The organism is Streptomyces sp. NPDC001544 (assembly GCF_042894285.1).
Classification (GTDB): Bacteria; Actinomycetota; Actinomycetes; order Streptomycetales; family Streptomycetaceae; genus Streptomyces.
Genome location: NZ_JBIAVN010000006.1, coordinates 297,833 through 354,753, shown reverse-complemented (window position 1 = coordinate 354,753; position 56,921 = coordinate 297,833). Strand labels below are relative to the sequence as shown.

The following is a 56,921-nucleotide window of genomic DNA, read 5'->3' as shown; positions in this document are numbered from 1 at the left end:
TCTTCGCCCGCTCCACGGACGCCCCCGGTCACAAGGGTGTCTCCGCCTTCCTCGTGCCCGCGGACACCCCCGGACTGACCCGCCGCGCCGTCCACGGCAAGCTCGGCCTGCGCGGGCAGGCGACCGCCGAGCTGGTCCTGGAGGACGTGCGGGTGCCCGCCTCGGCGATGCTGGGCGAGGAGGGGAGGGGTTTCTCCGTCGCCATGTCCGCCCTCGCCAAGGGCCGGATGTCGGTCGCGGCGGGCTGTGTGGGCATCGCCCAGGCGGCGCTGGACGCGGCGGTCCGCTACGCCGGGGAGCGCGAGCAGTTCGGCAGGAGCATCGCCCACCACCAGCTCGTGCAGGAGCTGATCAGCGACATCGCCGTCGACGTGGACGCGGCCCGGCTGCTGACCTGGCGGGTCGCCGACCTCGTGGACCGCGGCCTGCCCTTCGCCGTGGAGTCCTCCAAGGCCAAACTCTTCGCCTCGGAGGCGGCCGTCCGCGCCGCCAACAACGCCCTGCAGGTCTTCGGCGGCTACGGCTACATCGACGAGTACCCGGCGGGCAAACTGCTGCGAGACGCCCGGGTGATGACCCTCTACGAGGGCACCAGCCAGATACAGAAGCTGCTCATCGGGCGCGCGCTGACCGGGGTCTCGGCGTTCTGAGGCCGTGTCTTCGAGCACGTGTCTTCGAGCACGTGTCGTTGAGTACGTGTCGTTGAGTACGCGTCTGAGTACGCGGACGGATGTGGCGCGGGCCACCCCCGCCGAAGCTTGTCCCCATGAGCGACACACCGGTCAAGCAGCAGAGTACGGCCGCCTTCTACGGCCAGGCCGTCGCGTCCTTCGCCATCGCCATGGCGGCGACCGCCATCGGCATCTTCCGGCTGAACGCCGACGCCTGGGTGCGCGGCTTCCTCGGGATCGCCGTCCTCTACCTCGTCACCTCTGCCTTCACCCTCGCCAAGGTGATCCGGGACCGCCAGGAGGCCGGGCAGATCGTGAGCCGGGTCGACCAGGCCCGGCTGGACAGGCTGCTCGCCGAGCACGACCCCTTCGAGAAGCTCTGAGCGGACCGCGACGGCCCCGGGAAAGCTGTGACCGGGCACGCTAAGCGCTCGCTCAGCTTCGGCGGTATGGTAGAGCTCCGGTACCGAGAGGGGCGAGTGAACGATGAGTACGGCGGAGGAGACGGCCGGCGGCGAGGTCGAGCCGTGGGAAGAGGTCACCCCTGACGCGGCCCGGCGACTGCTCGTCGCCGCCGTGGAGGCCTTCGCCGAGCGCGGCTACCACGCGACGACGACCCGCGACATCGCGGGCCGCGCGGGTATGAGCCCGGCCGCGCTCTACATCCACTACAAGACGAAGGAGGAGCTCCTCCACCGGATCAGCCGGATCGGCCACGACAAGGCCCTGGACATCCTGCGCACGGCGGCCCGGGGCGAGGGCGGCGCCACGGAGCGGCTCGCCGACGCGGTCAGCTCCTTCGTCCGCTGGCACGCCGGGCGGCGGACGACCGCCCGGGTGGTGCAGTACGAACTGGACGCGCTCGGGCCGGACGCCCGGGCCGAGATCCTCGCGCTGCGCCGGCAGGTCGACGCGGAGGTGCGCGGGATCGTCGAGGACGGCGTCGCGTCCGGCGAGTTCCAGGTGCTCGACGTGCACGGCACCACCCTCGCGGTGCTGTCCCTGTGCATCGACGTCGCCCGCTGGTTCAACGTGAACGGCCCGCGCACACCCGAGGAGGTCGGCGCCCTGTATGCCGACCTCGTCCTGCGGATGGTCGGCGCGAAGCAGGTCCCGGACGCGGCCCAGGAAGACACCCCCTAGAGGTAGTAACGGGACACCGACTCCGCGACGCAGACCGGCTTGTCGCCGCCCTCGCGCTCCACCGTGAAGGCGACGGTGACCTGGACGCCGCCCGTGACGTCCTCGACACCGGTGATCGTGGCGGTCGCGCGCAGGCGGGAGCCGACCGGGACGGGAGCGGGGAAGCGGACCTTGTTCGTCCCGTAGTTGACACCCATCTTCACCCCCTCCACCTTGATCAGCTGCGGGCCGAAGAGCGGCAGCAGCGACAGGGTCAGGTATCCGTGCGCAATGGTCGTCCCGAACGGGCCCGCGGCGGCCTTCTCCGGATCGACGTGGATCCACTGGTGGTCGCCGGTGGCCTCCGCGAAGAGGTCGATCCGCTTCTGGTCGACCTCGAGCCAGTCGGTGTGGCCGAGCTGCTCGCCCACGGCCGCCTTCAGCTCGTCGGGGGAGGTGAAGATCCTCGGTTCTGCCATGTCCAGGCCTCTCACGTCACGGAGTCGCGGTTCCCTAAGCGACTGCTTAGCATGGTCGCTGGCGGAACCGATGTCAACGACAGGGGAGCGGGCCGGGGTGGGTAGGCTCTCAGGAGTGCCCAAGATCCCTGAGAAGATCCACGAGCTGACCGTCGGACAGGTGTCCGCGCGCAGTGGCGCCGCCGTCTCCGCCCTGCACTACTACGAGTCCAAGGGCCTCATCCGCAGCCACCGCACGTCGGGCAACCAGCGCCGCTACACCCGCGACACCCTGCGCCGCGTCGCCTTCGTCCGCGCCGCGCAGCGCGTCGGCATCCCGCTGGCCACCATCCGCGAGGCCCTCGCCGAACTCCCCGAGGAACGCACCCCCACCCGCGAGGACTGGGCGCGCCTCTCCGAGACCTGGCGCTCCGAACTGGACGAGCGCATCCGCCGGCTGAACCGGCTGCGGGACCACCTCACGGACTGCATCGGCTGCGGATGTCTGTCACTGGACACCTGCGTACTGTCCAACCCGGACGACCAGTACGGTGAACGGCGCGTGGGTTCCAGCCTGCTGGCCGAGCCGCCCCGGCGCTGACGCGGCCGGACGGCCTCAGCCCCGACTCCCCGAGGGGATCCGCAGTGCCGCGGTCACCAACTCGGCGTTGTCCGAGGCCCGTCGACCGTCGGGCAGCACCAGTGTGTCCTCCAGCCCGATACGTGTCGCCAGCCCCAGCCGTCTCGCCAGCCGAAGCACCGGCCACGCCCCGCCCTCCTCGCCGTGCAGCAGCACCGGGCGGTCGTGGGCCTCGCCCAGGCCGGACAGCAGGGAACGCGCCGACGCCTCGGCGGTGTCCGGGGCCGGGTCCGTCACCTCGGCCAGTACCCGCAGCACCTTCGGGCCGAGCGGTGACACCGCGAACCGGGCCGCGCCGTCCGTCCCGGACCAGATGCCCGCCTCGACACCGATCCCCATGTCGATCAGCTGTGCCGCGATCTCCTCCGCGCCCGGCTCGTGCCAGTTGACCGAGGCGAAGTCGGGCGGCACCGACCAGCCGCGCACCCGCGCGAGCCGCTCCGCCGGCTCCGGCGCGGCCCATGCTCCCGTGGTCACTCCGACCGGCACCGGCACACGCGCCCGTATCGCCTCGAGCGTCGCCGCGACCACGCGCGGGGACAGACTGTCCTGCCCGCATGGCGTCTTGGGGTGGACGTGCACCTCCGTGGCCCCGGCCGCTACGGCCTCGGCCGCGGCCTCCGCCATCGCCTCCGGCGACAAGGGCACGCCCGCGCCGTCGGCGCCCCCTCGGGGTCCGTTGAGACATACCTGCACCATGCCTCCATGGTGCGGCACGCCACTGACAACCACCCCACCGTACAAGGGGGGTACGGCATCCCCTGCGCACCCCCGCTCGGTCAGGCCGACATCAGCAACCGCCCGCGCCTGGTGTACGCCAGGGCCTCGGGTGTGAGCACGGGGCGGGGCACGAGGATCCCGCAGTCCGTGCAGACGGGACCCGACGACGGTTCGTGGTCCAGGTCGTACTTCCAGAGGAGGCGCTCCCCGTCGCACACCGGGCAGCACGAGCCCGGTTCGCGCTCCAGGGCGGCGATCAGCCGTCGCAGCACCTCCGCGAGGGGTTCATCGGGGTGGACACGGGGGTCGTCGCACCAGGCGACACCGAAGCCGCCCCAGGTCAGCCGGTGCCAGTCGTCCACGCTGCCCGGCCGGCGCAACCCGTCGTACTTCTCCTTCTTCCGGCGCTCGGCGAACTCGACCTCGTAGGCGAGCCAGACCGCCCGTGCCTCCTCCAGCTCCTCCAACGCGGCCACGAGCCGCGCCGGATCGGGGGAGCGGTCCTCGGGGCCGAACCCGGACCGGGAGCACAGATGGTCCCAGGTCGCCCGGTGACCGTAGGGAGCGAACCGCTCCAGGCACTTGCGCAGCGAGTAGCGCCGCAGTGCCAGATCGCACCGCGGGTCCCGCACCTGTCTCGCCAGACTCCGGAAACCGGCCATCGCCCTGCACCTCCGTCACATCTGCACCTGCACTTCGGTCACTTCGGCGTCGTCATACGGAGTCCTCGTACCGACGTCGACGAGTAGACGTATCGACTCCCGATCCGGCTCCATACGTTTTCCGATGCCCTCCCATAAGGCGTCCCGGGTTGACCTCTCCAGGAGAAACCCGAAGGTGACTCCAAAAAGTGACGCATGTTCATCTTCACTCTCGGGGATACCGGCGGTAACGTCTGCGCACCCCCACTCCCCAGGAGCTGCCATGGCCCGGCGCGTCCCACGCCCGACACTCGACAGACTGAGAACTCCCCGCAGGTTCAACGGGTTCCTGAAGTCGGCCTCCATATGCGTCCTCATCGCCGGTCTTCTGTCCCCGCTGACCCAGGTGACCGCCAGCGCGGCCACGGCCTCCAACGACTACTGCGGCGGTCAGTGTTCCGACATCCTGCCGCCCGGCGAGAACGGCAACGCCACCCTCGCCCAGGTCCTGCTCAACCAGGCGTTCGGCACCCAGCCGGGTCACGCTGAGGACCAGCTGGGCCCTTACGCCAACCTGGCCTCCGGTTACCCGGCTCTCACCGACTCCACCATCAATACGTTCTTCAACGACGCTTCGTTCGGCGTGCCCTCCGACCAGGTCGCCTCCACCGAGAAGCCGGCCGGCCGCGGCGACGTGACGATCGTCCGCGACAAGAAGACCGGTGTGCCGCACATCACCGGCACCACCAGGTACGGCACCGAGTTCGGCGCCGGGTACGCCGCCGCCGAGGACCGGCTGTGGCTCATGGACGTCTTCCGGCACGTCGGCCGCGGCCAGTTGACCACCTTCGCGGGCGGCGCCGCCGCCAACCAGGGCCTGGAGCAGGAGTTCTACCGCAACGCGCCCTACACCGAGGCCGACCTGCAGGCCCAGATCGACAACGCCGTCGCGAAGAACGGCGCCCGCGGACAGCAGGCCCTCGCCGACGCGGGCGCCTACCTCGCCGGCATCAACTCCTACATCGACGCCTCCGACAGCGGCCGCTACTTCCCCGGCGAGTACGTCCTGACCGGTCACAAGGACTCGATCACCAACGCCGGCACGATCGACCACTTCAAGATCACCGACCTGGTGGCGCTGGCCTCGGTCGTCGGCTCGCTGTTCGGATCGGGCGGCGGCGGCGAGGTCGACAACGCCCTGTCCCTGATCGCCGCCCAGTCCAAGTACGGCGTGGCGGAGGGCACCAAGGTCTGGGAGTCGTTCCGTGAGCGCAACGACCCCGAGGCCGTCCTCACCGTCCACAACGGCGAGAGCTTCCCGTACGCGGCCAAGCCGGACGACGCCCAGGGCGAGGCCCTGCCCGACGCCGGCTCGGTGACCCAGGAACCGCTGGTCTACGACCGGACCGGCAGCGCGGCCACCTCCAGCGCCACCAGCGCCTCGGCCACGGCGGCGAAGACGACGCTGAGCTCCGCCAAGCGCGGCATGTCCAACGCCCTGGTGGTCAGCGGCAAGTACACCAAGAGCGGCCACCCCATCGCCGTGTTCGGCCCGCAGACCGGCTACTTCGCCCCGCAGCTCCTCATGCTCCAGGAGATCCAGGGCCCGGGCATCAGCGCCCGCGGCGCCTCCTTCGCGGGCTTGAGCATGTACGTCGAGCTCGGCCGCGGCCAGGACTACTCCTGGAGCGCGACGACCTCCGGCCAGGACATCATCGACACCTACGCGGTCGAGCTCTGCCAGGACGACTACCACTACCTGTACCACGGCACCTGCACGGCCATGGACAAGGTGGAGCAGGCGAACGCCTGGAAGCCGACGACCGCCGACGGCACCGCGGCGGGCTCCTACACGATGCGGGTGTGGCGCACCAAGTACGGGCCGGTGCAGTACCGGGCCACGGTCGGCGGAAAGAAGGTCGCCTACACCACCCTGCGCTCCTCCTACCTGCACGAGGCCGACTCGATCATCGGCTTCCAGATGCTGAACGACCCCGACTTCGTCAAGGGCCCGGCGGACTTCCAGAGCGCGGCCCAGCACATCAACTACACCTTCAACTGGTTCTACGCCGACTCCCAGCACACCGCGTACTACAACAGCGGCGACAACCCGGTGCGGGCGAGCGGCGTCGACGCCGAGTTCCCGGTGTGGGGACAGGCGGCGTACGAGTGGAAGAACTGGGACCCGACGACCAACACGGCCTCCTACACCCCGGCTTCCGCCCACCCCAACTCGATCGACCAGGACTACTACGTCTCCTGGAACAACAAGCAGGCCAAGGACTACGCCGCCGCCCCCTGGGGTGAAGGGTCCGTACACCGCGGCAACCTGCTCGAGGACCGGGTGAAGAAGCTGGTCGCGGCCGGCGGGGTGACCCGCAGCGCGCTGGTGAAGGCGATGGCGGACGCCGCACTCGCCGACCTGCGGGCCGAGGACGTGCTGCCGAAGCTGCTCAAGGTCATCAACAGCAGCACGGTCACGGACTCCACGGCCGCGGCGGCCGTCGGCAAGCTCCAGGCCTGGATGACCGCGGGCGCCAAGCGCACCGAGACCTCGGCGGGGTCGAAGACCTACGCCAACGCCGACGCGATCCGGATCCTGGACGCCTGGTGGCCGCTGCTGGCGAAGGCGGAGTTCGAACCCGGCTTCGGCAGCGACCTGTACACCGCGTTCGGCAACAACCTGCCCGTCGACGAGGCCCCGTCCGCCGGACACGGCCCGACCGGCTCGCACGCCGGAAGCTCCTTCCAGTACGGCTGGTGGAGCTATGTCGACAAGGACATCCGGGCGGTGCTCGGTGAGTCCGTGCAGGGCGGCCTCGCGCAGAAGTACTGCGGCGGCGGCGACCTCGGGTCCTGCCGGGACATCCTGATCAGCACCCTGAAGGAGGCGGCAGGCAAGACCGCGGCCCAGGTCTACCCCGGCGACGACCAGTGCTCGGCGGGCGACCAGTGGTGTGCCGACTCCATCGTCCAGCGCACCCTGGGCGGCATCAAGCACGGCAAGATCAGCTGGCAGAACCGCCCGACCTTCCAGCAGGTCGTGGAGTACACCTCCCACCGGTGACGCCGGAGTGCCGGCGGCGGGGTCAGGCGATGCGCCCCGCCGCCAGCACCACCCGGGCCAGCTCCGGGTGCACGATGTCGCTGTGCGCGCCGGCCGGCGGCCCGCCGCGGCACACCACCGCCGCCGCGTCGACGTTCACGCACCCCGAGCCGGGCAGCGGCCCGGCCAGCGCCTCGGCCAGGGTCAGCGCCCGTGTTCCCGGCACCGCCTGCACGCCGTCATGCCCCATCGCACCCCACTTGGGGCCGAGCACCCGCCCGATGTCGAAGCACGCCACCGATTGCGCGTCGTCCGCCATGCGCGAGGCCAGCGGGTAGAAGGTGCCGAGCGCCCCGTCGTAGTGGGAGTAGCAGCACACCAGCGGTCCGTCGATGCGCCCCTGCAGGTTCCGCAGCGCCCCGCCGGCCTGCGGGTCGTGCGGCAGTTCGACCGCGAAGGCGTAGTGCGAGAAGGCTCCCTGGAGCAGTGTCACGGACTTCACCGCGCTCACCCCGTCGGGCAGCCCGCGCAGTGCGAAGGACACCAGACGGCCGCCGAAACTGTGCCCCACCAGGTGCACCCGCACCCCGGGCGCCGCACCGGCCAGCCGCCCGATCACCGGACCCAGCCCGTGCTCCCCGACGGTCCCGGCCCGTCGCTTCATCGCGTAGTACGTCGCCTGGCGCAGCAGTTCCCGCGCGCCGTCCCACGGATTGGGCAGCGAGAACCCCTCCGTCCCGCCCGGGGAGTCGAGCCCCGCCAGCGCCTGCGCGAACTCCTCGCACGCCGCCGCCGTGTCCCCGCAGAGCATGCCGGGTTCGCCGTCCGCCGCCGTGTCCGTCGCGCACCGCGACTGCGGGCAGTCCGGGGCCACCTCGACCAGGAGCCGCACCAGCCGCCCGAACTCCTCCAGCGCGGCCTCCCCGGGGGGCTGCCGGTCCAGCAGCGCGGCGATCCGGTCGATCACCGTGGTCCGGTCGGGGAAGGTGCGCAGCAGTGCCTGCCGGGTGTCCTTGTCGAGGGCCGGGCGCGGTGCCGCCTCGGCCTCGGTGGCCGCCACGGACTTGGGGAAGTCGGGGATCGGCTCGTCCGAGAACCGCATCGAGGGCCACACCACGCCCACGTACCCGATCCGGGCCTTCGGGGCGAGCCGCGGGATCGGTGCGAAGAAGCGGTGGTAGAGCGCGGTCGCGCCCGAACGGTCGTTGTTCCAGCCGTGCGAGAAGACGATCAGGTCGCGGACGCCGTGGCTCCCGGCCTCCGCGAGCAGCCGGTCCCGTTCGGGGCCGTCCACATCCCCGTCGGCGTCGAAGGTCAGCTCCCAGTAGGGAGTCACGGTCGTCCCAGGATCCGCCATGGCAGGCCCCCTCGTCCCCCGAAGTGGTGCGATGTGGGCGCATCGTCCTACCGGAGGACAGAATTGGCCATACCCGGCGGCTCAGTTGTAGCAGAGGTATTCCTCGCGCACCCGCCGGAACGCGGTCAGCTCCTCCTGCCAGGCGCCGGCCACCTCGTCCGTGCCCGCGCCCGCGTCGATCATCGTGCGCACCCGCGCGGAGCCCGTCAGCCTGTCGATCCAGTTGTCGGACCGCCAGCCGAAGCCACTCCAGACCCGCTTCGCGGTCACCAGGAGCGCGATCCCGGTACGCACCGGGTCGTACGCGGCCCGGTCGTGGACGTGGATCTGCACGCCCCCGACGGTCCTGCCCTGGAACTTGGAGAACGTCGGAGCGAAGTACGCCTCCCTGAAGCGCACGCCCGGCAGCCCCAGTTCGTTCGCCGCGGCCGCCCACCGTCCGTCGACGCCCTCCGCGCCCAGCAGTTCGAAGGGCCGGGTCGTGCCGCGCCCCTCCGACAGGTTCGTCCCCTCGAACAGGCAGGTTCCCGAGTAGACCAGCGCCGTGTCCGGCGTCGGCATGTTCGGGCTCGGCGGCACCCAGGGCAGTCCGGTGGCGTCGTGGAACTCCGACCGCCGCCAGCCCGTCATGGGTACGGTCTCCAGGTCGACCCGGCCGCCCAGGAACTCCGCGTCGAACAGCCGCGCGAGCTCGGCCACCGTCATCCCGTGCGCCTGTGCGATCGGCTGCCGGCCCACGAAACTGGCGAACTCCCGGTGCAGCACCGGCCCCAGCGCCGACCGCCCGGTCACCGGGTTCGGCCGGTCCAGCACCACGAACCGTTTGCCCGCGAGGGCGGCGGCCTCCATGCAGTCGTACAGGGTCCAGATGTAGGTGTAGAAGCGAGCCCCCACGTCCTGGATGTCGAAGACGACGGTGTCCACGCCGGACGCGGTGAAGACGTCGGCGAGCGGCTGCCCGCTCTTGAGGTAGGTGTCGTAGACCGGCAGTCCGGTCGCCGGGTCGTCGTAGCGGCCCTCGGAGCCACCCGCCTGCGCGGTGCCCCGGAAGCCGTGCTCGGGGCCGAAGACCGCCGTCAGCCTGACGCGCGGGTCGGCGTGCATGACGTCGACGATGTGGCGGGTGTCCCGGGTGATGCCGGTCGGGTTGGTGACGATGCCGGCCTTCTGGCCGGAAAGGAGGGCGTAGCCGTCGGCCGAGAGACGCTCGAATCCGGTTCGTACCGGTTTGCGGGGTACGGTCGTGACGGGTGCCGCGGGTACCGCTGCCATCGTGGCGGATGCGAGAAGGCTCCGTCTGGCCAGGCGCATGGGTGACCTCCGTGCAGGGGGAAGGCGCATGCCGAGTGTGACCGGACCGGCCTTCCTTTTACACATACCGACTGGTTAGTCTGGCGCGGCAGAGCCGATTCGCGTCGTGTCGAAGGAGACCGATGGTGGAAGCCGTGCAGGATGCGGGAGTGGTCGTCACCGGAGCGGGTGGTGGCATCGGGGCCGCGCTGGCCCGCAGGTTCGCCGCCGAGGGCGCCCGGGTCGTGGTCAACGACCTGGACCCGGAGCGGGCCAAGGCCGTCGCCGCGGAGATCGGCGGGATCCCGGTGCCGGGCGACGCCTCCGCCGTCGTCACCGAGGCCAAGGAGGCGCTCGGCGGCACGGTCGACGTGTACTGCGCCAACGCGGGCGTCGCCTTCGAGGGCGGCGAGGCTTCCGGACCCCTCGACGAGACGGCCTGGGCGGCCTCCTGGGACGTCAACGTCATGGCCCACGTCCGCGCGGCCCACACGCTGCTCCCGGACTGGCTGGAGCGCGGCAGCGGCCGTTTCGTGTCCACCGTCTCGGCCGCCGGCCTGCTCACCATGATCGGCGCGGCCCCCTACGCCGTCACCAAGCACGGCGCGTACGCCTTCGCCGAGTGGCTGTCGCTGACCTACCGGCACCGGGGCCTGAAGGTCCACGCGATCTGTCCGCAGGGCGTCCGCACCGACATGCTCGCCGCGACCGGCAGTGCCGGCGACATCGTCCTGCAGTCCACCGCGATCGAGCCGGAGGACGTCGCGGACGCCCTGTTCCGGGGCATCGAGGAGGACCGTTTCCTGATCCTGCCGCACCCCGAGGTCGCCGAGTACTACCGTGCGCGGGCCACCGACCCCGACCGCTGGCTCGGCGGAATGAACCACCTCCAGCGCAAGTGGGAGGAGGTCCGATGACCGGGTCCCGTTACGCCGCCAAGCCCTGGCTGGCCCTTCTCGACGAGGCCCAGCGCGCCCCGGTCGAACCGGCCGACTCCCTCGTGCACGCCCTGCGCCGCGCGGTCGCCGGGACCCCGGACCGCACCTTCCTCGCCTACTTCGACGCCCGGCTGACCTACCGTGAGGTGGACGAGCTCAGTGACTCCGTCGCCGGTCACCTCGCCGCCCGCGGCCTCGGGCGCGGTGACCGGGTGGCCGTCCTGCTCCAGAACTCCCCGCACTTCGTGCTCGCCGTGCTCGGCGCCTGGAAGGCCGGCGCGACCGTCGTCCCCGTCAACCCGATGTACAAGGCGGGCGAGGTGTCCCACGTCCTGCGGGACGCCGAGGTGACCGCGCTGGTCTGCGCCGACCGGGCCTGGGAGTCGTACCTGCGCGCCACGGCCGCCGACTCGACCGTACGGATCGTGCTCACCGCCTGCGAGCTGGACTTCCAGACCCGGGACGACGCGCGCGTGCTCACCTTCGAGCGGTTGCCCCAGGCCCCGGACGCCGACGACCTGGTGGCCGCGGCGCGGCAGGGCCACAGGGCACCCGAGGACCGCGACCCGGCCCCCGGTGACATCGCCCTGATCAGCTACACCTCGGGCACCAGCGGCACCCCGAAGGGGGCCACCAACACGCACGGCAACATCATGTACAACGCCGAGCGGCAGAGCACCGGTCTCGGCCTGCCCGAGGCGCCGACATACTTCGCGATGGCACCCCTGTTCCACATCACCGGCATGGTCTGCCAGCTCGGCGCCTGCCTGAACAGCGCGGGCACGCTGGTGCTGGCCTACCGCTTCGAGCCCGGGGCCGTCCTGGACGCGTTCGCCGAGCACCGGCCGCACTACACCGTGGGCCCCTCCACCGCCTTCATGGCGCTGGCCGCCCACCCGGCCGCCACCCCGGACCACTTCTCCTCCTTCCGGGTCATCTCCTCGGGCGGCGCGCCCCTGCCGCCCGCGCTGGTGGAGAAGTTCCGGGCGGGCTTCGGGCCGTACATCCGCAACGGCTACGGGCTGACCGAGTGCACCGCGCCCTGCGCCAGCGTGCCGCCCGGCCGGGAGGCACCCGTCGACCCGGTCTCCGGGACCCTGGCCGTGGGTGTGCCCGGCCCCGACACGGTCGTACGGATCGTCGACGACCAGGGCGCGGAGGTGCCCTTCGGCGAGCAGGGCGAGATCGTGGTCCGCGGACCGCAGGTCGTGCCCGGATACTGGCGGCGGCCCGACGCCACCGCCGAGACCTTCCCCGGCGGCGAACTGCGCACCGGCGACATCGGCTTCATGGACGAGCAGGGCTGGCTCTACGTCGTCGACCGCAAGAAGGACATGATCAACGCGTCCGGTTTCAAGGTGTGGCCACGCGAGGTCGAGGACGTCCTCTACACCCATCCCGGAGTGCGGGAGGCGGCCGTCGTCGGGGTTCCCGACGGCTATCGTGGCGAAACCGTCAAGGCGTACATCAGCCTCCGTCCCGGCGCGGAGACGGACCCCGACGCACTGGCCGCCTACTGCAAGGAGAGACTGGCGGCCTACAAATACCCGCGTCAGGTGGAGATCCTGCCCGACCTGCCCAAGACGGCAAGTGGGAAGATCCTCCGTCGGGAACTGCGCTCCCGGGCGCACGACAGTCAGTAGAACTACAGAAAGGCAGGTGGCGGCAGTGCCCAGGACGACGGACGGAGACGGAACCCCCGTCCCGCAGCGGTTGCTCGCCGCCGCCACCCGGCTCTTCGCCGAGCAGGGCTACGACCGCACCTCCGTGCAGGAGATCGTGGAAGCCGCAGGCGTCACCAAGGGGGCGCTGTACCACTACTTCGGCTCCAAGGACGACCTTCTGCACGAGGTGTACTCGCGGGTGCTGCGCCTCCAGCAGGAGCGCCTGGACGCCTTCGCGAACGCCGACGAGCCGATCGAGAAACGGCTGCGGGGCGCCGCGGCCGACGTCGTGGTCACCACCATCGAGAACCTCGACGACGCGATGATCTTCTTCCGCTCCATGCACCACCTGAGCCCGGAGAAGAACAAGCAGGTGCGCGCCGAGCGGCGGCGCTACCACGAACGCTTCCGTGCGCTGATCGAGGAGGGCCAGCGCGAGGGCGTCTTCTCCACCGCGACCCCGGCCGACCTCGTGGTGGACTACCACTTCGGCTCCGTCCACCACCTGTCCACCTGGTACCGCCCCGACGGCCCGCTCACCCCGCAGCAGGTCGCCGACCACCTCGCGGACCTGCTGCTGCGGGCGTTGCGGCCCTGACCGCGGCAGGGCAGAGGTGAGGGGCGGCCGCCCACGGCGACCGCCCCTCACCCGTGCCTCACAGGTACTTCTTCAGCTCCCGCCGTGCCAGCGACCGCTGGTGGACCTCGTCCGGGCCGTCCGCGATCATCAGGGTGCGGGCCCCCGCGTACAGCTCGGCCAGCGGGAAGTCCTGGCTCACACCGCCCGCGCCGTGCAGCTGGATCGCGCGGTCGATGATGTCGACGACCGCCCGCGGCGTGGCGATCTTGATGGCCTGGATCTCCGTGTGGGCGCCCCGGTTGCCGACCGTGTCCATCAGCCAGGCGGTCTTCAGCACCAGCAGCCTCAGCTGCTCGACCGTCACCCGGGCGTCCGCGATCCAGTTGTGGACCACGCCCTGCTGGGCCAGCGCCTTGCCGAAGGCGGTGCGGGAGACGGCCCGCCGGCACATCAGCTCGATCGCCCGCTCGGCCATGCCGATCAGCCGCATGCAGTGGTGGATGCGGCCGGGACCGAGCCGGGCCTGGGCGATGGCGAAGCCGCCGCCCTCCTCACCGATCAGGTTCGACACCGGCACGCGCGCGTGGTCGAAGATCACCTCGGCGTGGCCGCCGTGGTAGTGGTCCTCGTACCCGAACACCCGCATGGCCCGCTTGACCGTGACACCCGGGGTGTCCCGGGGGACCAGCACCATGGACTGCTGGCGGCGGATGTCCGGCCCGTCCGGGTCGGTCTTGCCCATCACGATGAAGATCCTGCAGTCCGGGTTCATCGCCCCGGAGATGTACCACTTGCGGCCGGTGATGACGTACTCGTCCGTACCGTCGGAGGCTCGCTCGATGTGCGTGGTGATGTTCGTGGCGTCCGAGGAGGCCACCTCCGGCTCGGTCATCGCGAACGCCGAGCGGATCTCACCCGCCAGCAGCGGCTCCAGCCACTGCTTCTTCTGCTGCTCGTCGCCGAACTGCGTGAGCACCTCCATGTTGCCCGTGTCGGGCGCGGCGCAGTTCAGCACGGTGGGCGCGAGCTGCGGGGAGCGGCCGGTGATCTCGGCGAGCGGCGCGTACTGGAGGTTCGTCAGCCCCGCTCCGTACTCGGCGTCGGGCAGGAAGAGGTTCCACAGACCCTGCCTGCGCGCCTCGGCCTTGAGCTCCTCGACGACGGCCGGGGTGTCCCATGGCGAGGCCAGCGCGGCCCGCTGCTCCTCCGCGACCGGCTCGGCCGGGTAGACGTACTCGTCCATGAAGGCGAGGAGCTTGGCGCGCAGTTCCTCCGTGCGCGCGTCGAACGCGAAGTCCATGGCCGTCAGCCTTCCTGAAGAGTGGTCAGTCCGTGGTCGATGAAGACGGGGACGAGCTCGCCGATGCGGTCGAAGCCGTGCCCGACCGTCTGGCCCAGCGTGTACCGGTAGTGGATGCCCTCCAGGATCACGGCCAGCTTGAACCAGGCGAACGCCGTGTACCAGGAGACGGCCGAGACGTCCCGGCCCGAACGCACGGCGTACCGTTCGATCAGCTCGGCGGGGGAGGGGTGCCCGGGGGCCTCGGCCGTGGTGGAGACCGGCGAGTCGGGCATGCCCAGCGGCCGGCTGTACATCACCAGCAGGCCCAGGTCGGTCAGCGGGTCGCCGAGGGTGGACATCTCCCAGTCGAGGATCGCCCTGATCCGGTCGTCCGGCCCGATCAGCACGTTGTCGAGGCGGTAGTCGCCGTGCACGACGGCGGGCGCGGGGGAGGTGGGGAGCTGCCGCCCGAGGGAGGCGTGCAGCTCGTCGATGCCGGCCAGTTCACGGTTGCGGGAGGCGTCCAGCTGCTTGCCCCAGCGGCGCAGCTGCCGGTCCAGGAAGCCCTCCGGGCGGCCGAAGTCGGCCAGGCCCACCTCGGCGGGGTCCACGGCGTGCAGCCCGACCAGCGTGTCCACCAGGGACAGCACCGCGTCGCGGGTGCGCTCCTCGCCCAGCGGGGCGAGCTGGTCGGCGGTGCGGTACGGGGTGCCCTCGACGAACTCCATCACGTAGAACGGCGCCCCGAGCACCTGCTCGTCCTCGCACAGCAGCACCGGGCGCGGCACCGGTACGTCCGTCGGGTGCAGGGCGCTGATCACGCGGTGCTCGCGCTTCATGTCGTGCGCGGTGGCCAGTACATGGCCCAGCGGGGGCCGGCGGACCACCCACTTGGCGGTGCCGTCGGAGACCGCGTAGGTGAGGTTCGACCGTCCGCCCTCGATCAGCCGGCCGGTCAGGGGTCCGGTCACCAGGCCGGGCCGCTCACGGTCGAGGAGGCCGCGCAGCCGGTCGAGATCGAGTCCTGGCGGGTGGTCGGGGCTCATGCATCGCTCCTACGGGCGGACGAACTGGATGGAACTCATGATGCCGACCGGTCGGTATGCCGTCCAGTGGCCGGGCCGAACGTGACCGGTGCCACGATAGGCCGACCACCTCCGAGGAGTCGTCATGCCGCACACCTTCCGGGGTACGGGGTGACCGTGACGACGCACAGCTGCCACGCGAACACCCCGTATCGGGGCATCCCGCTTGCGTGGCGTACGAGTAGCGCGGAGGGTCTGTGACATGAAGGGCATCCACTACAGCCGCTACGGCGGACCCGAGGTACTCGAGTACGGCGAGGTGCGCGATCCCAAGGTCGGCCCCGACTCGGTGCTGGTGAAGGTGCGCGCGGCGGCCGTCAACCCGGTCGACTGGAAGTGCCGCGAGGGCTACCTGGACTCCCTCCTGGACACCGTCTTCCCCGTCGTCCCCGGCTGGGACGTCTCCGGGGTGGTCGTGCAGCCCGGGGCCTCGGTCACCGAGTTCTCCGTAGGCGACGAGGTCATCGGCTACGTCCGTGAGGACTTCCTCTCCCGGGGCACCTTCGCCGAGTACGTCGCCGCCCCCGTGCGCACCCTGGCCCGCAAGCCGCGCAACCTCACCTACGAGGAGGCGGCCGGACTGCCGCTGGCCGGGCTCACCGCCTACCAGGTGATCGTCAAGGCGCTGGAGGTCAAGCAGGGCGAGACCGTCCTGGTGCACGCGGCCGCCGGCGGCGTCGGCTCGATCGCCGTCCAGCTCGCCACCCACTTCGGCGCCCGGGTCATCGGCACGGCGAGCGAGCACAACCACGACTACGTACGCGAACTGGGCGGCGAACCGGTCACGTACGGCGACGGCCTCGCCGAACGGGTACGGGCCCTCGCCCCGCAGGGCGTGGACGCGGTGTTCGACACCATCGGCGGCGACACCCTGAAAACCTCGGCGAACCTGCTTGCCCCCGAGGGTCGCATGGCGTCGATCGCGGACCCGGACGTGGTGGGCTACGGCGGCCGTTACTGCTTCGTACGCCCCGACGCGGAGGACCTGGGCCGGCTGTCCGAACTCGCCGAGCAGGGCGTGGTGTCGGTGCACGTGTCCGAGACCTTCCCGCTGGAGCGGGCGGCGGACGCGCACCGGCTGAACCAGGAGGGCAGGACCCGGGGCAAGATCGTGGTGACCGTCGACTGGTCCGAGGAACCCGAAGCCGGCTCGGGCGGATGAAAACCTAGACGACGAGTGCGACGGCGCACACCGCCGTCGCCACCGTGCACAGCGCCGCCGCCACGGCGTGGCGCGGGGCGAGTGCGACGGTGCGGCCGCCCGTGGTCGCGAGCGCGCGGATACGGCGGTGCGCGACCAGCAGGAAGCCCACCCAGAGCGCGCCGCACAGGGCACACGCGAGGAGCCCGCCGGCCGTCGCCCCGCCGTGCAGCGCGGCCCTCAGCGCCAGCACGGAGGCCACGGCGTACGACAGCGTGGTGCGCCGCCAGGCGAGCCGGGTCCGCTCCGGCTGCAGCCCGGGGTCCCGCCCGGCCGTCACCCCGCCCACCCGGCCAGCACGACCAGGACCATGGCGACGGCCACCACCGCGACGACCAGGCTCAGCACCGCCGGGAACCGGGAGGCCGGCAGGTCCTCGCCCCGGCGCATGGCCCGCTCGCAGCGCACCCAGTGGTTCACCGCCCTCAGCGAGCACAGCACCCCCGCACCCAGCAGCCCCAGCGCCAGCCCGACGCGCCAGCCCCAGCGCAGGTCGGGCAGGAACTGGTCCACCGCGAAGCCCCCGCCGATCAACGCCAGCGCCGTGCGCAGCCAGGCCAGGAAGGTCCGCTCGTTCGCCAGCGAGAACCGGTAGTCGGGGGTACTGCCCTCCTCCCGCACCTGCTCCGGCGCGAACCACAACCGGACGTTCCGTACGAACTCGATCACGCCGACGACCCTACCCGGGTGTCACCGGGCCGACCGGAACGCCCTCAGCCGCTCGTACGCGGCCAGCCCGTCCGGCACCCACTCCCACTGACCGAGCCGCCGCTCCACCTCCGCCTCGGGCAGGAAGTCGTGCCAGGCCACCTCCTCCACCTGCGGCCGGACCGGAGCCTCGCAGCGGACCTCGTACACCGCCGACCACCAACTCCGCCCGGCCCCGTCGTCGTAGAGGAACTTGAACAGGAACGACGGCCGGGGCAGCCCGCCGACCCCCAGTTCCTCCTCCGCCTCCCGCAGCGCCGCGTCGTCGTAGGACTCGCCCGCCCCGACGACACCCCCGACGAACATGTCGTACAGGGACGGGAACACCAGCTTGGTCGGGGGCCTCCGGTGGACGAAGAGCCGGCCGTCGCGGTCCCGGGCCTGGACGAACACGCAGCGGTGGCGCAGCCCGCGCGCGTACACCTCCCCGCGCGGGTACTGCCCGATGACCCGGTCGTTCTCGTCGACGATGTCGAGGATCTCGTCAGCGCTCATGAACCCCATGAAAGCAGGGCGGCACCGATGGGCGGCCGGGCCGGGTCAGTGCCGCTGCAGATCCCGCGCCGGCTCCTGCTCCGCCGTGCCGCGCGGCATCGCCGGATGCAGCCCCAGCAGCAGGATCCCCACCACGATCGCCGCGAGCCCCGCAGCCTCCCAGGCCAGCGCCCCCGTGTCGGTGCGCAGCCGGTCCCCGAGGAAGCCCACCCCGCACAGGATCCCGGCCAGCGGCTGGGTCGCGGTGAGCGCGGGCAGCGACATGCGCAGCGGAGCGGTCTCGAACGCGCTCTGCACCAGCAGCAACCCGGTCACACCGAGCACCAGCACCCCGTACGGCTGCCAGCCGGTGAACAGCTCGGCGAAACCGCCCGAGGAGAAGCGCTCCCCGCTCACCCGGGTCAGCGCGTCCTGCACGCCGTACAGAAGCCCGGCCGCGCAAGCCAGCAGGACCGGGCCCCAGCTCAGTCGTGAGCGTTTGGCGTACGTCGTCAGCAGGAGGGCGACACCGACCATGACGCCGATGATCAGCCAGTGCCGGAACGGGTCGGCGACCGCGGTCCCGCCGCGCGGCTGACCGGCGACGATGAACGCGGTGACGCCCCCCGCGAGCAACCCGAGGCCCGCCCAGCCCTGATGACCCAGCACCTGTCTGGTCCGGTGCCGGGACAGGGCGAGGGCGAACAGGAGGTTGGTGGCGAGCAGCGGCTCCACCAGGGAGATCTCACCCCGGCCCAGGGCGATCGCGCCGAGGACCATGCCCGCCACCATCAGCCCTATGCCGCCCAGCCAGGTCGGCACTCTCATCAGGTCGAGCAGCAGCCGGAACGACAGGAAGTCGCTGAGCGGTGCCTTCTGGGCGGCGTCCTGCTGGAGCACGAACCCGAAGCCCAGGCAACAGGCCGCGCTCACCGCGAGAATCAGAACCAGAACCGACACGCTGCGTACCTCGATCAATCCGGCCGGGCCACGGAGTGCGTAGTCGCCGACTGTAGCGCTCCCGGGCCGACGTTGCCCTGGGAGTACCCGGAACCGGGCAGTTGACTCGGTCCCGGTGGCCGGGCCGGAGTGGGGCGACGACGGGACCGTACCGCCATGGTCCGTTGACCGGATCGGTCCCGCCATGGCGCACGCCACAGCGACGACCTGCGCCACGCTGCCCGCAAGCGGTTGCCGGACCTCGAGCGGCTCACAACTTCCGCTTGAGAAAAGGTTGTTGAAGTGAGTAACAGCTCGCCGTCGCTTGACGGAAACCACTGGCTGGGGGTTTGCTGTGAGTGATCGGTCGATGGCGGCCCGCATTTGGCCGCCCGCACCCCGCCCGTCCGCCGGCGAAGAGCCACGCCCCCGAGGAAGGCCCCCGCTGTCCCCGCTCCCGTCGCCCCCAGGCCGTGCCCGCACGCGCCGGGGCACCACCCACACCGCCGTCCTGCACCGCGGGCCCGCCGGAGCGCGACCCGGCGACAGGCAGGACACCGCACCGGAGCGCGCACCGGCCCCGGTCACCGCCCTCGCCTTCGATCCCGCCCACGACGACACCGAACTGGCCGCCGCCCGCGCCGCCCTGGCGCAGGGCCGCCGCCAGGCCGCCCGCGCGCTGCTGCTGCGCACCGGGGACGACTGGGACCGCCGGGGCCACCGGCTCACCGTTCTCGCCGAGGACCCCTACGGCGCCGCCTGGGCCCGCGACTGGCTGACCGCCGAACCCCGTTCCGCCGACGCCGCCACGCTGCTCGCCCTGGCCCTCGTCCAACGGGCCCTGCGCGGCAAGGAGTCGTCCGGCCCGGCCCGTGCGGCCTGCCGTGCCGCGGCGGCCCTGGCTCCCGACGACCCCACACCGTGGCTCGGGCTGCTCTCACTGGAGCGGTCCGTCGGCAGCGACGCGGCGGTGGCCCGGGTCTTCGACGAGGTGCGCGACCGGCACCCCGAGCACCACCACGCCCACCACCTGATGGTCGCCCGGCTCGCCGAGCGCGGCACCGACCGCGGCCCCGACCCGCTGCACGACACACACGAGGTGTACGACTTCGCCGACCGGGCCGCCGCCCTGGCACCCGCCGACTCCCCGCTCGCCCTCCTGCCCGTCGTCGCCCGCGCCGAGCGCCACCGCGTACTGGCCGCGGCCGCCCGGCAGCCCGCCGGCCCGGCCGCCGGCCACCACTGGACGAGCGGGCCGGCCCTGCGGGCGACGCGGGCCGCGTTCGACTGGTGGCTGGAGTGGGAGCACGACGATCACCCCCGCCGGCACGTCGACCTGAACTTCCTCGCGCACGCCATGGTCTGCCAGAGCCGCACCGCCGAGGCCGCGGCCCTGTTCCGGCGGATCGGCCGGCACGCCACCCGAGCGCCCTGGTGCTACCCGGACCGCGACCCGGACACCGCGTTCCGCGCGGCCCGCGTCCGGGTGCTCGGCTTCTGAGAGGTGGGTGAGAAGTGATTACGGAACCCTGACGGGAATCCGCGATCACTGGCCGCGCGGGCGCCGACAGTGCTCGAATGAGTACGTGAACCCCGAACAACCCGAGGACCCGGGCCGCCCCGTCGGCCGCCGTGTCTTCCTCGGCACCCTCGGCCTGGGCGCTCTCGGCGTGCTCGCCGCCCCCACCCTGCAGCGCGGCATGGAGTCCGTGCTCGGCGCGGTGTCCGGCAAGGACCCGACGGGCCTGACCGGACTCCTGCCGAACGGCGGCGGATTCCGCTACTACTCGGTGACCGCCTCCGTCCCGCACAAGGGCCCCGCGGACTACCGCCTCAAGGTCGACGGCCTCGTCGACCACCCCGGCACCTACACCCTGGCCGACCTGCGCGCCCTGCCGCAGACCCGGCTGGTCAAGGACGTGCAGTGCGTCACCGGCTGGCGCGTCCCGGACACCCCCTTCGAGGGCGTCCGCCTCGCCCACCTGCTGGACACCGCGGGCGTGCGCGAGGGCGCGAAGGCGATCCGGTTCACCTGCTTCGACGGCGCGTACACCGAGAGCCTCACCCTGGCCCAGGCCCGCCGCCCCGACGTCCTGGTCGCCCTGCGCATGCAGGACAAGGACATCGGCCACGACCACGGCGGCCCGGTCCGTCTGTACGTGGCGCCCATGTATTTCTACAAGTCCGCCAAATGGCTCTCCGGCATCACGGTCACCGACCGCGTCGAGCCGGGCTACTGGGAGAAATCGGGCTACGACGTGGACGCCTGGGTGGGCCGCTCGAACGGACGGACCGATGAGCCTACGAGCTGAGACCCCCGCCCCGCCGAGCGCGCGGCTCCACCGCTTCAGCCGGGCCGAGCGCTGGGTGCACCGGGCGACGGCCGGGCTGATGGGCGTGTGCGTCCTCACCGCGGCCTGCCTCTACATCCCCGCGCTGGCCGTCCTCGTCGGCCGCCGCGAGCTGGTCGTCCGCGTCCACGAGTGGGTCGGGCTCACCCTGCCCGCACCGGTCCTGCTCGGCCTGGCCTCCCGCGCCTTCCGCACCGACCTCGGCTTCCTCAACCGCTTCGGCCCGCACGACCGGGTCTGGCTGCGCGCGGCCCTGCACCGCGACCGGCGGCCCGAGGCCCGCCCGGCGGGCAAGTTCAACGCCGGGCAGAAGATCTACGCCGCCTGGATCGCCGGGGCGACGCTGGTGATGCTCGGCACCGGCCTGCTGATGTGGTTCACCCACCTCACCCCGCTGGTGTGGCGTACCAGTGCCACCTTCGTGCACGACTGGCTGGCTCTGACCATCGGCATCGTCCTCGGCGGCCACATCGGGATGGCGCTGGGCGACCCCGAGGCCCGCCGGGGACTGCGCACCGGAACGGTGAGCCGTCAGTGGGCGGAGCGCGAGCATCCGCTCTGGCGCCCCTGACCCACCCGTACCGAGGCCGCCGCGAGGCCTCCCGGATCGCGCCGGCTCTCAGTCGGCTCTCGCTAGATCACGAGGGACAGCAGCAGGATCAGCCCGCCGGCGACCACGGAGATGATCGTCTCCATGACCGACCAGGTCTTGACCGTCTGGCCGACGCCGAGCCCGAAGTACTCCTTGACCAGCCAGAAACCGGCGTCGTTGACATGGCTGAAAAACAGCGAACCGGCACCGATGGCGAGGACGAGCAGGGCGGTGTGCGTGGTCGACATGTCGGCCGCCAGCGGAGCGACCAGACCGGCCGCCGAGACCGTCGCCACCGTCGCCGAGCCGGTCGCCAGCCGGATCGCCACCGCGATCAGCCAGGCCAGGAGCAGTGCTGGGACCGACCAGTCCTTGGACATGTCCAGGATCATCTGGCCCACGCCGCAGTCGATCAGCGTCTGCTTGAAGCCACCGCCCGCGCCGACGATCAGCAGGATGCCGGCGATGGGCATCAGGCTTTTGTCGACTGTCTGCGATATTCGTTCCTTGGTGAACCCGGCCGGCCGGCCAAGCGTGAACATGCCGACGACGACGGCAGCGAGCAGGGCGATCAGCGGGGAGCCGACGACGTCGAAGACCCGCTGCGTGGTGTTCGCCGGATCGTCCACGACGAGGTCGACCAGCGCCTTGAGGAGCATCAGGACGACCGGCAGGAGCACGGTGGCCAGCGTCGGGCCGAAGCCGGGGCGGCGCTCGAGTTCCTCGGACGCGCGCGGCGGGACCATCCGGTCCGGGACCGGCACGTCGACCCAGCGGGCCGCGACCCTCGAGAACACCGGGCCGGCGATGATCACCGTGGGGACGGCGACGAGGATGCCCAGCGCCAGCGTCACCCCCAGGTTGGCCTTCACCGCTTCGATCGCCACCAGCGGTCCGGGGTGCGGCGGCACCAGCCCGTGCATCACGGACAGGCCGGCCAGGGCCGGGATACCGATCCGCATCAGCGAGTGGTTGCCGCGCTTGGCGACCATCAGCACCACCGGGATCAGCAGCACGATGCCGACCTCGAAGAACAGCGGCAGACCGATCACGGAGGCGATCAGCACCATCGCCCACGGCATCGCCCGGCCCCCGGCCCTGGCGAGGATCGTGTCGACGACCTGGTCCGCGCCGCCGGAGTCGGCGAGCAGCTTGCCGAGGATCGCGCCGAGGGCGATCAGCACCCCGACGCCGGCCACCGTGGTGCCCAGACCGGTGGTGAAACTGGTGATGGCCTTGTCCAGCGGCGCGCCGGCGACCGCCCCGAGCGCCAGTGACCCGATGGTCAGTGCGAGGAAGGCATGGAGCTTGAACTGGGTGATGAGCAGGACGATGACGGCGATGCCCACCAGGACGGCGATTCCGAGCTGGGCGTGGCCGGCCGAGGTGATCGGCGCGGGCGCGTCCGCTGCCAGCATCTCGACGCTGAGTCTGGTCACGGGGGTCCTATGCGGTTACGGGGGATGGAGAGGGTGAGCGTGGGGGGTTGCCGGGCGGCAGGCCGGGTTGCCGCCAGGCCGGATCGGGCCGGGCTACCGGGCGGCAGGGCCGGGGAGCTCCTCGAGCGCCCTCACGGCCCGATCGGTGATGGCCTCCGGGCTGCCGGAGACGTCGACGACGACGCCCGCCTCGTCCGCCTGGAGCGGTTCCAGGGTGGCGAACTGGGAGTCGAGCAGCGCGGTGGGCATGAAGTGGCCCTGGCGGTGCGCCATCCGGTCCTCGATCAGCGACCGGTCGCCCGCCAGGTGCACGAACACCACGCCGGGAGCGGCGGCCCTGAGCCGGTCACGGTAGGACCGCTTCAGCGCCGAGCAGCTGACCACCCCGCCGAGCCCGGCCCGCCCGTCGGCCCAGGCGCCTATGGCGTCGAGCCACGGCCACCTGTCGGCGTCGTCGAGCGGGGTGCCGGCCGCCATCTTGGCGATGTTGGCCTCCGGGTGGAAGTCGTCGCCCTCGGCGTACGGAACGCCGAGCCGGGCGGCGAGCAGCGGACCGATCGTGGTCTTGCCCGTGCCGGCGACGCCCATCACCACGACGACGTGGGGGGTGCGCATCTCTGCCTCGCTGTCCTCATCGACATCCGACGCCAACGGCGTCGACCGACACTGAAACCGATTAGGTAAGACGAATCAAGGGTCTGTGACAAATAAGTCTGACTTTTTGACTGCGTGATCCACCCCGTACGCTGAGTGCATGAGCACACCGGGCCGGGGGCTGCACGGCCGCGTACTGGACACCCTCGGCCCCGCCATCACCGCGGGCGAGTACCCGCCGGGCAGCGTCCTGCGCACGGACGAGCTGGCACAGCGCTTCGATGTGTCACGCTCCGTGATGCGCGAGGCGGTGCGGGTGCTGGAGTCCATGCACCTGGTCGAGTCCCGCCGCCGGGTGGGCGTGACGGTCCGCCCCAAGCACGAGTGGAACGTCTACGACCCACAGGTCATCCGCTGGCGTCTGGCGGGCGCCGACCGCCCCCACCAACTGCGCTCACTGACCGTCCTGCGCTCCGCGGTCGAACCGGTGGCCGCCGGCCTCGCCGCGCGGAACGCCACGGCCGAGCAGTGCGCCGAACTCACCGAGTGCGCCCTCGGCATGGTCGCCAACTCCCGCGGGCAGCGGCTGGAGGGCTACCTGGTCCACGACGTCGCCTTCCACCGGGTGATCCTCACCGCCTCCGGCAACGAGATGTTCGCCCGCCTCGGCGACGTCGTCGCCGAGGTCCTCACCGGCCGCACCCACCACGAGGTCATGTTCGAGGACCCCGACCCGGCCGCCGTCACCCTCCACGTCCAGCTCGCCGAGGCGGTCCGCGCCGGCGACGCGACCCGCGCCGAGCAACTGACCAGGGAGATCACCGCGGGCGCCCTGCAGGAACTGGACATCCTGGCGCCCTGACGGCCCTACTCGCCGGGAAACTCCCCGTCGACATACACCCACGCCCCGTCCACCCGCTCGAACCGGCTCCGCTCCAGCAGGGAACCGCCCCGGTAGGACGCCCGGAAGGTCACCGTCCCGGTGGAGTGGAAAGCCGACCCGCCACTCGTGCCGAGCACCTCCAGCCCGGTCCACCTCGTCCCCGGGTCGAGCTCCAGCCGCGCGGGCCGAGTCCGCGGATGCCAGGTACGCAGCAGATAGCCCGCGTCACCCCGCACGAACGCGCTGTACCGCGACCGCATCAACGCCTCCGCGGTCGGCGCCGCGGCGGCACCGACGGGGGTCCCCCCGGTCGAGCCTGTTCGAGACTGGAGGAGGAATCGGCCACAGCACTTCTCGTACGGCTCGGACAGCCCGCACGGGCAGGAACGCGAGGTCATGGACGTCATTGTGCTAGACCGTCCGCCGCGCCTCGCCCAGGGGCAGCGGCGGCAGCCGTGTCTCGTGCAGCCACGCGGTGAACAGGTCGTGCAGCGGCTCCTCCGCGAAGCGCGCGGCGTGTGCGGTGAAGGCCGCCGTCGACGCGGCACCGCCCCGGTGCAGCCGCGTCCACTCGCGCAGCATCCGGAAGAACGCCTCGTCGCCCAGCGCGCAGCGCACCGCGTGCACGGCGAGACCGCCGCGCTCGTAGAGCCGGTCGTCGAACATCAGCTTGCGGCCCGGGTCGGCCAGCCGCAGGTCCTGCGGCAGCGACGACAGCGACCGGTGCGCGGACGCGGCGTGTTGCTGCGCGCTGCGGCCACCCGAACGCTCCGACCACAGCCACTCCGCGTACTTGGCGAAGCCCTCGTTCAGCCAGATGTGCCGCCAGTCGGCGATGGACACGCTGTTGCCGAACCACTGGTGGGCCAGCTCGTGCGCCACCAGCCGCTCCGAACCCCGCGCCCCGTCCACGTGGTTGGCGCCGAACAGCGACAACCCCTGTGCCTCCACGGGCACATCGAGCTCCTCCTCCGTGACCACCACGGCGTACTCGTCGAAGGGGTACGGCCCGAACAGCTCCTGGAACAGCTCCATCATCGCCGGCTGGCGGGCGAAGTCCCGGGAGAAGCGGGGCAGCAGGTGCGCCGGTATGTGCCCGTGCTGCGGCACGCCCCCCGGACCCGGGTCGCCGAGCAGCACCGTCTGGTACTTGCCGATCGCCAGCCCGACCAGATAGCTGGACGTCGGCGCGGACTGCTCGTACACCCACGTGGTCGCCGAGGCCTTCGCCGTACGGGTCAGCAGCCGCCCGCCCGCCACCACCGCGTACGCCGACGGCGTGGTGACGGAGATCTGGTACGACGCCTTGTCGGCGGGCCGGTCGTTGCACGGATACCAGGACGGCGCCCCCACCGGCTGGCTCGCCACCAGCGCCCCGTCCTCCAGCTCCTCCCAGCCGATCCCGCCGAAGGGGCTGGTGACCGGCTTGGGATTGCCCGACCACTGCACCTCGACCGTGAACGCCGCCCCGGCACGGACCGGCTTCGCGGGACGCACGCGCAGCCTGCCGCCACGGTGCGTGTAGTGCGGCTGACGGCCGTCCACCCGGACCCGGCCCACCCGGAAGCCGGCCAGGTTCAGCTGGAACTCGGTGAGCGGTGAACGGCCCGCTATCGCGTTGATACGGGCCGTGCCCGACAGCCGGTTCGGGACCGGGCGGTAGTCCAGCACCAGTTCGTAGCGGTGCACCCGGTACCGGGGGTCACCGTTGTCCGGGAAGTACGGGTCCTGCCCCGCCGACTGCTGCACTGCCACCGCTGTGTCCGCTCCCTGCGCCGCGCTGCCACTCCGTGCCGGAACATCGCTCGTAACACCGTCCGCCTCCGGGGCGCCGAAGCCGGCGTCGGGCTCCGAGTGGCCCGCGTTCACGGACGCCATGCCTCGATCGGATTGCCCAGCCAGCGGGTGCCGTCCGGAACGGACTCCGCGGCCATGACGAGCGACGCGGGACCCAGCGTCGTCCGGGCCCCGACCGTGCTGCCGGGCAGCACGATCCCGCCAGGGCCCAGCGTCGCGCCCTCACGGAGGACCACAGTATCCGTCCGCAAGATCCGGTCGTGGAAGAGGTGCGTCTGGAGCACACAGCCGCGGTTCACGGTGGCCCCGTCCTCCAGGGTCACCAGGTCGTTCTCGGGCAGCCAGTAGCTCTCCACCCACACACCCCGCCCGATCCGCGCACCGAGCCCGCGCAGCCACGCCGTCATCAGCGGCGTACCCGGCACCGAACCCGCCAGCCACGGCACGGCCAGCACCTCCACGAAGGTGTCCGCCAGCTCGTTGCGCCACACGAAGCCGCTCCACAGCGGGTGCTCCCCGCTGCGGTGCCGGCCCACCAGCAGCCACTTCGCGACGACCGACACGAGCCCGGCCGCCGCACCCGCCGCGAGCAGCACCAGCCCGGACAGCAGCGGGGCCCAGGCGCCGAGCAGGCACAGCGCCGCCACCGTGAGCACGGCCAGCGCCGCCGAGCACAGCACCGGCACGATCCGGCAGGCCTCCACCAGACCACGCGCCCACAGCAGCCGGGCCGGCGGATCGTACGTACGGCTCTGGTCGCCGTCGCTCGCACTGCGCGGCAGCTTCACCGGCGGCAGCCCCAGATAGGAACTGCCCTTCTTCGCCTTCTTCGGGGTCGCCGACAGCACCCCGACCAGCCCGCCGTCCGGCACCGACCGGCCCGGCGCGGTCATCCCGGAGTTCCCCAGGAAGGCCCGCCGCCCGATCTGGGCCCGCCCGATCCGCAGCCAGCCACCGCCCAGCTCGTACGGCGCGGTCAGCGTGTCGTCCGCCAGGAACGCGCCCTCGCCGACCGTGGTCAGACTGGGCAGCGCCAGCACCGTCGACACCTCGGCGCCCCGCCCGATCCGCATCCCCAGCAGCCGCAGCCACACCGGCGTGACCAGCCCGGCGTACAGCGGGAACAGCGTCTCCCGGGACCGGTCCATCAGCTGCGTGACGGTCCACGCCTGCCAGCCGACCCGGCCGTGCGTCGCATGCGTGCCCTCGGCCAGGCCCAGGCTCAGCAGCCGTACGGCGACCAGGACCAGCAGCGCGTACACCAGCCCGAAGGCCAGCGTGGCCGGAACGAGCGCGAGCGCCGCGCCCCGCAGGGCCGCACCGAGCCCGGCACCGGGCGACACGAACACCCCGGCCACGGCGAGCGCCGCCGCCCCCGCGACCACCGGCAACAGGGTCAGGCCGGCACCGGAGACGCCGTACATGAACCGCCAGAACGCACCCCGCCGCGGCCGGTCCTTCGGCCAGTTCCGCTTGGCCCTGCCCAGCTTGACCGCGGGCGCGCCGGACCATCGCTGCCCGGTCGGGATCTGCCCGGTGACCGCCGAACCCGGCGCCACCTCGGCCCGCTTGCCGACCCGGGCACCCGGGAAGAGCATGCTGCGGGTGCCGACGACGGCGTGCGCGCCGACCTTGACCGGGCCGACCTCCAGACGGTCGCCGTCCAGCCAGTACCCGGACAGGTCGACCTCGGACTCGACCGCCGCGCCCCGGCCCAGCTTGAGCATGCCGGTGACCGGCGGCAGCGAGTGCAGATCCACGTCCTGCCCGACCTTGGCGCCCAGCGCCCGCGCGTACCGCTCCAGCCACGACCCGGTCAGCGAGGTCGCCCCGCTGAACTCGACCAGCCGCTCGGCGGTCCACAGCCGCAGGTGCACACTGCCCCCGCGCGCGTACCGGCCGGGCCGCACACCGCGCAGCAGCAGCCGCGCCCCGCCCGCGGCGATCGCCAGCCGGCCCGGCGGGCTGAACAGCAGGACGGCGCCGGCCGCGACCAGCCACCAAGGCGCGGTCGGCAGCCAGGAGTATCCGGGCAGCAGGTTCCCCAGCGCGGCCAGCGCCACCGACCAGCGCAGACCCAGCAGTGTGAACAGCGGCACGAGCAGCAGCAGCTGGATCACCTTGGCCCGCGTCGGCACCGGCGCGATGGTGCGCCGGGCGCCGTCGTCCTGAGCCGACTTCTCCAGGCGGCGGGCCAGCTTGCGCAGGGTGGGCTGCTGGTAGATGTCGAGGACGGCCGCGCTCGGGTAACGGGTGCGCAGCCGGGTGGTGAGCTGGGCGGCGGCCAGGCTGCTGCCGCCGATCGCGAAGAAGTCGTCGGAGGCGCTGGTCACCGGGATGCCGAGGACCTCCGTCCACTGCTCGGCGAGCCAGGCCTCGGTGCCGTAGAGCTGCTCGGCCGGACCGCCGGTCTCCAGGCCCTCCAGCGGCCAGGGGAGTGCGTTGCGGTCGACCTTGCCGCTCGTGCGGGTCGGCAGATCCTCGACGGGGGCGAGCAACGGCACCAGCGCGGCGGGCAGCTCGGCGCGCAGCCGCTCGACGGCCGCCGCCTGGTCCCAGCCCTCCTGGGTGACGATGTAACCGACGAGAAGCTGGTTGCCGCTGCGGGCCGTGCGCACCGCGGCGGCGGCCCCGGCCACGCCGGGCAGTGCCTGCAGCGCGGCGTCCACCTCGCCGAGTTCGATGCGCCGCCCGCCGAGCTTGATCTGCTCGTCGGCCCGCCCGAGGAACACCAGTCCCTCGGGATCGGCCTTGACCAGGTCACCGCTGCGGTAGGCCCGCTCCCAGCCCAGCGACTCAAGCGGCGCGTACTTCTCCGCGTCCTTCTCGGCGTCCAGGTACCGGGCGAGCCCGACCCCGCCGATCACCAGCTGTCCGCTGCCGCCCATCGGCACCGGCTCCCCGGCCTCGTCGACGACGGCCAGCTCCCAGCCGTCCAGCGGCAGCCCGATCCGGACCGGCTCCTCGCCCGACATCAGCGAGGCGCAGGCCACGACGGTCGCCTCGGTGGGCCCGTACGTGTTCCAGACCTCACGCCCCTCGGTCACGAGCCGTTGCACCAGCTCGGGCGGGCAGGCCTCACCACCGAAGATCAGCAGGCGTACGTCGCTCAGGGCCTCGGGCTCCCACAGGGCCGCCAGCGTCGGCACCGTGGAGACCACGCTGATCTCCTGCTCGACCAGCCAGGGCCCGAGGTCGGCGCCACTGCGGACCTGTGACCGGGGCACCGGGACCAGACAGGCCCCGTAACGCCACGCCAGCCACATCTCCTCGCAGGACGCGTCGAACGCCACGGACAGTCCCGCCATCACCCGGTCGCCCGGCCCCAGGGGGTCGTCGGTGAGGAAGAGCGCGGCCTCGGCGTCCACGAACGCGGCGGCGCTGCGGTGGGTGACGGCGACGCCCTTGGGCTTGCCGGTGGAGCCGGAGGTGAAGATGATCCACGCGTCCTGCTCCACGCCCGGCCGGGCGGCCGGGACGTCGCTGCGGCCGGTGACGGTCAGCTCGTGCCCGGCCCCGACGACGGCCCGCACCTCGGCCTCCCCGAACACCAACTCCGCCCGCTCGTCCGGGTCCTCGGCATCCACGGGAACGTAGGCGGCACCGGCGGCGAGCACGGCGAGGATCGCGACGTACAGGTCGTTGGTCCCGGACGGGACGCGGACGCCCACCCGGTCACCGAGGCCGACCCCGGCGGCGGCGAGCCGGCGCCGCAGCCGCTCCACCTCGGCGGCCAGCGCACGGTAGGTGAGCTGTGCCGCGCCGTCGTCCAGGGCGAGTTCGTCCGGGTAGGAGCGCACGGACGCGTCGAAGACGTCCACGAGCGTGCGTGGGGAAGCCGCCTGCCCACCGGAAAAGCGTGCCGTGTCACCGAACCGCTCGCGGATCTCTTCGTCGAGCAGGCCGAGAGCACTGCTCTCGTGCATCGCTGCCATCGGGTCCTCGCGTCTCGATCCCGGAAGCCTCCGGGGCGCTGGCGGGCCCGCAGGTCTGCCTGGGGTTGTCCGGGTCCAGCTCCGTAACAAGCCGGAAATATTAGTACGACGCTACGATTCGGGCCTGTTCGCGGCCACTCGGCTGGGCCGTTCGGGGGAGGGGTGAGGGTCGGTCAGAAGCCGTTGACCTGGCGGTCTTTCGCCCGGAGGAGAGATGGCCCACAAAGGCCGCCGGGGGGTGGAAAACACCCGATGTGCGGCACCTTGGCCGCCACCGCACGTGAGGGCCGGTCCACTGCGCGCCGAGCCGCCTGCGCCACGGCCCCGAACATGCGAAAGACCCCTGCTGAGCAGGGGTCCCGACTGGTGTCCGAGGGGGGACTTGAACCCCCACGCCCGATAAAGGGCACTAGCACCTCAAGCTAGCGCGTCTGCCATTCCGCCACCCGGACAAGGTGTCTGTCGTGCGTGGTCTCCCTCGCGGCGACACAGGAAACACTACCAGGCTTTCGGGGGTGGCCGATCACACCCCGTCCCGCCGCCCGCCCGCGCGTGAACGGGGTGTGACGGGCCGGGGCCGGTCTTGGGGGCGCGGCGGGCGGGGAGGGAGTATGAGGGGAACCGACCAGACAGCGGGAGGAAGCAGCGTGAGCGAGACGGACACGGCCAAGGGCGTCACCGGCGAGGACGAGGTCGTGGACCTCTGCCGCGAGCTGATCCAGATCGACACCAGCAACTACGGCGACCACTCGGGTCCCGGCGAGCGCACGGCCGCCGAGTACGTCGCCGAGAAGCTCGCCGAAGTGGGACTGGACCCGAAGATCTACGAGTCGCACCCCGGGCGGGCGTCGACGGTGGCCCGTATCGAGGGCGAGGACCCGTCCCGGCCCGCGCTGCTGATCCACGGCCACCTCGACGTCGTACCCGCCAACGCCGTCGACTGGACCCACGACCCCTTCTCCGGGGAGGTCGCCGACGGGTGCGTCTGGGGTCGCGGGGCGGTCGACATGAAGGACATGGACGCGATGACGCTGGCGGTCGTGCGGGACCGGCTGCGCAGCGGACGCCGGCCGCCCCGGGACATCGTGCTGGCCTTCCTCGCGGACGAGGAGGCCGGCGGCACGTACGGGGCGCGGCACCTGGTCGACAACCACCGCGAGCTCTTCGACGGGGTCACCGAGGCGATCAGCGAGGTCGGCGGGTTCTCGTTCACCGTCAGTGAGCAGCGGCGGCTGTACCTCATCCAGACCGCCGAGAAGGGCATGCACTGGATGAAGCTCACCGTGGCCGGCACCGCCGGGCACGGGTCGATGATCCACCGGGACAACGCCATCACCGAGCTGTCCGAGGCGGTGGCACGCCTGGGCCGGCACAGGTTCCCGGTGCGGGTCACCAAGACCACGCGGGCCTTCCTCGACGAGCTCGGCGACGCGCTCGGCACCGAGCTGGACCCGGAGGACATGGAGTCCACGCTGGCCCGGCTCGGCGGCATCGCCAAGCTGATCGGCGCGACCCTGAGCAACACGGCCAACCCCACGCAGCTGGGCGCCGGTTACAAGGTCAACGTCATTCCGGGGGAGGCCACCGCCCACGTCGACGGGCGCTTCCTGCCGGGGCACGAGGAGGAGTTCCTCGCCGACCTCGACCGGATCCTGGGGCCGAAGGTGAAGCGGGAGGACGTGCACGCCGACAAGGCCGTCGAGACCACCTTCGACGGGGCGCTGGTCGAGGCCATGCAGTCCGCGCTGCTGGCCGAGGACCCGGCCGCCAAGGCCATCCCGTACATGCTCTCGGGCGGTACGGACGCCAAGTCCTTCGACGACCTCGGCATCCGCGGCTTCGGCTTCGCTCCGCTGAAGCTGCCGCCGGAGCTGGACTTCGCGGGCATGTTCCACGGGGTGGACGAGCGGGTGCCGGTGGACGGGCTGAAGTTCGGTGTGCGCGTGCTCGACCGGTTCATCGACGCGTCGTGAGGCACGCGTCGTGAGGCAATGGGCTGAGCTATTCGGGCGCCCGTACGAGATCGACTGAAAAGAGTGAATGCGACGATAAGCTCGTAGCTCCATTACTCCCTCCTCGTTACAGGTAATGCGATCAGCGACACGAGATCGCTTTTGCCAACAAGGAGGAATAATGCTCAAGAAGGTCGTCGCCGCTGCGGCTGCCACCGGTGGTCTGGTTCTCGCGGGCGCGGGTCTGGCCGTCGCCGATTCGGGTGCCCACGGTGCCGCCGTGCACTCCCCGGGTGTCGCTTCCGGCAACGTCGTCCAGGTGCCGGTCCACGTCCCGGTGAACGTGTGCGGCAACACGATCTCGGTGATCGGGCTGCTGAACCCCGCCTTCGGCAACACCTGCGTCAACAAGTGACGTCGTCTCTCTGAGGGCGTTCACGCGTCGGCCCCGGAGCGCGCGCCATGCGCTCCGGGGCCGACCGGTCTTCTGTGAAATCCAGGAATGAAGGCAGGGGGGAATTCAGCTATGCGACAGGCTACCCGAAAGGGTCTGATGACCATGGCGGCCGCGACCGGCGTGTTGGCCGCCGCCGGTGGCTACGCCCACGCGGACTCCGGCGCGACCGGCTCCGCGTCCCACTCGCCGGGCGTGCTGTCCGGCAACACCGTCCAGGCGCCGGTGCACGTGCCGGTGAACGTCTGCGGCAACACGGTGAACGTCGTCGGGGTGCTCAACCCCGCGGTCGGCAACACGTGCGTCAACCACGGCGGCGGCCACTCCTCGGGTGGGTACGGCGGCTACGGCCACGGCGGCTCGGGTCACGGCGGTGCCCACGCGGGCGGGCACACCGGCGGTTCGCCGGGCGTGCTGTCCGGCAACACCGTCCAGGCGCCGGTGCACGTGCCGGTGAACGTGTGCGGCAACAGCGTCGACGTGGTGGGTCTGCTCAACCCCGCGGTGGGCAACGAGTGTGCCGATCACGGCGGCTCGGGTCATGGCGGCGCCCACGCGGGCGGGTACACCGGCGGTTCCCCGGGCGTCGGCTCGGGCAACCTCGTCCAGGTCCCGGTCGACGTGCCGGTGAACGTGTGCGGCAACAGCGTCGACGTCATCGGTGCCGGCAACTCCACCACGGGCAACCACTGCGCGGACGGCGGGAGCTACGGTGGCGGCCACCAGACCCAGCCGCCCGGCGACGGGCACGGAACACCTCCGGGCCAGCCGGGACAGCCGGGCAACCCGGGCCAGCCGGGCAACCCCGGTCAGCCTGGTCACCCGGGTCAGCCTGGTCACCCTGGCCAGCCCGGCAACCCGGGTCAGCCTGGTCACCCCGGCAGTCCGCAGCACCCGGGCACGCCCGGTACTCCGGGCCACCCCGGAACTCCGGGGCACCCCGGTACCCCGGGTGCGCCGGGCGGCTCCTCGCACGTCGGCCAGCAGGGCGGGCGTGCCGACACCTCGTTGTCGGCCGCCGCGCAGCTCGCCCACACCGGCGGGGACCTGCCGCTCGGCGTGGTCCTGCCCGCGGGCGCGGGCGCGCTGTTGGCGGGCGCGGTGCTCTACCGCAGGGCGCGGGCCTCGGCGTGACGCACGACCGGTGCCCCCACCGGTGGAAACGGAGGGGGCACCGCCGTGTGCGGGGCCCCTTCGCGCTGCCTCACCACGTGGCGCGCACCTGACGGATGATCCGCCGGCGCAACCGCACCTTGCGGCTGCCGTCCCGCAGCAGGCTCAGTCGGTCCAACTCCCAGTGTCCGTACTCGGCATGGTCCGTCAGCAGTCGGGTGGCGTCCTTGCGGGAGACCCCGCGAGGCACGTACACGTCGACAAATTCGTATTCCGGCATCGCATCTATTGTGCGGGCTGGGGCCCGGTACGGATAGCGTCTGCACTATGTCTGATGCTGCGCAGCCCACCGCTGCCGAGGTACGCGCCGCCGCCGAGGCGGTCAAGACCGCGCTCGACCGTCACCTGGCCGCGGTCGAACGCAGGTCGGGGGAGGACGACCCGGCCGTCTACGAGGCGTTCAACCAGCTGGCGGCGGCCGCCGAGGCGTACGACGAGCTGCTCTACGACCGCTACGACGAGGTGACCCCCTTCGAGATCCCCGCCGCGGAAGACTCGCTTCCACCGTACGCGGGCCCCGAGGAACCGAACGGGATCAGCGTGCTGATCCGCCGCGACTACGCCGTGGCGGAACCCCAGCGGCTGCGCGCACAGGCCCAGCGGGTCGAGGCGGCGGACCACGACGACGGCGAGGACGCCGCCGGCACCGTCCACGGAGCCCTGGGCATCCTCTTCGGGGAGTTCGAACCCGACGAGATCGCCTCCAGGCACAAGGAGTTCGGCCTCGAGGAAGGCGACTCCACGCTCTGGGTGACCGCCGCCGAGGAACCGGCCGAACCAGGCGAATGGCTGGAGGCCCCCTTCGAGCACATCGACCAACAGCGGGTGGTGTGCCGCTTCGACGTCAGTGCGGTCTTCGACGACGAGACCGACGACGGCGACGACGAGACCGACGAGATCGACGAACTGGCGGAGGACCTCGACGAGGACGAGGACCTGGAGCCCCTGGACGCCGACCGCTGACCCGGCCGGACCGGCGGTGCCGCACGGGCCCTCGGGCCGGTACGGCACCGCCGGTCCCGATCAGCCGGCCGCCGGAACCTGCGCTCTCAACAGCACCGGCAGACGTGTCGTCCTCGGCTTCGCCAGGACCTCGGCGACGGCCCTGGGCAGCGCCTGCTCGACGCCGTGCACCACGGACAGATGCCGGCTCGCCCGGCCGAAGGCCGTGTACACCCAGGGCCGGCTGAGCGCCTGGGCCGCATCGCCGGGCAGCACCACGACCACCGCCGGCCACCGCCCGCCGACCGCCTGGTGCGCGGTCAGCGCCCACCCGTGCCGTACGGACTGCTCCACCCGCTCCCGCGGTACGACCACGGGCACGCCCGCGCACGACAGGTGCAACCCCTCGGCGTCGGCGTTCACCACCTGGCCCGGCAGCGTACGGCCGGGAGCGGGGGAGTAGGCGACCCGGTCGCCGGGGTCGAAACCGCCGAAGCGCCCGGGGCCCGGATTGAGCCGTTCCTTGAGCGCCGCGTTCAGCGCCCGGGTGCCCGCGGCGCCCCCGTGGCCCGGCGTGATCACCACCGTCTGCTCGGGCGGAACCCCGATGGCCCGCGGCACCGAGTCCGCCACCAGCTGCACCGTCCGGTGCACGGCCTCGCCCGCGTCCCGGACCGGCACGACGACGATCTCCTTGCCGGGAGCCTCGACCTGGTTCAGTTCACCGGCCCCGACACCGGAGACCAGCTCACCGAGCGGACCCGGATCGGGGACCCGGGAAGCCACCTGCGGGCAGACGCGGGCGGCGAGCAGGTCGGCGAAGACCCGGCCGGGCCCGGCCGACCACAGGACCGCCGGGTCCCCGCTCAGCACCAGGCGGGCGCCGTCGGGCAGCGACTCCACGATCACCGCCGCGCCCTCCACGTCGAGCTGCGGGGCGTCCAGCACGATCAGCAGGTCCAGGTCCAGGCTGCCGTCGGCGTCCCGGCCGGGCCCCTCGGTGCCGGCCAGCAGACCGGTCACGGTCACGACCGGGCCGCTGCCCTCCAGCTCGCCGTCGGCGGCGAGCAGGGCGGCGAACCTGTCCCGCCCGTCCGGCGTGTGGCAGGCCGCGACGGCCCGCAGTCCGGCCGCCCGGACCGCGGTGAACAGCGCCGCCGGTTCGGCGCGGGCCGCCTCGCCGCCCGTGTGCAGCACCAGACCATGGCCGGCCACGGCACGGACCAGTTCGGCGGCGCCGCCGGCCGCCGTCACCGCTTCCCACTCCTCGGGTGCTTCCTTGGACGGCGCGTTGACCAGACGGGCCAGACCGTCGGCGAGGCTCTCCTCGGCGAGCGCGTACCGCTCCAGACCGGCCAGGACGCGCACCGGGCGCTGCTCCTCGCCCTCCTCCTCGTCCTCCTGAGCCGGCCGGGCGGGGGCGCCGGGCTCCTCCAGCGCGTCCTGGAACACCAGGGCCTCGCCCTCCGCGATCGCGCTCCGCACGGTCGCCTCCGGGTCCGGCACGGCCCGCCGGGCCAGGGCCTCGGTGAGCGCGGGCAGCTCCAGAGCCGTGTGCCCGGCCAGGGCCGCCTGCTCCAGCAGCCAGACCGTCATCGCCCGGCCCCGCCGCTCGTCGTCCGGGCCGCACTCCGCACCGAGCAGCGCCCGCGCGAAGCCGTCGGCCTGCTCCGGCCGCACGCCCGCCACCCGGAGCAACTGCCAGGGATCGGCCCGCAGCACCGCGTCGGCACCCTCGCCGAGGACCGCCGCGACCTGCGGCGCGAGGGCGTCCGGCGCACCGCCCTCCGCCAGGACGCGCCGTACGGCCTCGACGGTGTCCGGCGCGGGTGCGGCGGCGGCCGGAGCCGGCTCCGGCCTGCGCACGGGCTCGGCGGCCGGCCTGCGCGGGACGGGCTCCGGCTCGGCGAACACCGTGGCGGCCGGCTTCTCACCGCTCTCCACCGCCCGCACGGCCGCGAGCAGATCGGCGGCCGTGCCGCTCAGCTTGCCACCGCTCGCGATCGGCCCCTGCCGCGCGGCCTTCCGCCGCTCGATCCGCTCCCGCTCGATCCGCTGCGCAGCCAGCTCGGCCTCCGCCTCGGACGGCTTTGATGCGGTGTCCCCGGCGGTGTTCTCGTCGCTGTCCCCGGCCGCCCCGGTCGCGCCCCCCGCGTCGGCCGTGTCGGCCTCCCCGGCGCCCGCTCCCGCGGTGGGCGGGGAGGGGTCCGCGGCCTCGGCGGGGGCGTCCGGGCCGCCCGTCTCCGCGGCTCCTTCGCCGACCCCGGTCGCCCCAGGCGTGCTGTCCGGGGTTCCGGTGCCTTCTGCCGATCCGTCGGAGACCCCCGAGGTCTCCGGGTCCGTGCTCACAGCGTGCTCCAGTCGTGATCGGGATAGCGGTGCACGGGCGCCGACACGTCGTCGAGCGCCCGGCAGATCTCGTCAGGAAGACTAAGGGCCTCCACTGACAACGCCGCCGTGAGCTGCTGCGCGTTGCGCGCTCCCACGATCGGCGCGGCGACGCCCGGACGGTCCCGCACCCAGGCGAGGGCGACCTGCAGCGGGGTCACCGCGAGACCGTCCGCCGCCGTCGTCACGGCGTCCACGATGCGGGTCGCCGTGTCGTCGAGATACGGCGCGACGAACGGCGCCAGATGCTCCGAGGCACCGCGCGAGTCCGCCGGAGTGGAGTTGCGGTACTTCCCGGTCAACACCCCGCGCCCGAGCGGCGAGGACGGCAGCAACCCCAGCCCGAGGTCCAGCGCGGCCGGCAGCACCTCGCGCTCGACACCGCGCTGGAGCAGCGAGTACTCCATCTGCGTACCCGCCAGCCGGGTCCGCGTCCCCGGCGCCGCGAGCTGCCAGGTCGCCGCCTTCGCCAGCTGCCAGCCGCAGAAGTTGGCGACGCCCACGTACCGGGCACGGCCGCTGCTCACCGCCAGGTCCAGGGCCTGCAGCGTCTCCTCCAGCGGGGTGTCCGGGTCGAACGCGTGCACCTGCCACAGATCGACGTGGTCGGTGCCGAGGCGGGCCAGGGAGGCGTCCAGCGCGGCCAGCAGATGCCCGCGCGAGCCGTCGAAACGGCGGTCGGGGTCGGGTACGCTCCCCGCCTTCGTGGAGATGACCAGGTCCCGGCGTGGCACCAGCCCTTCCAGGAGCTGCCCGAGCAGATACTCGGCCTCTCCGGCGCCGTAGACGTCCGCGGTGTCGACGAGGGTCCCGCCCGCCTCCCAGAACGCCTTCAGCATGTCCGCGGCGTCGTGCTCGTCGGTGTCCCGGCCCCACGTGAGGGTGCCCAGCCCGATCCGGGACACGCGCAGGCCGGTACTGCCCAGATGCCTCTGCTCCATGCTGGCCGAGATTACTGGCCGGGACTGGTACGTGGGCTGCCTGTGGATAACCGATTTCCCGCCCTGGTCGGAGCCCACGCACCCGCCCGTGCGGCCCCATCGTCCACCCACCCGCGCTAGGGTCGCCCCCACAGGGACGTTACTGATGGGTAAGGGGAATCGGCCATGCAGCTCGGGATCAACCTCGGCTACTGGGGCGCGGGAATGGACGCGGACAATCTCGCCGTGGCGAAGGAGGCCGACCGGCTCGGCTACGCCGTCTGCTGGGCCGCCGAGGCGTACGGCTCCGACGCGGCCACCGTGCTCAGCTGGGTCGCCGCCCAGACCGAACGCATCGACGTCGGCTCCGCCATCTTCCAGATCCCGGCCCGCCAGCCCGCGATGACCGCGATGACCGCGGCGACGCTCGACTCGCTCTCCGGCGGCCGCTTCCGGCTCGGCCTCGGTGTCTCCGGGCCGCAGGTCTCCGAGGGCTGGTACGGCGTCAAGTTCGACAAGCCGCTGGCCCGCACCCGCGAGTACGTGGAGATCGTACGGAAGGCGATGACCCGTGAGCGGCTGACGTACGAGGGCCGGCACTGGACGCTGCCGCTGCCCGGCGGGCCGGGCAAGCCGATCAAGCTGACCGTGCACCCGCAGCGCGAGCACATCCCGCTGTACATCGCCGCCATCGGGCCGAAGAACCTCGAGCAGACCGGTGAGATCGCCGACGGGGCACTGGTGATCTTCCCCTCCGCCGAGCACCTCGAGGACACCACGATCAACCACCTGCGGGCCGGGCGCGAGAAGGCCGGGAAGACCATGGACGGCTTCGACGTCTGCCCGACCCTGCCGCTGGCCGTCGGCGACGACAAGGACGTGTCCCGGCTTGCCGACGTCTTCCGCCCCTACACCGCCCTGTACGTGGGCGGCATGGGCAGCGCCAAGCAGAACTTCTACAACCAGCTCGCCCGGCGCATGGGATACGAGAAGGAGGCCGCCGAGATCCAGGAGAAATACCTTTCCGGGGACAAGCAGGGCGCCGCGGCCGCGATCCCGCAGGACCTCATCGACAAGACCACCCTGCTGGGCTCCGTCGACCGCATCGCCGACCGGATGAAGGCCTACGCCGCGGCCGGCGTCACCACCCTCAGCCTCGCCCCGGCCGGCTTCACGCTCGACGAGCGCCTCGCCTCCCTCCGCGCCGGCATCGAGGCACTGGAGCGGGCGGGACTGGCGTAGGGGGCGTTGGGCGAGGCTGGGGACGCCCGGGGCTTCGCGGCCGTGGTGGGGGCTCGGGGGATCTTCCCCGCCACGGCCGTCACGGGGAACAACGCGCCCGGGTCCGCGCGGTTACGCCCCCGCCGCGACCCCGGTGCTCCTTCTTCCGGTCCAGTCGGCCCACACAGGTGTTGCAGCACCCGCGATGCCGCATTTGACTCGATTGCGGATTCCTGCGGAAAGGCGACCCACCATGCTGTCGGCGAAGAGCGTGTTCCAGGAGATCCTCGACAACGACGAGTCCTTCCGCCTGTTCTGCTCCATCGCGGCGAGCGGCGAGGCGCAGGGCGGCTGGGAGAACGGGCGGATCGCCGCGCTCGTACCGGAGGGCGAACGCGCGCTCGTCCCCAAGATCGTCCGGCACGGTGCCGACGAGGACAAACACGGCCGGATCTTCAACGCCCTGCTGCGCAACCGCGGCCTGGAACCGGCCCCCGTCCCGCCCCGGACCGACTACACGATGCTCCTGGAGCGGCGCGGTATCGGCCTCGCCCACGACAAGCTCCGCCGCGACGAGCCGCTGAGCGTGCAGGACCTCATCGTCTACCTGGCGCACAGCCGGGTCACCGAACAGCGGGCCGCCGAGCAGATGGCCCTGCTCCGCAGGCACTTCGGTGACCACCCCCAGGTCGGCAAGGCCTTCCGCATGATCTCCGACGACGAGGCCAACCACCTCGCCTACACCCACGAGGAACTGCTGCGCTTCGCGGCCTCCGGCTACGGAAGGCTCATCCAGCGCACCCTGCGCGCGTGCGCGCTCGCCGAGATCCGCGTCCACCGGGACGTGAGTCTCGCCGTCATGGCCCACATGGGGCGCATCCTCGGCTGGTCGAAGGCCAGGCGCGCGGCCCTCGCGGCCGGCATCCGCGCCGCGTACGTCTACGAGCGCGCCGCGGGCTGGCGGCGCATGGTGTCGCTGCGCACGCCCGACCGCCGCGACCCCCTCGGCGGTCCCGCGACCACCGCCCCCGAGTTCGCCTGAGCCGCCCGGTCACAGCCACCCGCGCCGCTTGAACAGCCGGTACAGCACCACCTCCAGAGCCGCCATCAGCGCGATCGCCGCCGGATAGGACCACACCCAGTGCAGCTCCGGCATGTGCTCGAAGTTCATGCCGTAGATGCCCGCGATCATCGTGGGGATCGCGGCCATCGCCGCCCACGCGGAGATCTTGCGCATGTCGTCGTTCTGCCGGACGCCCGTCTGCGCCAGATGGGCCGACAGGATGTCCGACACCAGCCGGTCCAGGCCCTCCACCGACTCGTTCACGCGCGTGAGGTGGTCGCTGACGTCCCGGAAGAAGGGCCGGGCCTTGTCGTCCACGAAGGCCACCCCGCCGCCGCCCGTCGGCCCGGTGCCGGCCAGCCGCGTCAGCGGCAGCGCCAGCGGACCCGTCGCCCGGCGGAACTCCAGGACCTGCCGCTTGAAGGTGTAGATCCGGGAGGCGGTGTTGCGCGAACCGCCCACCTCCGGCGAGAACACCTCCGCCTCCAGTTCCTCCAGGTCGGTCTGCAGCTCGGTCGCCACCTCCAGGTAGTGGTCGACGGTGGCGTCGGCGATCGCGTACAGCACGGAGGTCGGGCCCTTCTCCAGCAGCTCCGGCTCCTCCTCCAGACGCCGCCGCACGGCCGCCAGCGGAGAACCCTCGCCGTGCCGGACGGTCACCGCGAACCCGTCACCGAGGAAGATCATCACCTCGCCGGTGGAGACGGCGTCGCTCTCCGGCTCGTACACGACCGGCTTGAGTACCACGAACAGCGAGTCGTCGTACACCTCCAGCTTGGGCCGCTGATGCGCGTTGAGGGCGTCCTCCACGGCCAGCGGATGCAGCCCGAACTCCTCGGTGACGCGTTCGAACTCCTTCTCCGACGGCTCGTGCAGTCCGATCCACACGAACCCGCCCACCGCCCGCGCCGCGGCCAGCGCCTCGGACAGGTCGTCCATGCCTTCACTGCGGTGCCCGTCCCGGTAGACGGCACAGTCGACGATCAAGTAACCCAACCTCCCGATGCCCGCACTCCGCCGTACGGCGATGTGCGCCTACGCTGGTCCGCATGCCCACGCTGATCCTCGTAAGGCACGGACGTTCCACCGCCAACACCGCCGGACTGCTCGCCGGCTGGACGCCCGGCGTCGCCCTGGACGAGCGCGGGGCCGAGCAGGCCGCCGCGCTGCCCGGGCGACTCGACGGGCTGCCGCTCTGCGAGGTCGTCACGAGCCCCCTGCAACGCTGCCAGGAAACCCTCCGCCCGCTGCTGGACGCCCGGCCGGACCTGCCCGTGCACACCGACGAACGGATCGGGGAGTGCCACTACGGCGACTGGTCCGGCCGCAAGCTCGCCGAGCTCGCGGACGAGCCGCTCATGCAGGTGGTGCAGGCGCACCCCTCCGCGGCCGCGTTCCCCGGCGGCGAGTCCATGCGCGCCATGCAGACCCGCGCGGCCGAGGCCGTGCGGGAGTGGAACGCGCGCGTGGAACGCGACCACGGCGCCGACGCCGTGTACCTCATGTGCTCGCACGGCGACATCATCAAGTCCCTCGTCGCCGACGCACTCGGACTGCATCTCGACCTCTTCCAGCGGATCTCCGTGGAACCGTGTTCCATCACCGTGATCCGTTACACCCGCCTCAGGCCGTTTCTCGTTCGTCTCGGCGACACCGGGGATTTCGCCTCCCTTGTGCCCCGTGAGGAAGCCACCGGGGATGACGCACCAGTGGGTGGTGGTGCGGGCGCACCGTGATCGTCGGGCGCAGTAGGGTGAAGCGTCCACACACAGACCCCTTCCGCAGTCGCAGCATCGATTCAATGGAGACAGGACGTGTCCCGTCAGGTGTTCCTCTACGACCCGCCGGACCGCTTCGTGGCCGGCACGGTCGGGCTGCCCGGACGCCGTACGTTCTTCCTCCAGGCTTCCGCCGGCCCCCGGGTGACCAGCGTGGTCCTGGAGAAGACCCAGGTCGCCGCGCTCGCCGAGCGCATGGAAGAGCTCCTCGACGAGGTTGTACGCCGTAGCGGCGGCCAGGCCCCGGTGCCCGCGGTGACCCCCTCCGAGGTCGCCGACACCGCCCCGCTGGAGACTCCCATCGAGGAGGAGTTCCGCGTCGGCACCATGGCGCTGGCCTGGGACGGCGAGGAGCAGCGGATGATCGTCGAGGCCCAGGCCCTGGTCGAGTTGGACGCCGACTCCGACGAGGACCTCGCGGAGGCGGAGGAGCGGCTGCTCCAGGACGAGGAGAACGGCCCCCCGATGCTGCGGGTCCGGCTCACCGGCGCGCAGGCCAGGGCCTTCGCCAAGCGCGCCCTCGACGTCGTGAACGCCGGGCGGCCGCCGTGCCCGCTGTGCAGCCTCCCGCTCGACCCGGAAGGACACGTATGTCCGCGCCAGAACGGATACCGCCGCGGAGCGTGACCGGCGCCGCCCTCCTCGCCGAGGGCGAGCTGACCGTGCGCGGACGCATCCGCGACGCCTCGAACGCGGCGCTGTACTGCACGGTGGCCCACGACGGCCGGGAAGCCACCTGCGTGTACAAGCCGGTCGCCGGGGAACGCCCGCTGTGGGACTTCCCCGACGGCATCCTCGCCGAGCGTGAGGTGGCCGCGTACGAGGTCTCCGAGGCGACCGGCTGGGGCCTGGTGCCGCCCACGGTGCTGCGCGAGGGACCGTACGGCGAGGGCATGGTCCAGCTGTGGATCGAGGCGACCCCGGAGGCCGAACTGCTGGCCCTGGTGGATGCCGAGGAACCGGAACCGGGCTGGAAGGCCATCGGCTTCGCCGAGGTCGAGGAGGGGAGGACCGCGCTGCTCGTGCACGCCGACGACGAGCGGCTGCGCCGCCTGGCGGTCCTGGACGCGGTGATCAACAACGCCGACCGCAAGGGCGGCCACCTGCTGCCCACCGCCGACGGACCCCTCTACGGCATCGACCACGGGGTCACCTTCCACGTGGAGAACAAGCTGCGCACCCTGCTGTGGGGCTGGGCCGGGGAGCCTCTCACCGCGGAGGCCGTCGGCGTCCTCGAAGGCCTGAGGAACGCCCTGTCGGACGGCGGGGAACTCGCCCTGAGACTGGCGCGGCTGCTCACCGCCGCCGAGGTCGAGGCCACACGCGCGCGTGTCGAGGCCCTGCTGGCCTCCGGGAAACACCCCGAGCCGAGCGGCGAGTGGCCGGCCATTCCCTGGCCGCCGGTGTGACAGCACACCGCGCACCAGAACACAAGATCGCCTTTCCGGCCAAGTGGCCTGGTCCGGTTCGTACGCGCGACTCTTGGGCGGTTAGGCTCATGTACATGCATGCCTGGCCCGCTTCCGAGGTCCCCGCCCTGCCCGGCAAGGGTCGCGACCTGAGGATCCACGACACCGCGACCGGGGGTCTCGTCACCCTTGATCCCGGCCCCGTCGCCCGTCTCTACGTCTGCGGCATCACCCCGTACGACGCCACCCACATGGGGCACGCGGCGACCTACAACGCGTTCGACCTGGTGCAGCGCGTGTGGCTCGACACCAAGCGGCAGGTTCACTACGTCCAGAACGTCACCGACGTCGACGACCCGCTGCTGGAGCGGGCCGAGCGGGACGGCGTCGACTGGGCCGCCCTCGCCGAGAAGGAGACGGCCCTGTTCCGGGAGGACATGACCGCCCTCCGGATGCTCCCGCCCCGGCACTACATAGGCGCCGTCGAGGCGATACCCGGCATCGTCCCGCTCGTGGAGCGGCTGCGCGACCTGGGCGCGGCCTACGAGCTCGAGGGCGACACCTACTTCTCCGTCGAGGCCGACCCGCACTTCGGCAAGGTCTCGAACCTCGACGCCGCGGCCATGCGGCTGCTGTCCGCCGAGCGCGGCGGCGACCCCGACCGGCCCGGCAAGAAGAACCCGCTCGACCCGATGCTGTGGATGGCCGCGCGCGAGGGCGAGCCCAGCTGGGACGGCGGCTCGCTGGGCCGCGGCCGGCCCGGCTGGCACATCGAGTGCGTCGCCATCGCCCTGGACCACCTCGGCATGGGCTTCGACCTCCAGGGCGGCGGCTCCGACCTGGCCTTCCCGCACCACGAGATGGGCGCCTCGCACGCCCAGGCGCTCACCGGCGAGTTCCCCATGGCCAAGGCGTACGTCCACGCCGGCATGGTCGCCCTGGACGGCGAGAAGATGTCCAAGTCCAAGGGCAACCTGGTCTTCGTCTCCACGCTGCGCCGCGACGGCGTCGACCCCGCCGCCATCCGGCTCTCCCTCCTCGCCCACCACTACCGGACCGACTGGCAGTGGACCGACCAGGTGCTCGCGGACGCCGAGGCGCGGCTCGCACGGTGGCGTGCCGCCGTGTCCCGGCCCGACGGACCGCCCGCCGAGGCACTCGTCGAGGAGATCCGCGAGGCCCTAGCGAACGACCTCGACTCCCCGGCCGCCCTGGCCGCCGTCGACCGCTGGGCCGCGCTCCAGCAGGAGCGGGGCGGTACCGACACCGGCGCCCCCGGCGTCGTCACCCGGGCTGTGGACGCACTTCTGGGCGTCGCCCTGTAGCGGCTCTCCGGACGCCGAAGCCGGACGTCGAAGGGGGCGGTACGCGTCGTGCGTACCGCCCCCTTCAGTACCTCCGGCGCGTCACTCCTCCGAGGAGTCGTCGTCCTCGGCGCCCGGTTTGGGCGGCTTCGGCGGCCGGGCACGGCCGCTCGGATTGTCCCTGAGGTACGAGGACGGCGGCCCGTCCCCGCCGTCCGCGGTCGCATGGCCCCCGGGGCCCCCGGGCGGGCCGACGTCCCGCCGCCGCAGATAGCGCTCGAACTCGCGGGCGATCGCCTCGCCCGACGCCTCCGGCAGCTCGGCGGTGTCCCGGGCCTCCTCCAGCGTCTGCACGTACTCGGCGACCTCGCTGTCCTCGGCGGCCAGCTGGTCCACGCCCACCTGCCAGGCCCGCGCGTCCTCCGGCAGCTCGCCCAGCGGGATACGCAGGTCGAGCAGGTCCTCCAGACGGTTGAGCAGGGCCAGCGTCGCCTTCGGGTTCGGGGGCTGCGACACGTAGTGCGGAACGGCCGCCCACAGCGACACCGCCGGGACACCCGCGTGCGTGCAGGCCTCCTGCAGGACGCCGACGATGCCCGTCGGCCCCTCGTACTTGGTCTCCTCCAGGTCCATCCGCTGGGCCAGGTCCGCGTCGGACGTGACCCCGCTGACCGGGACCGGACGCGTGTGCGGGGTGTCACCGAGCAGGGCGCCCAGCACCACCACCAGCTCCACGCCCAGCTCGTGCGCGAAGCCCAGCAGCTCGTTGCAGAACGAGCGCCAGCGCATGGACGGTTCGATGCCGCGGACCAGCACCAGGTCGCGCGGCTTCTCGCCGCCGACCCGCACCACCGACAACCTCGTCGTCGGCCAGGTGATCTTGCGCACTCCGCCGTCCATGAACACCGTGGGCCGGTTCACCTGGAAGTCGTAGTAGTCCTCGGCGTCCAGCGCCGCGAACACCTCGCCCTTCCACTCCCGTTCCAGATGCGCGACCGCGGTGGAGGCGGCGTCGCCGGCATCGTTCCAGCCCTCGAACGCGGCCACCATGACCGGGTCGATCAGCTCGGGAACCCCCTCGAGCTCGATCACCCAGCGCCTCCTTCCGACGTGCCCTCACGTACGTCCCAACCTTACGGCGTCCGACGCGGGCGCCCGCAGCCCCCTTGCACGGGGTGGTGAACGGATCACTGCCCCGATCACCACCCCGGAACACCCCTGGCCGTGCGGAGACTCACCACCGCCGGCCCGTGCCGAGCCGGGGCGTCACAGGGTGCTGCGAAGCCACTGCTCCACGCTCGCGATGTGCACGGTCGCCCAGGAGCGGGCCGCCTCCGCGTCCCGGTCGCGCAGGGCGCCCAGGATCGCCCGGTGCTCGCGCAGGGTGCGGCTGACCGCGTCCTTCTGGGTCAGACCGCGCCAGATCCGGGCCCGGGTGGTCGGCCCCGACAGGCCGTCGAGCAGCGAGCACAGCACCGAGTTGCCCGAGCCGCGCACGATGCCCCGGTGGAACTCCAGGTCGCAGGCGACGAGTTCCTCCACCGACGGCTCTGCGCCGAGCGCGTCCAACTGGGCGGCCAGCGCGTCCAGTTGCTGCTCGCTGATCCGCGGGGCGGCCATCGCCGTGGCGGCCGGCTCCAGGATCCGGCGCACCGCGAGGAACTCCAGGACCGTGTCGTCGCGGTGGAAGTCCACGACGAAGCTGAGCGCCTCCAGCAGCAGCTGGGGATCCAGGCTGGTGACGTACGTCCCGTCGCCCTGCCGCACGTCCAGGATCCGGATCAGCGACAGCGCCCGCACGGCCTCCCGCAGGGAGTTGCGCGACAGCCCCAGCTCGGCGGCGAGCTCACTCTCCTTGGGCAGCCGGTCGCCGGGCCGCAGAGCGCCGGAGACGATCATCCCCTTGATCTTCTCGATCGCCTCGTCGGTGACCGCCATGGCGGGCCTCCCTGTCGTTCAGACCTCCGATGTGTCAGCACATTATGGGGGCACACCGGGGGATTCCCGACCGTCGCACCGCATGCGGAAGGGGCGGCCCCATCGCCATGGAGCCGCCCATTCCGTTTTCCCGGCCCCGGTGCGGAGGGGGCCGTCCCGTGACGCCGGCTCCGGTCAGGGAAGTGGGCCGGCCGGGGGTCTACTTCTTGTCCAGCAGGTCCTGGACCTTCGCGCGGACCTCGTCCGTGGCCAGACCGCGGATCGTCAGCGTCGTACGGCGGCGCAGCACGTCGTCCGGCGTCTCGGCCCACTCGTGGTCGCGGGCGTAGACGACCTGCGCCCAGATCTCCGGGGCGTCCGGGTGGACGCGCTCGGCGAGCTCCGGGTTGTCGTTGGCCAGCCGGGCGATGTCGAAGGCCAGCGAGCCGTAGTGGGTGGCCAGGTGCCGGGCGGTGTCCGCCGCCATGCGCGGACCGGGTGCCGGGCGGTCCACCAGCAGGCGGTGCGCGACCGCGCGCGGGTTGGCGATACCGGGCAGCGGCAGCTTCTTCGGCAGGGTGGAGATGGGCTCGAAGTCGTCGCCGAGCGGATGCCCCGGCAGGGACTCCAGCTTCTGCATGACCGTACGGCCGATGTGACGGAAGGTGGTCCACTTGCCGCCGGCGACGGACAGCATGCCGCCCCTGCCCTCGGTGACCACGGTCTCGCGCTTGGCCTTGGCGGTGTCACCGGGGCCGCCCGGCAGCACCCGCAGTCCGGCGAAGGCGTAGGTGATCAGGTCACGGCTGAGCTGCTGGTCCCGGACGGAGAACGCGGCCTCGTCCAGGATCTGGGCGATGTCCTTGTCGTTGACCGCGACGTCCGCCGGGTCGCCCTCGTACTCCTCGTCGGTGGTGCCGAGCAGCAGCATGTCCTCCCAGGGGAGGGCGAAGGTGATCCGGTACTTGTCGATGGGGGTGGCGAGCGCGGCCTTCCACGGGGAGGTGCGCTTCAGTACCAGGTGCGCGCCCTTGGACAGACGGATGGACGGTGCCGCGTTCGGGTCCTCCATCCTGCGCAGGTGGTCCACCCACGGGCCGGTCGCGTTCAGGACCAGGCGGGCGTTGACGCCGAACTCGTCACCGGAGGTGCGGTCGCGCAGGTCGGCGCCCGTCACCCGGCCCTTGGTGAAGCGCAGGCCGGTGACCTCGGCGTGGTTGAGGACGACCGCGCCCGCGTCGACGGCCGCGCGGACCGTCATCAGCGCCATGCGCGCGTCGTTCATCTGGTCGTCGCCGTACACGGCCACGGCCTTGAGGTTCTCGGTGCGCAGCTCCGGCACGTCCTGGGCGGCCTTGGACGGGCTCAGCAGGTGGCCGACGCCGTCACCGAAGGCGGACAGCGCGGAGTAGGCGAACACGCCCGCGCCGAGCTTCGCCGCGCCGTGCGGCCCGCCCTTGTACACGGGGAGGTAGAAGGTGAGCGGGTTCGCCAGGTGGGGGGCCACCTGGCGGGAGACCGCACGGCGCTCGAAGTGGTTCTCCGCCACCAGCTTCACCGCGCCGGTCTGCAGGTAGCGCAGACCGCCGTGGAGCAGCTTGGAGGAGGCGGAGGAGGTGGCGCCGGCGAAGTCGCCGGCGTCGACCAGGGCCACCCTGAGCCCCGACTGCGCGGCGTGCCAGGCGGTGGAGATGCCCAGGATGCCGCCGCCGATCACGAGAAGGTCGTACGACGCCTTGGAGAGCTGCTCCCTGGTCTCGGCTCGGCTCGGGAGAGAGCCGGACGCCGGGCGCGTCCCCAGGGCAGGTATGGACTGCAGGGTGGACTGACTGGTCATTTCGGGTGCTTACTCCTCATCAGAGCTGTTCTGAGCTGTTCTGTTCAGTTCAGCTCTCGTGCTCGATCCAGCCCATGGTCCGCTCGACGGCCTTGAGCCAGCTCTTGTACTCACGTTCGCGGGTCTCCGCGTCCATGCGGGGGGTCCACTCGGCGGCCCGGCGCCAGTTGGCGCGCAGCTCGTCGGTGCTGGACCAGAAGCCGACGGCGAGACCGGCGGCGTAGGCGGCGCCGAGGCAGGTGGTCTCGGCGACCATCGGACGCACCACGGGCGCGTCCAGGACGTCGGAGAGCGTCTGCATCAGCAGGTTGTTGGCGGTCATGCCGCCGTCGACCTTGAGGGTCACCAGCTCGTCGCCGGAGTCCTTGACCATGGCGTCGGCGATCTCCCGTGTCTGCCAGGCGGTGGCCTCCAGGACGGCGCGGGCGAGGTGCGCCTTGGTCACGTACCGGGTCAGGCCGGCGATCACACCGCGGGCGTCGGAGCGCCAGTGCGGGGCGAACAGACCGGAGAAGGCCGGTACGAAGTAGGCGCCGCCGTTGTCCTCGACCGAGAGCGCGAGCGTCTCGATCTCGGCGGCGGTGGAGATCAGGCCCATCTGGTCGCGCATCCACTGCACCAGCGAGCCGGTGACGGCGATCGAGCCCTCCAGGGCGTACACCGTCGGCTGGTCGCCGATCTTGTAGCCGACGGTGGTCAGCAGACCGGCGTAGGAGTTGATGATCTTGTCACCGGTGTTCATCACCATGAAGGTGCCGGTGCCGTAGGTGGACTTGGTCTCGCCCTCGGAGAAGCAGCACTGGCCGAACAGGGCCGCCTGCTGGTCGCCGAGCGCGGAGGCGACCGGGATGCCGCCGAGCAGCTCGCCCAGCTTGCCGCCGGTGACCTCGCCGTACACCTCGGCGGACGAGCGGATCTCCGGCAGCATCGCCAGCGGGACACCGATGGACGAGGCGATCTTCTCGTCCCACTGCATGGTGTGCAGGTTCATGAGAAGGGTGCGGGAGGCGTTGGTGACGTCGGTGACGTGCCGGCCGCCGTTGACGCCGCCGGTCAGGTTCCAGATGACCCAGCTGTCCATCGTGCCGAAGAGGATGTCGCCCGCCTCGGCGCGCTCCTTGAGGCCCTCGACGTTGTCGAGCAGCCAGCGGGCCTTCGGGCCGGAGAAGTACGAGGCCAGCGGGAGGCCCGTCTCGCGGCGGAAGCGGTCCTGGCCGACGTTGCGGCCGAGCTCGTTGCAGAGCGCGTCCGTGCGGGTGTCCTGCCAGACGATGGCGTTGTGGACGGGCTCACCGGTGTTCTTGTCCCACAGCACGGTGGTCTCGCGCTGGTTGGTGATGCCGATGGCCTTGATGTCGTCGCGGGTGATGCCGGCCTTCTGGACGGCTCCGGCGACGACTTCCTGGACGTTGGTCCAGATCTCGTTGGCGTTGTGCTCGACCCAGCCCGGCTTCGGGAAGATCTGCTCGTGCTCCTTCTGGTCGACGGAGACGATGCGGCCGTCCCGGTCGAAGACGATGCAGCGCGAGGAGGTCGTGCCCTGGTCGATGGCGGCGATGAACGGGCCGGCAGTGTGGGCGTCGGTCACTGTGTGCTCCTGGGGAATCCGTGGTTGAGGGGCGTTACGTACGGCGCGTGCCCGTAGGCCGTGGCCCGGGCCGCCCGTGGACGGCCCGGTGCTTCCTAGGCGAAAGCGACGTTGTAGATGCCTGCGGCTATCGCGCCGCCGATCAGCGGACCGACCACCGGGATCCAGGCGTAGCTCCAGTCGGAGCCGCCCTTGTTGGGCAGCGGCAGCAGAGCGTGCACGATGCGCGGACCGAGGTCACGGGCCGGGTTGATCGCGTAGCCCGTGGGGCCGCCGAGGGAGAGACCGATGGAGACGACCACCAGTGCGGTGATCAGCGCACCCAGGGTGCCCAGACCGTTGCCCTTGTCGTTCAGGCCCTGAGTGAGGACGGCGAGCACCAGCACGACGGTGCCGATGATCTCCGTGGCGAGGTTCTGCACCGCGTTCCGGATCTCCGGACCGGTGGAGAAGACGCCCAGGACCGGGCCGGCGCCCTTCTCCTGCGCCTCGACGGCCTTGGCCGCCGTGGCCTGCGCGCCGGGACCGCCGACGATCTCCTTGTCGGTGAGGTGCGCGTGGAACTGGCCGTAGTAGGCCACCCAGACAAGGGCCGCGCCGATCATGGCGCCGAGCAGCTGGCCGCCCCAGTAGACGGGGAGGTTGCTGAAGTCCTTGTCCTTGATCGCGAGTGCGAGGGTCACGGCCGGGTTCAGGTGGGCGCCGGAGAGCGGCGCCGAGGTGTAGACGGCCGTCAGAACGGCGAAACCCCACCCGAAGGTGATGGCGAGCCAACCGGCGTTACGGGCCTTGGAGGCCTTCAGGGTCACGGCGGCGCAGACGCCGCCGCCGAGGAGGATGAGTATGGCGGTACCGATGGTCTCGCCGATGAAGATGTCGGAGCTGGACACCCGCGACTCCTTTGTCCTTCGTCCAGGGAAGCCGAACCCCGGGTCCCTCCGGGGGTTCAGCGCCCTCGGGGGTGAGAGCGATGCCGGCCCTTGGCGTTGTCACACTCTAGCGCGTATTGCCGGTAGGTGTTCGACAATGCCGACCGATGGACGGGAGTCTTGCCCCGGCTCGAGGCACGCGTCAAGAGTTCTGTTATCGAATATGCGATCGTTATTGATCGCTCTTACTGATCAAGGATCGGGCGCGAGAAGCACTGCTATGGGTGATATATCCCTTTCAGGGTATGGCGAGAGCCGGAACGCCGCCCTGCGCCCCGGTCCGACCCCCGATTCCCGCCGCGCTCAGAACCGCCCGGCGCCCAGATCCCGCGACACCGCGCGGGCACAGTCCCGTACCGCAGCGATCAGCTCGGGGCGCAGCTCCCCGTCCCGGCACAACCGCTCCACGGCGCCGGTGATCCCCACCGCGCCCACCGGCATCCGCCGCCGGTCGTGGATCGGCGCGGCCACCGAGGCCACGCCCTCCCAGGTCTCCTCCACGTCGGCCGCGTATCCCCGCGCGCGTGAGAGGTCGAGGATGTGCTCGAAGTCCGCCCAGTCGCACACCGTGCGGTCGGTGAACGGCTTCCGGTCGGCCTCCAGCGCCTCGCTGTGCGCGACCGGGTCGTACGCGCAGAGCACCTTGCCCAGCGCCGTGGAGTGCAGCGGCTGCATGGCCCCGATCTCCAGGACCTGCCGGCTGTCGTCGGGCCGGAAGACGTGGTGCACGATCAGGACGCCCTGCTGGTGCAGCACCCCCAGATAGACGCTCTCCCCGCTGGACCGGGCCAGGTCGTCGGTCCACACCAGCGCCCGCGCCCGCAGCTCGTGCACGTCCAGGTACGTGGTGCCCAGACGCAGCAGCTCCGCGCCCAGCTGGTAGCGCCCGGAGGCGTCGTCCTGCTCCACGAAGCCCTCCTGCTGCAGAGTGCGCAGGATGCCGTGGGCGGTGCCCTTGGCGAGGCCCAGGGACGAGGCGATGTCCGACAGGCCGAGCCGTCGCTCGCCGCCCGCCAGCAGCCGCAGCATCGCGGCCGCCCTTTCGAGCGACTGGATGTTCCGTGCCATCGCCGTACTGCCTCCGTCCGCTTCGTCCGTCGCCGCGCGTACGCCGCTGACGCCGTTCGGCAATGCCGAACACTACCGGTCCATGACGACCTCCCGCTAATGGTCGGTCGGTACTTGTTACGTCGCGCCTGGTCCGCACGCAGCCCGCGCGTGACCCACCGGCCACACTCGTCCGCGTCGTGGACGCCCTGCCCATCCAAGCGGACTCCCGGTTACGCTGGCGCCGTGCGTCTTGCCCGGGCCCGCCCGGGCAGCCGCATAGCCGACAGCCGTCGCACCTCAGGGAGCCCCTTCATGGCCTCGTTGCCGCCGACCCCTTCCGCCGACGACCCCAGGACCCGTGCGTCCGCCCTCCGAGAGGCCCTCGCCACCCGTGTGGTGGTAGCCGACGGAGCGATGGGCACGATGCTCCAGGCACAGGAGCCGACCCTCGACGACTTCCAGCACCTCGAGGGCTGCAACGAGATCCTCAACGTCACCCGCCCGGACATCGTCCGCTCGGTCCACGAGGCGTACTTCGAGGCGGGCGTCGACTGCGTGGAGACCAACACCTTCGGCGCGAACCTCACCGCCCTGGGCGAGTACGACATCCCCGAACGCATCACCGAGCTCTCCCAGGCCGGCGCCCGCATCGCCCGCGAGACCGCCGACGAGTACACCGCCCGGACCGGGAACCGGCGCTGGGTGCTCGGCTCCATGGGCCCGGGCACCAAGCTGCCCACCCTCGGCCACACCACCTTCGGCGCCATCCGGGACGCCTACCAGCAGAACGCGGAGGGCCTGCTCGCCGGCGGCGCCGACGCCCTGCTGGTGGAGACCACCCAGGACCTGCTGCAGACCAAGGCCTCCGTCATCGCCGCCCGCCGCGCCATGCGCACGGCCGGCTACGACGTACCACTGATCGTGTCGGTGACCGTGGAGACGACCGGCACCATGCTGCTCGGCTCCGAGATCGGCGCGGCCCTCACGGCCCTGGAGCCGCTCGGCATCGACATGATCGGTCTGAACTGCGCCACCGGCCCCGCCGAGATGAGCGAGCACCTGCGCTACCTGGCCCGCCACTCCCGCACCCCGCTGTCCTGCATGCCCAACGCCGGCCTGCCCGTGCTGACCAAGGACGGCGCGCACTACCCGCTGACGGCCCCGGAACTCGCGGACGCCCACGACACCTTCGTCCGCGAGTACGGCCTGTCCCTGGTCGGCGGCTGCTGCGGCACCACCCCCGAGCACCTGCGCCAGGTGGTCGAGCGCGTCCGGGACGTCACCCCGACCGAGCGCCGCCCGCAGCCCGAGCCCGGCGCGGCCTCGCTCTACCAGTCGGTGCCGTTCCGGCAGGACACCTCCTACCTGGCCATCGGCGAGCGCACCAACGCCAACGGCTCCAAGAAGTTCCGCGAGGCCATGCTGGAGGGCCGCTGGGACGACTGCGTGGAGATGGCCCGGGAGCAGATCCGCGAGGGCGCGCACATGCTCGACCTGTGCGTGGACTACGTCGGCCGCGACGGCGTCGCCGACATGGAGGAACTCGCCGGCCGCTTCGCCACCGCCTCCACCCTGCCGATCGTGCTGGACTCCACCGAGGTCGACGTCATCGAGGCCGGCCTGGAGAAGCTCGGCGGACGCGCGGTCATCAACTCCGTCAACTACGAGGACGGCGCCGGGCCCGAATCCCGGTTCGCCAGGGTCACCCGGCTCGCGCAGGAGCACGGCGCCGCGCTGATCGCGCTGACCATCGACGAGGAGGGCCAGGCCCGCACCCCGGAGAAGAAGGTCGAGATCGCCGAGCGGCTGATCGCCGACCTGACCGGGAACTGGGGCATCCGCGAGGAGGACATCCTCATCGACACCCTGACCTTCACCATCTGTACCGGTCAGGAGGAGTCCCGCAAGGACGGCATCGCCACCATCGAGGCGATCCGCGAGCTGAAGCGGCGCCACCCCGCCGTGCAGACCACCCTCGGTCTGTCGAACATCTCCTTCGGCCTCAACCCGGCCGCCCGCATCCTGCTGAACTCCGTCTTCCTCGACGAGTGCGTCAAGGCGGGCCTGGACTCGGCGATCGTGCACGCCTCCAAGATCCTGCCGATCGCCCGGTTCTCCGAGGAAGAGGTCCGCACCGCCCTCGACCTCATCCACGACCGCCGCAGCGACGGCTACGACCCCCTGCAAAAGCTCATGCAGCTGTTCGAGGGCGCCACGGCCAAGTCGCTGAAGGCGGGCAAGGCCGAGGAACTGGCCGCCCTCCCGCTGGAGGAACGCCTCAAGCGGCGCATCATCGACGGTGAGCGCAACGGCCTGGAGGCCGACCTGGACGCCGCGCTGACCGAGCGCCCCGCCCTCGACATCGTCAACGACACGCTGCTCGACGGCATGAAGGTGGTCGGTGAGCTGTTCGGCTCCGGCCAGATGCAGCTGCCGTTCGTACTGCAGTCCGCCGAGGTGATGAAGGCGGCCGTGGCCCACCTCGAGCCCCACATGGAGAAGTCCGACGCCGAGGGCAAGGGCACCATCGTGCTGGCCACGGTGCGCGGCGACGTCCACGACATCGGCAAGAACCTGGTGGACATCATCCTGTCCAACAACGGCTACAACGTGGTCAACCTGGGCATCAAGCAGCCGGTCTCGGCGATCCTGGAGGCGGCCGAGGAGCACAAGGCCGACGTCATCGGCATGTCCGGCCTGCTGGTGAAGTCCACGGTGATCATGAAGGAGAACCTGGAGGAGCTCAACCAGCGCGGCCTCGCCGTCCGCTTCCCGGTCATCCTCGGCGGCGCCGCCCTCACCCGCGCCTACGTCGAGCAGGACCTCCACGAGATCTACGAGGGCGAAGTCCGCTACGCCCGCGACGCCTTCGAGGGCCTCAACCTGATGGACGCGCTCATCGGCGTCAAGCGGGGCGTGCCCGGGGCGAAGCTGCCGGAACTGAGGCAGCGCCGGGTCCGGGCGGCCACCGTCGAGGTCGAGGAGCGGCCCGAGGAAGGCCACGTACGCTCCGACGTCGCCACCGACAACCCCGTGCCCACCCCGCCCTTCCGGGGCAGCCGGATCGTCAAGGGCATCCAGCTCAAGGAGTACGCGAGCTGGCTGGACGAGGGCGCGCTGTTCAAGGGCCAGTGGGGGCTGAAGCAGGCCCGCACCGGCGACGGACCCACCTACGACGAACTCGTCGAGACGGAGGGACGGCCGCGGCTGCGCGGCCTGCTGGACCGCCTCCAGACGGAGAACCTGCTGGAAGCGGCCGTGGTCTACGGCTATTTCCCGTGCGTGTCCAAGGACGACGACCTCATCATCCTCGACGACGAGGGCAACGAGCGCACCCGCTTCACCTTCCCCCGCCAGCGGCGCGGCCGGCGCCTGTGCCTCGCGGATTTCTTCCGCCCGGAGGAGTCGGGGGAGACCGATGTCGTCGGCCTGCAGGTCGTCACCGTCGGCTCCCGGATCGGCGAGGAGACGGCCAAGCTGTTCGAGTCCAACTCCTACCGCGACTACCTCGAACTGCACGGCCTGTCCGTCCAGTTGGCCGAGGCCCTCGCCGAGTACTGGCACGCCCGCGTCCGCTCCGAACTGGGCTTCGCCGGGGAGGACCCCAGCGACATCGAGGAGATGTTCGCCCTGAAGTACCGCGGCGCCCGTTTCTCCCTCGGCTACGGCGCCTGCCCCGACCTGGAGGACCGCGCCAAGATCGCCGAGCTGCTCCAGCCGGAGCGGATCGGCGTCCACCTGTCCGAGGAGTTCCAGCTGCACCCCGAACAGTCCACGGACGCGATCGTGATCCACCACCCCGAGGCCAAGTACTTCAACGCCCGCTGAGCAGGGACGAGCGCCGGCTCGACCGGTAAAACAGGCGCTCCACCATCCGGAGTCGTACACTGGTCGATCCACCGCAGGCCGGTTCCCGCACGGGAACCGGCCTGATCGTCCCTCCAGGAGGTGCGCCCCGATGACCAGCACGGTACCCGCGCTCGGAACCCGTACGGCGGAAGGCTCCGCCCTCCAGGCGGTGCTGCTCGACATGGACGGCACCCTGGTGGACACCGAGGGCTTCTGGTGGGACGTGGAGGTGGAGGTCTTCGCCCGTCTCGGCCACACCCTCGACGAGGCCTGGCGCCAGGTCGTGGTCGGCGGACCCATGGCCCGCAGCGCGGGCTTCCTCATCGAGGCCACCGGCGCCGACATCACCCTCGCCGAGCTCAGCGTGCTGCTCAACGACGGCTTCGAGGACCGTATCGGGCGTGCGCTGCCGCTGATGCCCGGGGCCGCCAGACTGCTGGCCGAGCTGCACGAGCAGCGGATCCCGACCGCCCTGGTCTCCGCCTCGCACCGTCGCATCATCGACCGCGTGCTCGCCTTGCTCGGACCCCAGCACTTCACCCTGTCCATCGCCGGCGACGAGGTGTCGCGCACCAAGCCGCACCCGGACCCGTATCTGCTCGCCGCCGCCGGACTGGCCGTGGACCCGGTCAGATGCGCGGTCGTCGAGGACACCGCGACCGGGGTCGCCGCGGCCGAGGCCGCCGGTTGTCACGTGGTCGCCGTGCCGTCCGTCGCGCCCATCGCCCCGGCCGTCCGGC

51 protein-coding genes and 1 tRNA gene (2 of these 52 running past the window's edge) are annotated in these 56,921 nt (G+C 71.8%); 25 read left to right on the top strand and 27 right to left on the bottom strand.

The window, feature by feature from the left end:
- The 3 genes from ACFY0F_RS18860 to ACFY0F_RS18850 form a co-directional block, all read left to right on the top strand.
- On the top strand, positions 1-650 hold the 3' portion of the coding sequence (locus tag ACFY0F_RS18860) for an acyl-CoA dehydrogenase family protein (RefSeq protein WP_388794972.1). Its footprint begins 502 nt before the window's first position; only the last 650 of its 1,152 coding nucleotides appear in the window; its start codon lies off the left edge, out of view; its stop codon occupies positions 648-650.
- A gap of 116 nt (positions 651-766) precedes the next feature.
- Positions 767-1,054 carry a YiaA/YiaB family inner membrane protein gene (locus tag ACFY0F_RS18855; protein ID WP_388794969.1) on the top strand — a complete coding sequence of 96 codons (288 nt, stop codon included), beginning with the start codon at positions 767-769 and terminating at the stop codon, positions 1,052-1,054.
- A 103-nt stretch (positions 1,055-1,157) separates the two neighbouring features.
- Positions 1,158-1,814, top strand: a complete 657-nt coding sequence (locus tag ACFY0F_RS18850) for a TetR/AcrR family transcriptional regulator (RefSeq protein WP_388794966.1) — start codon at positions 1,158-1,160, stop codon at positions 1,812-1,814.
- On the opposite strand, the gene ACFY0F_RS18845 is transcribed toward ACFY0F_RS18850, so the two are convergent.
- The gene (locus ACFY0F_RS18845) at positions 1,811-2,272 is read right to left on the bottom strand and encodes a MaoC family dehydratase (RefSeq protein WP_388794964.1); all 462 of its coding nucleotides are present in this window, start codon (positions 2,270-2,272) and stop codon (positions 1,811-1,813) included. The two genes, ACFY0F_RS18850 and ACFY0F_RS18845, sit on opposite strands and share 4 nt — an antisense overlap.
- Before the next feature lie 115 nt (positions 2,273-2,387).
- Here ACFY0F_RS18845 and soxR point away from each other — a divergent pair, with 115 nt between their 5' ends.
- The gene (gene soxR / locus ACFY0F_RS18840; RefSeq protein ID WP_388794961.1) at positions 2,388-2,852 is read left to right on the top strand and encodes a redox-sensitive transcriptional activator SoxR; all 465 of its coding nucleotides are present in this window, start codon (positions 2,388-2,390) and stop codon (positions 2,850-2,852) included.
- Between the two features lie 15 nt (positions 2,853-2,867).
- Here soxR and ACFY0F_RS18835 read toward each other — a convergent pair whose 3' ends face one another.
- Together ACFY0F_RS18835 and ACFY0F_RS18830 are read right to left on the bottom strand one after the other, a co-directional pair.
- A complete protein-coding gene (locus tag ACFY0F_RS18835; protein ID WP_388794958.1) occupies positions 2,868-3,590 on the bottom strand; it encodes a 3-keto-5-aminohexanoate cleavage protein in 723 nt (240 codons plus the stop codon).
- Positions 3,591-3,670: 80 nt separating this feature from the next.
- The gene (locus ACFY0F_RS18830) at positions 3,671-4,273 is read right to left on the bottom strand and encodes a hypothetical protein (protein WP_388794955.1); all 603 of its coding nucleotides are present in this window, start codon (positions 4,271-4,273) and stop codon (positions 3,671-3,673) included.
- A 262-nt stretch (positions 4,274-4,535) separates the two neighbouring features.
- On the opposite strand from ACFY0F_RS18830, the gene ACFY0F_RS18825 reads away from it, so the two are divergent.
- Entirely contained in the window at positions 4,536-7,319 is a 2,784-nt protein-coding gene (locus tag ACFY0F_RS18825) for a penicillin acylase family protein (protein WP_388794952.1), read from the top strand.
- A 22-nt stretch (positions 7,320-7,341) separates the two neighbouring features.
- Here the strand turns inward: ACFY0F_RS18825 and ACFY0F_RS18820 are convergent, their stop codons facing one another.
- A complete protein-coding gene (locus ACFY0F_RS18820; RefSeq protein WP_388794949.1) occupies positions 7,342-8,655 on the bottom strand; it encodes a serine-threonine protein kinase in 1,314 nt (437 codons plus the stop codon).
- 81 nt (positions 8,656-8,736) lie between these two features.
- Complete coding sequence (locus ACFY0F_RS18815) at positions 8,737-9,966, bottom strand: exo-beta-N-acetylmuramidase NamZ domain-containing protein (RefSeq protein ID WP_388794946.1); 1,230 nt, start codon at positions 9,964-9,966, stop codon at positions 8,737-8,739.
- A gap of 122 nt (positions 9,967-10,088) precedes the next feature.
- Here ACFY0F_RS18815 and ACFY0F_RS18810 point away from each other — a divergent pair, with 122 nt between their 5' ends.
- The 3 genes from ACFY0F_RS18810 to ACFY0F_RS18800 are packed head-to-tail and all read left to right on the top strand — an operon-like array spanning position 10,089 to position 13,145.
- Positions 10,089-10,862 carry an SDR family oxidoreductase gene (locus tag ACFY0F_RS18810; protein ID WP_388794942.1) on the top strand — a complete coding sequence of 258 codons (774 nt, stop codon included), beginning with the start codon at positions 10,089-10,091 and terminating at the stop codon, positions 10,860-10,862.
- Positions 10,859-12,526: a class I adenylate-forming enzyme family protein gene (locus ACFY0F_RS18805; protein ID WP_388794939.1), complete on the top strand. Its 1,668-nt coding sequence runs from the start codon at positions 10,859-10,861 to the stop codon at positions 12,524-12,526. The genes ACFY0F_RS18810 and ACFY0F_RS18805 overlap by 4 nt, the downstream gene beginning before the upstream one ends.
- 25 nt (positions 12,527-12,551) lie before the next feature.
- Positions 12,552-13,145 (top strand): TetR/AcrR family transcriptional regulator, encoded by a 594-nt coding sequence (locus ACFY0F_RS18800; protein ID WP_388794936.1) that lies wholly within the window; start codon positions 12,552-12,554, stop codon positions 13,143-13,145.
- Positions 13,146-13,203: 58 nt separating this feature from the next.
- Here ACFY0F_RS18800 and ACFY0F_RS18795 read toward each other — a convergent pair whose 3' ends face one another.
- Positions 13,204-14,427 (bottom strand): acyl-CoA dehydrogenase family protein, encoded by a 1,224-nt coding sequence (locus ACFY0F_RS18795; protein ID WP_388794933.1) that lies wholly within the window; start codon positions 14,425-14,427, stop codon positions 13,204-13,206.
- A 5-nt stretch (positions 14,428-14,432) separates the two neighbouring features.
- Complete coding sequence (locus ACFY0F_RS18790; RefSeq protein WP_388794931.1) at positions 14,433-15,455, bottom strand: phosphotransferase family protein; 1,023 nt, start codon at positions 15,453-15,455, stop codon at positions 14,433-14,435.
- Between the two features lie 241 nt (positions 15,456-15,696).
- Between ACFY0F_RS18790 and ACFY0F_RS18785 the strand changes: the two genes are divergently transcribed.
- The gene (locus ACFY0F_RS18785) at positions 15,697-16,656 is read left to right on the top strand and encodes an NADP-dependent oxidoreductase (RefSeq protein ID WP_388794928.1); all 960 of its coding nucleotides are present in this window, start codon (positions 15,697-15,699) and stop codon (positions 16,654-16,656) included.
- Between the two features lie 4 nt (positions 16,657-16,660).
- Here the strand turns inward: ACFY0F_RS18785 and ACFY0F_RS18780 are convergent, their stop codons facing one another.
- From ACFY0F_RS18780 to ACFY0F_RS18765, 4 genes are read right to left on the bottom strand one after another with little or no spacing between them, the layout of a single operon-like run.
- Complete coding sequence (locus ACFY0F_RS18780) at positions 16,661-16,984, bottom strand: DUF202 domain-containing protein (RefSeq protein ID WP_388794925.1); 324 nt, start codon at positions 16,982-16,984, stop codon at positions 16,661-16,663.
- The gene (locus tag ACFY0F_RS18775; protein ID WP_388794922.1) at positions 16,972-17,364 is read right to left on the bottom strand and encodes a YidH family protein; all 393 of its coding nucleotides are present in this window, start codon (positions 17,362-17,364) and stop codon (positions 16,972-16,974) included. Before ACFY0F_RS18775 ends, ACFY0F_RS18780 begins: the two co-directional genes overlap by 13 nt.
- Before the next feature lie 21 nt (positions 17,365-17,385).
- Positions 17,386-17,898, bottom strand: a complete 513-nt coding sequence (locus ACFY0F_RS18770) for an NUDIX hydrolase (RefSeq protein WP_388794919.1) — start codon at positions 17,896-17,898, stop codon at positions 17,386-17,388.
- Between the two features lie 45 nt (positions 17,899-17,943).
- Positions 17,944-18,837 (bottom strand): DMT family transporter, encoded by an 894-nt coding sequence (locus ACFY0F_RS18765; RefSeq protein WP_388794916.1) that lies wholly within the window; start codon positions 18,835-18,837, stop codon positions 17,944-17,946.
- 424 nt (positions 18,838-19,261) lie between these two features.
- Here ACFY0F_RS18765 and ACFY0F_RS18760 point away from each other — a divergent pair, with 424 nt between their 5' ends.
- The 3 genes from ACFY0F_RS18760 (at position 19,262) to ACFY0F_RS18750 (ending at position 21,738) form a co-directional block, all read left to right on the top strand.
- The gene (locus ACFY0F_RS18760; RefSeq protein WP_388795263.1) at positions 19,262-20,317 is read left to right on the top strand and encodes a hypothetical protein; all 1,056 of its coding nucleotides are present in this window, start codon (positions 19,262-19,264) and stop codon (positions 20,315-20,317) included.
- An 85-nt stretch (positions 20,318-20,402) separates the two neighbouring features.
- Positions 20,403-21,128, top strand: coding sequence for a molybdopterin-dependent oxidoreductase (locus ACFY0F_RS18755; protein WP_388794913.1), 726 nt, complete (start codon positions 20,403-20,405; stop codon positions 21,126-21,128).
- Positions 21,112-21,738, top strand: a complete 627-nt coding sequence (locus ACFY0F_RS18750; protein ID WP_388794910.1) for a cytochrome b/b6 domain-containing protein — start codon at positions 21,112-21,114, stop codon at positions 21,736-21,738. The genes ACFY0F_RS18755 and ACFY0F_RS18750 overlap by 17 nt, the downstream gene beginning before the upstream one ends.
- A gap of 62 nt (positions 21,739-21,800) precedes the next feature.
- Here ACFY0F_RS18750 and ACFY0F_RS18745 read toward each other — a convergent pair whose 3' ends face one another.
- A complete protein-coding gene (locus tag ACFY0F_RS18745; RefSeq protein ID WP_388794907.1) occupies positions 21,801-23,198 on the bottom strand; it encodes a GntP family permease in 1,398 nt (465 codons plus the stop codon).
- Positions 23,199-23,291: 93 nt separating this feature from the next.
- Positions 23,292-23,813, bottom strand: coding sequence for a gluconokinase (locus ACFY0F_RS18740; RefSeq protein ID WP_388794904.1), 522 nt, complete (start codon positions 23,811-23,813; stop codon positions 23,292-23,294).
- A 139-nt stretch (positions 23,814-23,952) separates the two neighbouring features.
- Here ACFY0F_RS18740 and ACFY0F_RS18735 point away from each other — a divergent pair, with 139 nt between their 5' ends.
- On the top strand, positions 23,953-24,654 hold the full coding sequence (locus tag ACFY0F_RS18735; protein WP_388794901.1) for a FadR/GntR family transcriptional regulator: 702 nt from the start codon (positions 23,953-23,955) through the stop codon (positions 24,652-24,654).
- 5 nt (positions 24,655-24,659) lie between these two features.
- Here the strand turns inward: ACFY0F_RS18735 and ACFY0F_RS18730 are convergent, their stop codons facing one another.
- From ACFY0F_RS18730 to ACFY0F_RS18715, 4 genes are all read right to left on the bottom strand, one after another.
- The gene (locus ACFY0F_RS18730; protein WP_388794898.1) at positions 24,660-25,073 is read right to left on the bottom strand and encodes a YchJ family protein; all 414 of its coding nucleotides are present in this window, start codon (positions 25,071-25,073) and stop codon (positions 24,660-24,662) included.
- A 13-nt stretch (positions 25,074-25,086) separates the two neighbouring features.
- Positions 25,087-26,430 carry a M1 family metallopeptidase gene (locus tag ACFY0F_RS18725; protein WP_388794895.1) on the bottom strand — a complete coding sequence of 448 codons (1,344 nt, stop codon included), beginning with the start codon at positions 26,428-26,430 and terminating at the stop codon, positions 25,087-25,089.
- Between the two features lie 110 nt (positions 26,431-26,540).
- Positions 26,541-30,407, bottom strand: coding sequence for a Pls/PosA family non-ribosomal peptide synthetase (locus tag ACFY0F_RS18720; protein WP_388794892.1), 3,867 nt, complete (start codon positions 30,405-30,407; stop codon positions 26,541-26,543).
- A 364-nt stretch (positions 30,408-30,771) separates the two neighbouring features.
- A tRNA-Leu gene (locus tag ACFY0F_RS18715) sits at positions 30,772-30,859 on the bottom strand.
- A 195-nt stretch (positions 30,860-31,054) separates the two neighbouring features.
- Here ACFY0F_RS18715 and ACFY0F_RS18710 point away from each other — a divergent pair.
- The 3 genes from ACFY0F_RS18710 to ACFY0F_RS18700 all read left to right on the top strand — a co-directional run bounded on the left by ACFY0F_RS18710 (position 31,055) and on the right by ACFY0F_RS18700 (position 33,947).
- Entirely contained in the window at positions 31,055-32,380 is a 1,326-nt protein-coding gene (locus ACFY0F_RS18710; RefSeq protein WP_388794889.1) for a M20/M25/M40 family metallo-hydrolase, read from the top strand.
- Positions 32,381-32,540: 160 nt separating this feature from the next.
- Positions 32,541-32,774, top strand: coding sequence for a chaplin ChpH (gene chpH / locus ACFY0F_RS18705; protein ID WP_388794886.1), 234 nt, complete (start codon positions 32,541-32,543; stop codon positions 32,772-32,774).
- 111 nt (positions 32,775-32,885) lie between these two features.
- Positions 32,886-33,947: a chaplin family protein gene (locus ACFY0F_RS18700; RefSeq protein WP_388794883.1), complete on the top strand. Its 1,062-nt coding sequence runs from the start codon at positions 32,886-32,888 to the stop codon at positions 33,945-33,947.
- Between the two features lie 70 nt (positions 33,948-34,017).
- Here ACFY0F_RS18700 and ACFY0F_RS18695 read toward each other — a convergent pair whose 3' ends face one another.
- Positions 34,018-34,206 carry a DUF5703 family protein gene (locus ACFY0F_RS18695; protein WP_030053310.1) on the bottom strand — a complete coding sequence of 63 codons (189 nt, stop codon included), beginning with the start codon at positions 34,204-34,206 and terminating at the stop codon, positions 34,018-34,020.
- 47 nt (positions 34,207-34,253) lie between these two features.
- On the opposite strand from ACFY0F_RS18695, the gene ACFY0F_RS18690 reads away from it, so the two are divergent.
- Positions 34,254-34,949: a hypothetical protein gene (locus ACFY0F_RS18690; protein WP_388794881.1), complete on the top strand. Its 696-nt coding sequence runs from the start codon at positions 34,254-34,256 to the stop codon at positions 34,947-34,949.
- A 60-nt stretch (positions 34,950-35,009) separates the two neighbouring features.
- Here ACFY0F_RS18690 and ACFY0F_RS18685 read toward each other — a convergent pair whose 3' ends face one another.
- Positions 35,010-37,277, bottom strand: a complete 2,268-nt coding sequence (locus ACFY0F_RS18685; protein ID WP_388794878.1) for a helix-hairpin-helix domain-containing protein — start codon at positions 37,275-37,277, stop codon at positions 35,010-35,012.
- Entirely contained in the window at positions 37,274-38,257 is a 984-nt protein-coding gene (locus ACFY0F_RS18680; RefSeq protein WP_388794875.1) for an aldo/keto reductase, read from the bottom strand. Before ACFY0F_RS18680 ends, ACFY0F_RS18685 begins: the two co-directional genes overlap by 4 nt.
- Before the next feature lie 165 nt (positions 38,258-38,422).
- On the opposite strand from ACFY0F_RS18680, the gene ACFY0F_RS18675 reads away from it, so the two are divergent.
- On the top strand, positions 38,423-39,478 hold the full coding sequence (locus ACFY0F_RS18675) for an LLM class F420-dependent oxidoreductase (RefSeq protein ID WP_388794872.1): 1,056 nt from the start codon (positions 38,423-38,425) through the stop codon (positions 39,476-39,478).
- A gap of 232 nt (positions 39,479-39,710) precedes the next feature.
- Positions 39,711-40,499 carry a ferritin-like domain-containing protein gene (locus ACFY0F_RS18670; RefSeq protein WP_388794869.1) on the top strand — a complete coding sequence of 263 codons (789 nt, stop codon included), beginning with the start codon at positions 39,711-39,713 and terminating at the stop codon, positions 40,497-40,499.
- Positions 40,500-40,508: 9 nt separating this feature from the next.
- Here ACFY0F_RS18670 and corA read toward each other — a convergent pair whose 3' ends face one another.
- On the bottom strand, positions 40,509-41,507 hold the full coding sequence (gene corA / locus ACFY0F_RS18665; protein ID WP_388794866.1) for a magnesium/cobalt transporter CorA: 999 nt from the start codon (positions 41,505-41,507) through the stop codon (positions 40,509-40,511).
- 62 nt (positions 41,508-41,569) lie between these two features.
- Here corA and ACFY0F_RS18660 point away from each other — a divergent pair, with 62 nt between their 5' ends.
- The 4 genes from ACFY0F_RS18660 to mshC all read left to right on the top strand — a co-directional run bounded on the left by ACFY0F_RS18660 (position 41,570) and on the right by mshC (position 45,032).
- Positions 41,570-42,256 (top strand): histidine phosphatase family protein, encoded by a 687-nt coding sequence (locus tag ACFY0F_RS18660; RefSeq protein WP_388794863.1) that lies wholly within the window; start codon positions 41,570-41,572, stop codon positions 42,254-42,256.
- Positions 42,257-42,334: 78 nt separating this feature from the next.
- Positions 42,335-42,925, top strand: a complete 591-nt coding sequence (locus tag ACFY0F_RS18655) for a DUF3090 domain-containing protein (RefSeq protein ID WP_388794860.1) — start codon at positions 42,335-42,337, stop codon at positions 42,923-42,925.
- Positions 42,889-43,707, top strand: a complete 819-nt coding sequence (locus tag ACFY0F_RS18650; RefSeq protein ID WP_388794857.1) for an SCO1664 family protein — start codon at positions 42,889-42,891, stop codon at positions 43,705-43,707. The genes ACFY0F_RS18655 and ACFY0F_RS18650 overlap by 37 nt, the downstream gene beginning before the upstream one ends.
- A 95-nt stretch (positions 43,708-43,802) precedes the next feature.
- Positions 43,803-45,032 carry a cysteine--1-D-myo-inosityl 2-amino-2-deoxy-alpha-D-glucopyranoside ligase gene (mshC, locus tag ACFY0F_RS18645; RefSeq protein ID WP_388794854.1) on the top strand — a complete coding sequence of 410 codons (1,230 nt, stop codon included), beginning with the start codon at positions 43,803-43,805 and terminating at the stop codon, positions 45,030-45,032.
- An 81-nt stretch (positions 45,033-45,113) separates the two neighbouring features.
- Here mshC and ACFY0F_RS18640 read toward each other — a convergent pair whose 3' ends face one another.
- The 6 genes from ACFY0F_RS18640 to ACFY0F_RS18615 form a co-directional block, all read right to left on the bottom strand.
- Positions 45,114-46,103, bottom strand: a complete 990-nt coding sequence (locus tag ACFY0F_RS18640; RefSeq protein ID WP_388794851.1) for a PAC2 family protein — start codon at positions 46,101-46,103, stop codon at positions 45,114-45,116.
- Between the two features lie 174 nt (positions 46,104-46,277).
- The gene (locus ACFY0F_RS18635) at positions 46,278-46,949 is read right to left on the bottom strand and encodes a FadR/GntR family transcriptional regulator (protein ID WP_388794847.1); all 672 of its coding nucleotides are present in this window, start codon (positions 46,947-46,949) and stop codon (positions 46,278-46,280) included.
- 199 nt (positions 46,950-47,148) lie between these two features.
- Positions 47,149-48,765, bottom strand: a complete 1,617-nt coding sequence (locus tag ACFY0F_RS18630) for an FAD-dependent oxidoreductase (RefSeq protein ID WP_388794844.1) — start codon at positions 48,763-48,765, stop codon at positions 47,149-47,151.
- Between the two features lie 49 nt (positions 48,766-48,814).
- A complete protein-coding gene (gene glpK, locus ACFY0F_RS18625; protein ID WP_388794840.1) occupies positions 48,815-50,353 on the bottom strand; it encodes a glycerol kinase GlpK in 1,539 nt (512 codons plus the stop codon).
- 95 nt (positions 50,354-50,448) lie between these two features.
- On the bottom strand, positions 50,449-51,243 hold the full coding sequence (locus tag ACFY0F_RS18620; RefSeq protein ID WP_388794837.1) for an MIP/aquaporin family protein: 795 nt from the start codon (positions 51,241-51,243) through the stop codon (positions 50,449-50,451).
- A 342-nt stretch (positions 51,244-51,585) separates the two neighbouring features.
- Entirely contained in the window at positions 51,586-52,350 is a 765-nt protein-coding gene (locus ACFY0F_RS18615; protein WP_388794834.1) for an IclR family transcriptional regulator, read from the bottom strand.
- Between the two features lie 294 nt (positions 52,351-52,644).
- Here ACFY0F_RS18615 and metH point away from each other — a divergent pair, with 294 nt between their 5' ends.
- Together metH and ACFY0F_RS18605 are read left to right on the top strand one after the other, a co-directional pair.
- Entirely contained in the window at positions 52,645-56,160 is a 3,516-nt protein-coding gene (metH, locus tag ACFY0F_RS18610; RefSeq protein WP_388794831.1) for a methionine synthase, read from the top strand.
- A gap of 130 nt (positions 56,161-56,290) precedes the next feature.
- A protein-coding gene (locus tag ACFY0F_RS18605) for an HAD family hydrolase (protein ID WP_388794828.1) crosses the window boundary here: on the top strand, positions 56,291-56,921 show its 5' portion. It continues 71 nt past the right edge of the window; the window shows 631 of its 702 coding nt (coding positions 1-631); it begins with the start codon at positions 56,291-56,293; the stop codon falls past the right edge of the window.

Coding starts and splice junctions, on each gene's coding strand:
- ACFY0F_RS18695 (WP_030053310.1), bottom strand. CDS start 34,206: ATGCCGGAATACGAATTTGTCGACGTGTACGTGCCTCGCGGGGTCTCC.
- ACFY0F_RS18720 (WP_388794892.1), bottom strand. CDS start 30,407: ATGGCAGCGATGCACGAGAGCAGTGCTCTCGGCCTGCTCGACGAAGAG.
- mshC (WP_388794854.1), top strand. CDS start 43,803: ATGCATGCCTGGCCCGCTTCCGAGGTCCCCGCCCTGCCCGGCAAGGGT.
- ACFY0F_RS18630 (WP_388794844.1), bottom strand. CDS start 48,765: ATGACCAGTCAGTCCACCCTGCAGTCCATACCTGCCCTGGGGACGCGC.
- ACFY0F_RS18730 (WP_388794898.1), bottom strand. CDS start 25,073: ATGACCTCGCGTTCCTGCCCGTGCGGGCTGTCCGAGCCGTACGAGAAG.
- ACFY0F_RS18690 (WP_388794881.1), top strand. CDS start 34,254: ATGTCTGATGCTGCGCAGCCCACCGCTGCCGAGGTACGCGCCGCCGCC.
- ACFY0F_RS18790 (WP_388794931.1), bottom strand. CDS start 15,455: ATGAGCCCCGACCACCCGCCAGGACTCGATCTCGACCGGCTGCGCGGC.
- ACFY0F_RS18660 (WP_388794863.1), top strand. CDS start 41,570: ATGCCCACGCTGATCCTCGTAAGGCACGGACGTTCCACCGCCAACACC.
- ACFY0F_RS18680 (WP_388794875.1), bottom strand. CDS start 38,257: ATGGAGCAGAGGCATCTGGGCAGTACCGGCCTGCGCGTGTCCCGGATC.
- ACFY0F_RS18810 (WP_388794942.1), top strand. CDS start 10,089: ATGGTGGAAGCCGTGCAGGATGCGGGAGTGGTCGTCACCGGAGCGGGT.
- ACFY0F_RS18795 (WP_388794933.1), bottom strand. CDS start 14,427: ATGGACTTCGCGTTCGACGCGCGCACGGAGGAACTGCGCGCCAAGCTC.
- ACFY0F_RS18855 (WP_388794969.1), top strand. CDS start 767: ATGAGCGACACACCGGTCAAGCAGCAGAGTACGGCCGCCTTCTACGGC.
- chpH (WP_388794886.1), top strand. CDS start 32,541: ATGCTCAAGAAGGTCGTCGCCGCTGCGGCTGCCACCGGTGGTCTGGTT.
- ACFY0F_RS18700 (WP_388794883.1), top strand. CDS start 32,886: ATGCGACAGGCTACCCGAAAGGGTCTGATGACCATGGCGGCCGCGACC.
- ACFY0F_RS18740 (WP_388794904.1), bottom strand. CDS start 23,813: ATGCGCACCCCCCACGTCGTCGTGGTGATGGGCGTCGCCGGCACGGGC.
- ACFY0F_RS18805 (WP_388794939.1), top strand. CDS start 10,859: ATGACCGGGTCCCGTTACGCCGCCAAGCCCTGGCTGGCCCTTCTCGAC.
- ACFY0F_RS18735 (WP_388794901.1), top strand. CDS start 23,953: ATGAGCACACCGGGCCGGGGGCTGCACGGCCGCGTACTGGACACCCTC.
- metH (WP_388794831.1), top strand. CDS start 52,645: ATGGCCTCGTTGCCGCCGACCCCTTCCGCCGACGACCCCAGGACCCGT.
- ACFY0F_RS18675 (WP_388794872.1), top strand. CDS start 38,423: ATGCAGCTCGGGATCAACCTCGGCTACTGGGGCGCGGGAATGGACGCG.
- ACFY0F_RS18750 (WP_388794910.1), top strand. CDS start 21,112: ATGAGCCTACGAGCTGAGACCCCCGCCCCGCCGAGCGCGCGGCTCCAC.
- ACFY0F_RS18635 (WP_388794847.1), bottom strand. CDS start 46,949: ATGGCGGTCACCGACGAGGCGATCGAGAAGATCAAGGGGATGATCGTC.
- ACFY0F_RS18650 (WP_388794857.1), top strand. CDS start 42,889: ATGTCCGCGCCAGAACGGATACCGCCGCGGAGCGTGACCGGCGCCGCC.
- ACFY0F_RS18670 (WP_388794869.1), top strand. CDS start 39,711: ATGCTGTCGGCGAAGAGCGTGTTCCAGGAGATCCTCGACAACGACGAG.
- ACFY0F_RS18845 (WP_388794964.1), bottom strand. CDS start 2,272: ATGGCAGAACCGAGGATCTTCACCTCCCCCGACGAGCTGAAGGCGGCC.
- ACFY0F_RS18785 (WP_388794928.1), top strand. CDS start 15,697: ATGAAGGGCATCCACTACAGCCGCTACGGCGGACCCGAGGTACTCGAG.
- ACFY0F_RS18835 (WP_388794958.1), bottom strand. CDS start 3,590: ATGGTGCAGGTATGTCTCAACGGACCCCGAGGGGGCGCCGACGGCGCG.
- ACFY0F_RS18815 (WP_388794946.1), bottom strand. CDS start 9,966: ATGCGCCTGGCCAGACGGAGCCTTCTCGCATCCGCCACGATGGCAGCG.
- ACFY0F_RS18825 (WP_388794952.1), top strand. CDS start 4,536: ATGGCCCGGCGCGTCCCACGCCCGACACTCGACAGACTGAGAACTCCC.
- ACFY0F_RS18830 (WP_388794955.1), bottom strand. CDS start 4,273: ATGGCCGGTTTCCGGAGTCTGGCGAGACAGGTGCGGGACCCGCGGTGC.
- ACFY0F_RS18770 (WP_388794919.1), bottom strand. CDS start 17,898: ATGAGCGCTGACGAGATCCTCGACATCGTCGACGAGAACGACCGGGTC.
- ACFY0F_RS18820 (WP_388794949.1), bottom strand. CDS start 8,655: ATGGCGGATCCTGGGACGACCGTGACTCCCTACTGGGAGCTGACCTTC.
- ACFY0F_RS18615 (WP_388794834.1), bottom strand. CDS start 52,350: ATGGCACGGAACATCCAGTCGCTCGAAAGGGCGGCCGCGATGCTGCGG.
- ACFY0F_RS18850 (WP_388794966.1), top strand. CDS start 1,158: ATGAGTACGGCGGAGGAGACGGCCGGCGGCGAGGTCGAGCCGTGGGAA.